The sequence below is a fragment of the Bacillus sp. 179-C3.3 HS genome, assembly GCF_047229225.1.
Taxonomy (GTDB): domain Bacteria; phylum Bacillota; class Bacilli; order Bacillales; family Bacillaceae; genus Bacillus.
Genome location: NZ_JBFEFT010000027.1, coordinates 1 through 47,208, shown reverse-complemented (window position 1 = coordinate 47,208; position 47,208 = coordinate 1). Strand labels below are relative to the sequence as shown.

The 47,208-nt window shown below is 38.9% G+C and carries 46 protein-coding genes; 5 read left to right on the top strand and 41 right to left on the bottom strand.

Going from position 1 to position 47,208, the window contains the following annotated elements; translation table 11 throughout:
• Positions 1–89 precede the first annotated feature (89 nt).
• Positions 90–419: a cytochrome c551 gene (cccB, locus tag AB1K80_RS15105; protein WP_412857609.1), complete on the bottom strand. Its 330-nt coding sequence runs from the start codon at positions 417–419 to the stop codon at positions 90–92.
• A gap of 48 nt (positions 420–467) precedes the next feature.
• Positions 468–1,316 carry a YitT family protein gene (locus AB1K80_RS15100; RefSeq protein WP_412857608.1) on the bottom strand — a complete coding sequence of 283 codons (849 nt, stop codon included), beginning with the start codon at positions 1,314–1,316 and terminating at the stop codon, positions 468–470.
• A 190-nt stretch (positions 1,317–1,506) separates the two neighbouring features.
• Between AB1K80_RS15100 and AB1K80_RS15095 the strand changes: the two genes are divergently transcribed.
• Positions 1,507–2,241: an alpha/beta family hydrolase gene (locus tag AB1K80_RS15095; protein ID WP_412857607.1), complete on the top strand. Its 735-nt coding sequence runs from the start codon at positions 1,507–1,509 to the stop codon at positions 2,239–2,241.
• Between the two features lie 12 nt (positions 2,242–2,253).
• Here the strand turns inward: AB1K80_RS15095 and AB1K80_RS15090 are convergent, their stop codons facing one another.
• From AB1K80_RS15090 to AB1K80_RS14980, 23 genes are all read right to left on the bottom strand, one after another.
• Positions 2,254–4,044: a M3 family oligoendopeptidase gene (locus AB1K80_RS15090; RefSeq protein WP_412857606.1), complete on the bottom strand. Its 1,791-nt coding sequence runs from the start codon at positions 4,042–4,044 to the stop codon at positions 2,254–2,256.
• Positions 4,045–4,168: 124 nt separating this feature from the next.
• Positions 4,169–5,270 (bottom strand): peptide chain release factor 2 gene (prfB, locus tag AB1K80_RS15085; RefSeq protein ID WP_412857605.1). Its coding sequence is split into 2 segments (ribosomal slippage): positions 4,169–5,197 and positions 5,199–5,270, totalling 1,101 coding nucleotides; the frame shifts between segments, so codons are not numbered across the junction.
• Between the two features lie 67 nt (positions 5,271–5,337).
• Positions 5,338–7,863, bottom strand: coding sequence for a preprotein translocase subunit SecA (gene secA / locus AB1K80_RS15080; protein WP_412857604.1), 2,526 nt, complete (start codon positions 7,861–7,863; stop codon positions 5,338–5,340).
• A 194-nt stretch (positions 7,864–8,057) separates the two neighbouring features.
• Entirely contained in the window at positions 8,058–8,621 is a 564-nt protein-coding gene (gene hpf, locus AB1K80_RS15075; protein WP_412857602.1) for a ribosome hibernation-promoting factor, HPF/YfiA family, read from the bottom strand.
• A gap of 446 nt (positions 8,622–9,067) precedes the next feature.
• Entirely contained in the window at positions 9,068–9,448 is a 381-nt protein-coding gene (locus AB1K80_RS15070; protein ID WP_412857601.1) for a hypothetical protein, read from the bottom strand.
• A gap of 13 nt (positions 9,449–9,461) precedes the next feature.
• Entirely contained in the window at positions 9,462–9,803 is a 342-nt protein-coding gene (locus AB1K80_RS15065) for a flagellar protein FliT (RefSeq protein ID WP_412857600.1), read from the bottom strand.
• Positions 9,800–10,204 (bottom strand): flagellar export chaperone FliS, encoded by a 405-nt coding sequence (fliS, locus tag AB1K80_RS15060; protein WP_412857598.1) that lies wholly within the window; start codon positions 10,202–10,204, stop codon positions 9,800–9,802. Before fliS ends, AB1K80_RS15065 begins: the two co-directional genes overlap by 4 nt.
• Before the next feature lie 16 nt (positions 10,205–10,220).
• The gene (locus tag AB1K80_RS15055; protein ID WP_412857597.1) at positions 10,221–11,744 is read right to left on the bottom strand and encodes a flagellar hook-associated protein 2; all 1,524 of its coding nucleotides are present in this window, start codon (positions 11,742–11,744) and stop codon (positions 10,221–10,223) included.
• A gap of 20 nt (positions 11,745–11,764) precedes the next feature.
• Entirely contained in the window at positions 11,765–12,106 is a 342-nt protein-coding gene (gene flaG / locus AB1K80_RS15050) for a flagellar protein FlaG (protein ID WP_412857596.1), read from the bottom strand.
• 147 nt (positions 12,107–12,253) lie between these two features.
• The gene (gene csrA / locus AB1K80_RS15045; RefSeq protein ID WP_412857595.1) at positions 12,254–12,478 is read right to left on the bottom strand and encodes a carbon storage regulator CsrA; all 225 of its coding nucleotides are present in this window, start codon (positions 12,476–12,478) and stop codon (positions 12,254–12,256) included.
• Entirely contained in the window at positions 12,472–12,903 is a 432-nt protein-coding gene (gene fliW / locus AB1K80_RS15040; protein ID WP_412857594.1) for a flagellar assembly protein FliW, read from the bottom strand. The genes csrA and fliW overlap by 7 nt, the downstream gene beginning before the upstream one ends.
• Before the next feature lie 26 nt (positions 12,904–12,929).
• Positions 12,930–13,505: a DUF6470 family protein gene (locus AB1K80_RS15035; protein ID WP_412857593.1), complete on the bottom strand. Its 576-nt coding sequence runs from the start codon at positions 13,503–13,505 to the stop codon at positions 12,930–12,932.
• Between the two features lie 47 nt (positions 13,506–13,552).
• Entirely contained in the window at positions 13,553–14,464 is a 912-nt protein-coding gene (flgL, locus tag AB1K80_RS15030; RefSeq protein WP_412857592.1) for a flagellar hook-associated protein FlgL, read from the bottom strand.
• A gap of 9 nt (positions 14,465–14,473) precedes the next feature.
• A complete protein-coding gene (flgK, locus tag AB1K80_RS15025; RefSeq protein WP_412857590.1) occupies positions 14,474–15,994 on the bottom strand; it encodes a flagellar hook-associated protein FlgK in 1,521 nt (506 codons plus the stop codon).
• Positions 15,995–16,009: 15 nt separating this feature from the next.
• Positions 16,010–16,492 carry a flagellar protein FlgN gene (locus AB1K80_RS15020; RefSeq protein WP_412857588.1) on the bottom strand — a complete coding sequence of 161 codons (483 nt, stop codon included), beginning with the start codon at positions 16,490–16,492 and terminating at the stop codon, positions 16,010–16,012.
• A 17-nt stretch (positions 16,493–16,509) separates the two neighbouring features.
• On the bottom strand, positions 16,510–16,773 hold the full coding sequence (gene flgM / locus AB1K80_RS15015) for a flagellar biosynthesis anti-sigma factor FlgM (RefSeq protein WP_412857587.1): 264 nt from the start codon (positions 16,771–16,773) through the stop codon (positions 16,510–16,512).
• 79 nt (positions 16,774–16,852) lie between these two features.
• Positions 16,853–17,272 carry a TIGR03826 family flagellar region protein gene (locus tag AB1K80_RS15010; RefSeq protein WP_412857585.1) on the bottom strand — a complete coding sequence of 140 codons (420 nt, stop codon included), beginning with the start codon at positions 17,270–17,272 and terminating at the stop codon, positions 16,853–16,855.
• Between the two features lie 55 nt (positions 17,273–17,327).
• Positions 17,328–18,020, bottom strand: coding sequence for a ComF family protein (locus AB1K80_RS15005; RefSeq protein WP_412857583.1), 693 nt, complete (start codon positions 18,018–18,020; stop codon positions 17,328–17,330).
• Positions 18,001–18,309, bottom strand: coding sequence for a late competence development ComFB family protein (locus AB1K80_RS15000; protein ID WP_412857581.1), 309 nt, complete (start codon positions 18,307–18,309; stop codon positions 18,001–18,003). Before AB1K80_RS15000 ends, AB1K80_RS15005 begins: the two co-directional genes overlap by 20 nt.
• A gap of 64 nt (positions 18,310–18,373) precedes the next feature.
• Positions 18,374–19,735: a DEAD/DEAH box helicase gene (locus tag AB1K80_RS14995; protein ID WP_412857612.1), complete on the bottom strand. Its 1,362-nt coding sequence runs from the start codon at positions 19,733–19,735 to the stop codon at positions 18,374–18,376.
• Between the two features lie 136 nt (positions 19,736–19,871).
• The gene (locus AB1K80_RS14990; RefSeq protein WP_412857580.1) at positions 19,872–20,714 is read right to left on the bottom strand and encodes a DegV family protein; all 843 of its coding nucleotides are present in this window, start codon (positions 20,712–20,714) and stop codon (positions 19,872–19,874) included.
• A gap of 201 nt (positions 20,715–20,915) precedes the next feature.
• A complete protein-coding gene (degU, locus tag AB1K80_RS14985) occupies positions 20,916–21,605 on the bottom strand; it encodes a two-component system response regulator DegU (RefSeq protein WP_008348273.1) in 690 nt (229 codons plus the stop codon).
• 69 nt (positions 21,606–21,674) lie between these two features.
• On the bottom strand, positions 21,675–22,844 hold the full coding sequence (locus tag AB1K80_RS14980; RefSeq protein WP_412857578.1) for a sensor histidine kinase: 1,170 nt from the start codon (positions 22,842–22,844) through the stop codon (positions 21,675–21,677).
• 218 nt (positions 22,845–23,062) lie between these two features.
• Between AB1K80_RS14980 and AB1K80_RS14975 the strand changes: the two genes are divergently transcribed.
• Together AB1K80_RS14975 and AB1K80_RS14970 are read left to right on the top strand one after the other, a co-directional pair.
• Positions 23,063–23,731 carry a YigZ family protein gene (locus AB1K80_RS14975; RefSeq protein WP_412857577.1) on the top strand — a complete coding sequence of 223 codons (669 nt, stop codon included), beginning with the start codon at positions 23,063–23,065 and terminating at the stop codon, positions 23,729–23,731.
• A complete protein-coding gene (locus AB1K80_RS14970; protein ID WP_412857576.1) occupies positions 23,716–24,795 on the top strand; it encodes an LCP family protein in 1,080 nt (359 codons plus the stop codon). Before AB1K80_RS14975 ends, AB1K80_RS14970 begins: the two co-directional genes overlap by 16 nt.
• Positions 24,796–24,830: 35 nt before the next feature.
• Here AB1K80_RS14970 and AB1K80_RS14965 read toward each other — a convergent pair whose 3' ends face one another.
• From AB1K80_RS14965 to AB1K80_RS14900, 14 genes are all read right to left on the bottom strand, one after another.
• The gene (locus tag AB1K80_RS14965) at positions 24,831–25,898 is read right to left on the bottom strand and encodes a glycosyltransferase family 4 protein (protein ID WP_412857575.1); all 1,068 of its coding nucleotides are present in this window, start codon (positions 25,896–25,898) and stop codon (positions 24,831–24,833) included.
• 134 nt (positions 25,899–26,032) lie between these two features.
• Positions 26,033–27,229, bottom strand: coding sequence for a teichuronic acid biosynthesis protein TuaH (gene tuaH / locus AB1K80_RS14960; RefSeq protein ID WP_412857573.1), 1,197 nt, complete (start codon positions 27,227–27,229; stop codon positions 26,033–26,035).
• Between the two features lie 19 nt (positions 27,230–27,248).
• Positions 27,249–28,004, bottom strand: coding sequence for a teichuronic acid biosynthesis protein TuaG (tuaG, locus tag AB1K80_RS14955; RefSeq protein WP_412857572.1), 756 nt, complete (start codon positions 28,002–28,004; stop codon positions 27,249–27,251).
• A gap of 24 nt (positions 28,005–28,028) precedes the next feature.
• Positions 28,029–28,706 (bottom strand): teichuronic acid biosynthesis protein TuaF, encoded by a 678-nt coding sequence (tuaF, locus tag AB1K80_RS14950; RefSeq protein ID WP_412857571.1) that lies wholly within the window; start codon positions 28,704–28,706, stop codon positions 28,029–28,031.
• Positions 28,707–28,775: 69 nt separating this feature from the next.
• Positions 28,776–30,233, bottom strand: a complete 1,458-nt coding sequence (gene tuaE, locus AB1K80_RS14945) for a teichuronic acid biosynthesis protein TuaE (RefSeq protein WP_412857569.1) — start codon at positions 30,231–30,233, stop codon at positions 28,776–28,778.
• A gap of 39 nt (positions 30,234–30,272) precedes the next feature.
• Positions 30,273–31,202, bottom strand: coding sequence for an NAD-dependent epimerase/dehydratase family protein (locus AB1K80_RS14940; RefSeq protein WP_412857568.1), 930 nt, complete (start codon positions 31,200–31,202; stop codon positions 30,273–30,275).
• Positions 31,203–31,216: 14 nt separating this feature from the next.
• A complete protein-coding gene (gene tuaD, locus AB1K80_RS14935) occupies positions 31,217–32,554 on the bottom strand; it encodes a UDP-glucose 6-dehydrogenase TuaD (protein ID WP_412857611.1) in 1,338 nt (445 codons plus the stop codon).
• A 74-nt stretch (positions 32,555–32,628) separates the two neighbouring features.
• Positions 32,629–33,813: a teichuronic acid biosynthesis protein TuaC gene (tuaC, locus tag AB1K80_RS14930; protein WP_412857567.1), complete on the bottom strand. Its 1,185-nt coding sequence runs from the start codon at positions 33,811–33,813 to the stop codon at positions 32,629–32,631.
• On the bottom strand, positions 33,810–35,261 hold the full coding sequence (tuaB, locus tag AB1K80_RS14925) for a teichuronic acid biosynthesis protein TuaB (protein ID WP_412857565.1): 1,452 nt from the start codon (positions 35,259–35,261) through the stop codon (positions 33,810–33,812). Before tuaB ends, tuaC begins: the two co-directional genes overlap by 4 nt.
• Before the next feature lie 18 nt (positions 35,262–35,279).
• The gene (locus AB1K80_RS14920) at positions 35,280–35,939 is read right to left on the bottom strand and encodes a sugar transferase (protein ID WP_412857564.1); all 660 of its coding nucleotides are present in this window, start codon (positions 35,937–35,939) and stop codon (positions 35,280–35,282) included.
• Between the two features lie 197 nt (positions 35,940–36,136).
• On the bottom strand, positions 36,137–36,688 hold the full coding sequence (locus AB1K80_RS14915; RefSeq protein WP_412857563.1) for a hypothetical protein: 552 nt from the start codon (positions 36,686–36,688) through the stop codon (positions 36,137–36,139).
• Positions 36,689–36,936: 248 nt separating this feature from the next.
• A complete protein-coding gene (locus AB1K80_RS14910; protein ID WP_412857562.1) occupies positions 36,937–38,427 on the bottom strand; it encodes an N-acetylmuramoyl-L-alanine amidase in 1,491 nt (496 codons plus the stop codon).
• 22 nt (positions 38,428–38,449) lie between these two features.
• On the bottom strand, positions 38,450–40,558 hold the full coding sequence (locus AB1K80_RS14905) for a SpoIID/LytB domain-containing protein (RefSeq protein ID WP_412857561.1): 2,109 nt from the start codon (positions 40,556–40,558) through the stop codon (positions 38,450–38,452).
• Between the two features lie 21 nt (positions 40,559–40,579).
• Complete coding sequence (locus tag AB1K80_RS14900) at positions 40,580–40,900, bottom strand: LytA (RefSeq protein ID WP_412857559.1); 321 nt, start codon at positions 40,898–40,900, stop codon at positions 40,580–40,582.
• A 181-nt stretch (positions 40,901–41,081) separates the two neighbouring features.
• Between AB1K80_RS14900 and AB1K80_RS14895 the strand changes: the two genes are divergently transcribed.
• Complete coding sequence (locus tag AB1K80_RS14895; RefSeq protein WP_412857558.1) at positions 41,082–42,002, top strand: LytR family transcriptional regulator; 921 nt, start codon at positions 41,082–41,084, stop codon at positions 42,000–42,002.
• A 140-nt stretch (positions 42,003–42,142) separates the two neighbouring features.
• On the opposite strand, the gene AB1K80_RS14890 is transcribed toward AB1K80_RS14895, so the two are convergent.
• Positions 42,143–44,824 carry a CDP-glycerol:glycerophosphate glycerophosphotransferase gene (locus tag AB1K80_RS14890; RefSeq protein WP_412857610.1) on the bottom strand — a complete coding sequence of 894 codons (2,682 nt, stop codon included), beginning with the start codon at positions 44,822–44,824 and terminating at the stop codon, positions 42,143–42,145.
• Positions 44,825–44,854: 30 nt separating this feature from the next.
• On the bottom strand, positions 44,855–45,967 hold the full coding sequence (wecB, locus tag AB1K80_RS14885; protein WP_412857557.1) for a non-hydrolyzing UDP-N-acetylglucosamine 2-epimerase: 1,113 nt from the start codon (positions 45,965–45,967) through the stop codon (positions 44,855–44,857).
• Positions 45,968–46,232: 265 nt separating this feature from the next.
• Here wecB and galU point away from each other — a divergent pair, with 265 nt between their 5' ends.
• Positions 46,233–47,114, top strand: a complete 882-nt coding sequence (gene galU / locus AB1K80_RS14880; protein ID WP_412857556.1) for a UTP--glucose-1-phosphate uridylyltransferase GalU — start codon at positions 46,233–46,235, stop codon at positions 47,112–47,114.
• Positions 47,115–47,208 lie beyond the last annotated feature (94 nt).

Genomic DNA, 47,208 nt, shown 5'->3' with positions numbered 1-47,208 from the left:
CCCTCCTAATTAACACTTTGTTTAAGTGTATCACTAGAAGGGTGTTTTTTTATGTCCCATTTGACTAGGTTAGTCTATAGACAAAGGTTTTATTTTTTCTCTGCAAGCCATTTGGCCACTTCTTTCGCTTGTTCCTCATCTACTAGTCCTTTTGGCATTGAACCGATCCCGTTCTTTGCAATATCAGCAATTTGTTTTTCATCATATTTCTTTCCGACTTCTTTCAAGCTTGGACCGCCTCCACCGGAGAGATCTTTGCCATGACAGCCGATACAGCTTTGCTCATAAATATCTTCGCCACTGCTAACCGTAGATGCACTTTTACTGCCTTCTTTGTCACTGCTGCTTGAATTCCCGCCACAAGCTGCGAGTGCAAATAGCATTGCAACGAAAAGCAAAGTTAAGCTACTCTTTTTCATCTATTTCCCTCCATTACAATCATTTGGTCAACGCTATTATATCCTTGTTTACGCCCTTTTAAAACCCTCACCAAGTACCTCTTTTGCATCCATGACGATCACAAATGCTGATGCATCGATCGCTTTGACGACTTGTTTCAACTTTGTGAACTGTGATTGGCCAACTACACACATGAGAATTGGACGATCATGATCGGTATATCCTCCAACTGCTGAAATCTTCGTGACCCCTCGATCGATTTGATCAAAAACAGCCTGTCTGACTTCATCCTCATGTCCTGTGATGATCATCGCCATTTTTGAATGACTAAAGCCAGCCTGGACCACATCAATCGTTTTACTAGAAATAAACACGCCAATGACTGCATACAGCCCCTCTTCAATTCCAAAAACAGCCATTGCAGCCAAAACAATGAGGCCATCCATCATCGCTAAACATGTACCTAACGTGAGTCCCGTGTACTTATGAATGATTTTGGCTGCGAGTGCCGTTCCACCCGTTGAACCATTTCCAAGAAACACGATCCCCAATCCAATCCCAATCACCACACCACCAAAAATCGCTGCTAAAAGGGCTTCATGTGTCACAGGTGCAATCCCTCTTGTGAGGAACACCATGAAAGGTAAAAAAATAGAACCAACAAGCGTCTTTACTCCAAATGTTCCACCTAATAAATAAAAACCTGCGATAAAGAGCGGAATATTGAGACCCCATTGCACATAAGCTGCTTCAAAACCGAAAGACTGCATAATGGTGCTAATGCCGCTCACTCCCCCAGCAGCAATCTGATTCGGTAATAACAACGTATTAAATCCAATGGCTACGATGGCGGAACCGATTAAAATAAATAAATAATTTTTCACTTCAATCCAAGCATGAGACTGTCCCCACTTCATCTCTTTCTGCCTCCGTTACTTCTTAAATGCACACCTATTTTAAGCCCTCCCATTCAGATTGTAAATAACAACCAAATGCAGTATTAATGAGTTAACACTTTATCATACAACCGGATCAGCGTACTCATGATTTGGCATGAGAGCAAATGATGGTATATTTAATATGTACATGAGAAAGAAGGGACATGCGATGAAGAAAATACTGAAAATCACTGGCATTACTTTACTTGCACTGATCATTCTCGCTTTTGGTGCATTTTATATATGGAGTCGCTTTACATATGGACCATCCGACGCGCTAAAAAAACAGGTCAATCTCGAACAAGTCGCACATATGAACGGTGTATATACATATGAATCGTCAAAAAGCGATACAGGGATCATTCTTTATCCTGGAGCTAAAGTTGAACCTCTTGCCTATGCTTACTTAGGGAATGAACTCATGGAAAAAGGCTATTCTGTCTTTATCCCTGACATGCCGTTTTCCTTCGCTATTTTTCATACAAATAAGGCACAGGACATCATTGAACATCACCCATCCATCAAACACTGGTATATCGGCGGACATTCTTTAGGCGGAGCAGCTGCGTCTATGTATGCTGAAAAAAATCAAAACAAACTAGACGGTTTATTCTTTCTCGCCGCCTATCCAGCATCAGACAGCCTAAAGCAAGCTTCCTTTCAAGTACTATCTATATCAGGTGAAAAGGATGGGCTAGCGACACGAGAGAAAATCAAACAATCGAAAAAGCAACTGCCGTCCCAAACGGTGCACCATGAAATAAAAGGTGGAAACCATGCACAGTTTGGTATGTATGGTAAGCAAAAAGGAGATCAAGAAGCTGATATTGGCGTGTTGACTCAGCAAAAGGACATCCTTCAGACAATGCTCGATTGGTTAAAGCCCGCAAAAAAGCTCCCATAAAGGGAGCCTTTTTTATTTTTTCATTGTAATGGCCAAAAACTCTTCAGCATCTGCCACTGCCAATGACATCGCTTCTTCCCAAAATGCCTTTTGAGTCAAGTCTACACCTAGATGCTTATAGGCTAAATCCTCCACAGTCATCGAAGCGGTATCTTTTAACAACGCAATGTATTTCTCTTCAAATGATGCGCCTGCCTGTCGCGCTTTCGCATAAATGCCTAACGAAAACATGTAACCGAATGTATAAGGGAAGTTATAAAACGGTACGCCTGTAATATGAAAATGCAACTTAGACGCCCAGAAATGCGGATGGTATTCATCTAAAGCATCGCCAAACGCTTCCTTTTGTGCTTCTACCATGAGCTCATTTAAACGTTCAGCCGGCACTTCTCCCTGTTTACGCTCTTCATAAAAGCGCTGTTCAAACAAGAAGCGCGATTGAATATTCATAAAGAATGCCACACTGCGCTGTAGCTTATCCTCCAGCAAACTCAAACGCTCTTCTTCATTTACTGCTTCCTTTAATGATGCATCGGCCACAATCATTTCAGCGAATGTTGATGCCGTTTCAGCTACATTCATCGCATATTTGCGATTCAGCACCCGAACATCCTGCATCACATCTTGATGGAATGAATGACCAAGCTCATGCGCCAACGTCGCCACATTGGATGGGCTACCCGAGAACGTCATAAATATACGTGATTCACCGCTGTCAGGGAAATTTGTACAGAAGCCACCTACACGTTTGTTTGGACGATTCTCTGCCTCAACCCAGCGTTCCTGAAATGCCTTTTCGGTAAATGTCGCCATCTTCTCTCCAAATCCAGCGAAATGTTTGATGATAAACGCCGCTGCTTCTTGATAAGAATAGGTTTTCGCCTCACTGCCGACTGGTGCACCAACGTCAAACCAACTCAGTTTATCGACACCAAGCATCTCGGCTTTTCTGTGTAAATAGTCAATGAACGGCTGTTTATGATCATCAATCACTGACCACATCGCATCAAGGGTTTCTTGTTTCATCCGACAAATCTCAAGTGGTTCTTTTAAAATATGATCCCATCCTCTGGCTTCATACACTTGCAAACGAAAGCCGGCAAGGTGATTGAGGGTGCTAGCAAATAAATGCTCATCCTGTGTCCAGGCATGCTCTAGGTTATGATACACCGCTTTCCTGACTTCACGATCTGAATCATCCATCACATTTTCCGCTTGGCCTACTGAGATCATCTGTGTTTCACCATTTTGCACAAATGGAATCAAGATTTTATTGACTAAGCTAGAATAAAGCTCTTCCCACGCATGATACCCATCTACGGCTAGCTTTTGAATCAACGTTTCCTGCTCCACAGGTAATTGATCCTTCACACGTTCCCTGCGCTCATTTAATATGTATCGAATATCTGATAAAGCGTCTGATTTCATTCGTTCTTCCCATTCATGAGAAGGGATTTCAGCAAGCGATTGATCAAGAAGTGCCAAAATGGTTCCCATGTCAGCTCCTAGCTTGGCAATCGTGCCACGCAAACTAGCTGCTTTCATATCCTTTGTATTTTGAGCTTGTAGACAAGATACAAAGGAACCTGCTTGAGACAGTTTTTTGTATGTGGTTTCATATGTCTCTAAGACAGAGACTAATTTACTTTGTGTTTTCTCTTTTGAAAAGCCCTCTACTTGATGGCGTAATTCCGTTAACAGCTGCTCAATGCTTTGTAAATAGGTCATAAATTCTTGTGAAGAGCTGCCACCTTTGAAGAAAGCATCTAAATCCCATGTCTCTTGTAATCGATCTAATCCCAATTGATTTCCCCCTTTATTTGCTAGATTCATCATACAAAGGATATAGAGTCAGTATGTCGTATGTATTCCTTTATATTCATTATATTTTCTCACAATCAAAAAAACCCGGCAAGAAGCCGAGTTTTTATGATAATTTCGAACGTAGATATGCATCAATAAATGAATCTAAATCTCCATCCATGACCGCTTGCACATTTCCCATCTCCGTATTGGTTCGATGGTCTTTAACAAGAGAATACGGGTGGAATACATAAGAACGAATTTGACTACCCCAGCCAATTTCTTTTTGTTCTCCTCTAATTTCATCCAGTTCAGCCTGCTGTTCTTCGATCCGCTTTTGATACAGTTTCGATTTTAGCATTTTCATTGCACGATCTCTGTTTTTAATTTGCGATCTTTCCGTTTGGCATGTCACCACGACATTGGTTGGAATGTGCGTGATACGAACAGCAGAGTCGGTCGTGTTGACGTGCTGACCACCTGCACCACTAGCACGATACGTATCAACCTTGATGTCCTCTGTACGAATATCAATGTCGATCTCTTCATTGAACTCTGGCATCACATCACAGGAAACAAAGGATGTATGTCTACGACCAGATGAATCGAAAGGAGAAATACGCACCAAACGGTGTACCCCTTTTTCTGCTTTTAAATATCCGTAAGCATTATGCCCTTTAATGAGCAATGTCACCGACTTAATCCCTGCTTCATCACCAGGAAGGTAATCAAGTGTTTCGACTTTAAATCCTCTACGCTCTGCCCAGCGAGTGTACATTCTGAGGAGCATAGAACCCCAGTCCTGTGATTCAGTCCCACCTGCACCTGGATGTAACTCAAGGATGGCATTGTTTTTATCGTACGGTTCACTTAAAAGGAGCTGAAGCTCAAACTCATTAAACTGCTTTGTTAAGTTCTTTAGCTCTTTTTCAAGCTCGACCTGAAGATCTACATCAGCATCTTCCTTTAACAAGTCATGTGTCATTTGTAGCTCTTCATGCGATTCACTGAGCTCGTGATATGTATTCACATAATCCTTCAGTGCATTGGCTTCATTGATGACACCTTGCGCTTTTTGCTGATCATTCCAAAAATCAGCCTCTGACATTGTTACTTCTAATTCTGCAATTTTGGCTTCTTTTGTTTCGAGGTCAAAGAGACCCCCTAAAATCAGCTAGCCTGCTAGCCATATTTTCAAGCTCTTGTCTAATTTCTACTAATTCCATATTCTTCACCTCATAGATGTATTGGTATCAACATGAATAGAAAGAGGTTTGCACCTCTTTCTATTCTTTATTCTGTCTTCCCATGACAATTTTTATATTTCTTTCCGCTTCCGCAGTGACATGGTGAGTTTCGTCCAATATCAACGACCTTGCGTACGGGCTTCTTTTTCACCGTTTTTTCCTCATCACCCTCTTGAGGCTGATGGGCAGTGGTTTGTCCTTGAATGACTTCTTCACGCTCAAGGTTATTTTGAATTTCAGATTTTAGGACATATTTGGCTACATCATCTTCAATGGAGGCAACCATATGCTCAAACATTGTAAATCCTTCCATCTGATACTCACGCAGTGGATTGGTTTGTGCATACGCACGTAAATGAATTCCTTGACGCAGTTGATCCATGGCATCAATGTGATCCATCCATTTCGAATCGACAGCACGAAGCACGATGACTTTCTCAAATTCACGCATTTGTTCATCGCCATATGTTTCTTCTTTTGCATCGTATTTCTCTTTAATACGATCCATAATGAAGGACGTGATTTCATCTGCTTCTTTACCAAAGATATCTTTGACCGTAATGGCACCTTCATCTAAATAATTCGTGTTGATTAATTCAACAAGACCATCTAGTTTCCATTCCTCAGGAAGCTCTTCTTTCGGTGTGTAAGAACCAACAGCACGTTCAATAGAAGATTGAATCATATTGATCACAATCTCTTTTAAGTTATCAGAATCGATCACTTCAAAGCGCTGTTTATAGATTACTTCACGTTGTTGACGCAGTACATCGTCATATTGCAGAAGCTGCTTACGGGAATCAAAGTTGTTCCCCTCAACACGTTTTTGTGAAGATTCAACCGCTTTAGACACCATTTTACTTTGGATTGGTGTATTGTCATCCATGCCGAAACGATCAAGCATCGCCATTGTACGCTCTGCACCAAATCGGCGCATCAATTCATCTTCCATAGAGAGATAGAATTGTGTAATCCCTGGGTCTCCTTGACGACCAGAACGTCCGCGGAGCTGGTTATCAATACGGCGTGATTCATGACGCTCAGTCCCAATAACGGCCAGACCGCCCAGTTCTATTACACCTTCGCCAAGCTTAATGTCTGTTCCACGTCCCGCCATGTTTGTCGCAATAGTGACGGCACCTTTTTGACCGGCTTCCTCAATAATTTGTGCTTCACGTTCATGATTTTTCGCGTTTAACACTTGATGAGGGATGCCTTTATTTTTAAGAAGCTTCGAGATGAGCTCAGATGTCTCAACAGCTACTGTTCCGACAAGCACAGGCTGTCCTGTCATATAGCGCTGGGCAACATCCTCAGCCACTGCTTTAAACTTCCCTTCCATCGTGCGGTAAATTAAATCAGGTCTGTCATCACGAACCACTGGTTTATTGGTTGGGATTGTCACAACCTGCATGTTGTAAATATTACGAAATTCTTCTTCTTCCGTTTTCGCTGTCCCTGTCATACCAGATAGCTTTTCATACATACGGAAGTAGTTCTGGAACGTAATGGTTGCAAGTGTCATGCTTTCGTTCTGTACTTCAAGACCTTCTTTTGCCTCGATGGCTTGATGCAAGCCTTCACTGTAACGACGACCCTTCATTAAACGACCAGTAAAGGAGTCGACAATGACGACTTGTCCATCTTCTACAACGTAATCAACGTCATTTTGCATCGCAACATGTGCTTTTAAAGCTTGTGCGATGTGGTGGTTTAGCGCCACATGTTTGACATCAAATAAGTTCTCAATGCCAAAGGCCTTTTCTGCTTTTGTCATACCGCTTTCTGTTAACTGAACACTTTTTGTTTTAATATCAAAAGTGAAATCGTCTTCTGCTTTTAACGTACGAACAAATGCATTCGCTTGTACATAAAGCTTCGTCGACTTTGCTGCTTGTCCAGAGATGATCAGTGGGGTTCTCGCTTCATCAATTAAAATCGAGTCCACTTCATCAATGACAGCATAATGAAGAGGTCTTTGTACCATCTGCTCTTTGTAGAGCACCATGTTATCACGTAAATAATCAAAACCAAGCTCATTGTTCGTTGAATACGTGATATCAGCAGCATAGGCTTCTCTTTTTTCATCTTTGTCTAAACTGTTCAGATTCAGTCCAACAGTTAGTCCAAGAAATTCAAAGATCTTCCCCATTTCCTCTGCATCACGGCTTGCCAAATATTCGTTCACTGTCACGATATGGACGCCTTTACCAGAAAGTGCATTTAAATAAACAGGCATTGTTGAGGTTAACGTTTTCCCTTCACCTGTTTTCATTTCAGAGATATTGCCTTCATGAAGCGCAATCCCCCCCATGAGTTGCACTCTAAATGGGAACATCCCTGTGACACGGCGGGATGCTTCGCGAACCGTTGCAAAGGCTTCAACTAATAAGTCATCCACAGTTTGACCATTTTCAAGTTTTTCTTTAAATTCTATCGTTTTATTTCGTAAAGCCTCGTCTGATAATTTTTCAAAATCTTGAGCGAGAGCTTCAATTTCATTTGCCTTTTTTTCATATCGGCCGATCGTACGTTTCGTAGGATCAAACACTTTATTTAAGATTCCAAGCATATAATAACGCTCCTCTATTTCATGCAATTTTTCGGCATGTCCAAATATTGACAAGTCCATTTTTACCTGCATTTATCATACCATACCTTCATTGATTTCCAAAGAATTTGTCATGATTTAGGACAAAAAACCCGCCCCATATCAAGGGGACGGGTTTACGTGATTTATGTTGTTTTCAATCTGTAAAATTGATGTTAAGCGTTCGGCTCGATGAGTCCATATTTACCGTCATTTCGACGATAAACGACATTGGTCAAATTGGTGTCTGCATTTGTAAAGACAAAGAAACTGTGACCTAACATGTTCATTTGAAGAATGGCCTCTTCGCTATCCATTGGTTTTAAATTAAAGCGTTTTTGTCTGACGATTTCTGTTTCATCGATTTCTTCGTCATCCTGAACCGCAATTTCAGCAGTACCATTTCCTCCAGCAAATAAGTGCTTTTTCACACCTTGCTCTCGGAATTTGCGGTTTACTTTTGTTTTGTGTTTCCTAATTTGACGTTCTAATTTACTGACTGCTAGGTCTATTGCATTGTACATATCCTCATGATGCACCTCTGCTCGAAGTGCTAGATCGGTCATTGGAATCGTGACTTCTACCTTAGATTCTTGATCGTTATAAAACTTCAAGTTCACGTTGACTGAAGCATCAACAGCTGACTCAAAATAACGCTCCAGCTTTCCATTTTTTTTCTCGACATGATCTCTGAGTGCAGGTGTTACTTCGATGTTTTCTCCTCTGACATTGTAATTCATGTAAAGAACGCCTCCTTTAAAATTAAGGATATGTAAACCTATTTCTACTTTTCCCCCTTTATCTCCTGCTCAAACGTAAAAAAAATGTGAATATTTCATGAAATATGTCGAATCTTGCGGTACTTCACCTTTTACTGAATAGCTGATGAATATATATTCGCATGTCGCATGAAAAAGACCATCGTGCCACAATGTTGAAAAAACAAGTTGTTTTTCCACACATCAAAACACATCCTCCAAAGCGCTTTCATTCCTTCACACAAATGACATGCATCGTGTGTTGCACCCCTTGTTTGAATAGTCTGTCATTTTCGATAAAAATGATGCTGGGCACTAATAGATCCTGATAAAGTGAATAAAACAATCAATTGCATCATTTTAGAAAGTGGTTCATTCTAAGCGAATCTTAGTCCACTGGCAATCCTCATTTTCATCATTAAACAAGGTTAATGAATGACGAATGGCCTCATACAGGCATGAATTTCATCCATCCACTCTCTATATTCAGGTATAAAATAGACTTTAAGAAAATGTTGGAAGTGATCCGAAGGGAATGTATAGAAAGCTAGAATATCGAAACTTAGAAAAATTTGATCAAACGAACGAATTGTCTGTGCAAAACGTTCATTTTCAATGATTGAAAGCAGGAGGGGGTGTGTTGTCTCTAACTGAAAGAAGGCATGGATCAGATCATTAAAGATCCGATCCCCCTCTGTCTTAGAAAAATCCATCTCAATTTCATCTAAATATGTTAAACTCTCTTCTATCGTATATAGCAGTTCATAATATGTGGTTAATAAAATATAGTCATCTGAACGATACGCCACAGGTCTCACCTAATTATTTCCGTTTATCGTAATATACACCGTCACTCGTCATCGGTTGGTAGGGATTTTCATAATTCTGCTGTTTCATTTTCTTTCTTTGAATGGCTTGAATATCAGCTTTAATCCCTTGTTGAATGTCCGTTAATTGTTTGGCCATCTTCTGATCCGTTTGAATGATTTCTTTGATTTTTTCTTTCTCTGGTGTTGTCAATTCGTGCTGAATGTCTTTCATCAATTCATCACGCTCAATTAAAAAGGCATCAAAGTCTTCCACCAATGTTTCACTTTGTGGATTCGCTTCTATTTCAGCAGCCATTTTTATTGTTTGGTCATACAGTTGGTCAACAATACTCATAAAGATCCTCCGATGGATTGATGGCGGCCTCTTCGATCTGTTTGAATGACTTCCTTCCAAGCATCACGGAAATCAATCACATATTGTTCCACCTCGTTGAGTATCTCTCCATCATTCTGTAGATTCGCATCAATTAGTCTACGATAGATGTAATCATACATACTCGCCATACTCTTGGATACATCATAGGTGCGATTTAATGTGACGTTTAATTCTTGAATGATGTTTTGAGCCTTTTTCAGATTCAAATTTCTCATTTCAGCATCATCTTGTTGAATGCCATGCTTTGCTAATCTGATAAACTTCAAGCAGCCATCATAAAGCATGAGCGTCAACTCGGCTGGTGTTGCTGTCTCAATAGAATTTTTCTGATAGGCGGCATAAGGATTCTGAATTGCCATATGTTATAAACCTCCATTAATATGCAAGCAGTTGTGAAAGGTAGCCCGATTGGTTGTTCAGCTTTTGAATCGCACTATCCATGGCATTAAACTTCGTGTAGTAACGAGCTTCAATTAACTTTAAGCGGTCTTGAAATGTATCCATTCGTTTCGCCAATGAATCGAGGTTCTTACCAAGTCCATATTGGTTAGATTCCATCGTAGTGCTACCAGCTTTCGTTTGGATACTCTTTGTGAAAGCCGTCAAGGAATTTCTGACACGATGAAGAATCCCTTGTTCATTATATTGCTGCTGCGCTTTGGCCGAATCTTTTGAATCAACGTTTAAAGAACCCGAGATAAATATTTGCATCACCTTTTGAGGATCTTCTGCAATGGCATTTCTTAGTTTTTCTTCATTTTTTTCAGTAATTTCAAGCTTACCGCCATCTTTATACTTGGATGATGTCGTAATACCAATTTGGGTCATGTGGATTTTATTTCCATCATCAGTCGTAATATCCGCATAAAAATCACTTCTTAATTTAGCAGTTCCCGATCTCAAAATCGCATCACTTCGCAGCAAACCAGTCTTCGCAGCTGTTTCCCACAATTCTACTTCCTTGTCTGACATGGCTTTTTTCTCATCAGCTGTTAATGGTTGATACGTTCGGTTTCTCTTTTCATTGACTTTTCCATTAACCTGATCAACGAGTTCGTTGTATTTATCTATAAATTGCTTGATCTTGTCAAAGATCTCATCGACATTTGATGAAACGTTCAAGGTAACAGGTTGATCAGTCGTTGCTTTTAGCTCGTACGTGATTCCAGCCTGTGTAAATGTATTGTTGTTATTCTCCATTTTCAAGCCGTTAATCTCGTATTGCGCCTTTTGTCCTTGTGTAGTCGCAACAAGCTTGTTATCTCCATCTACTTGGAATCCTAGTTGTGTGAGGAAAGAAGCAGCGTTCCCATCAGTTGCTTTTATATTCACACCGTCACCAGTTGTTCTTGAAGTGAGTGCAATGGTCTCTACATAGTTCGTTCCATCAAAGATTTGACCTTTATAAGCCGTCACACCTAGTTGAGACTTATTCAGTCTATTCACAATATCATCAATTGTATCTGTATCAGAAGTTTTGATTGTCACCGTTTTTGGCGTAGTTGAGCCTGGTGTCGTCACCTCAAATGAAAATGACCCGTTTGTTGCAGTAAATCCAGATGTCCCAGAAGATTTAAAAACAGAAGCTGTCGCAAGCTGAGTGACATTAATCATGCCTGACGTCGCATTTGTTGATCCTGTCGCTGTTACAGCCGATTCATTGGAGCTTGTCACTTTTTTTGAGCCATAAGTACTTGGTAGATTTAATTCTAAACTGGTAATCAAATCTTCTAATTCTTTAATTTTTGAATTAACCTCTCGATAGCTGTCTCTTTGCCATTCGATTGTTTGTTTTTGGCGTGCCATTTTATCAAGCGGTGCTTGTTCCGTTTTCATCAATTTTGCTACAACTTCATCAATATCAAATATGTTTGAAAATCCAGTAATTCGATTTACCATAAAATTAGTTCTCCCTTCATTTACATTCTTTTATCTACAAATAATCCAACAATTTCCGTCATTGCTGCATAGAAATCCAGCCATTCCTTAGAAGGAATCTCTCTAATGACCTCATCTGTTTGGTCATCTACGACTTTGACATAATACTCATTGAGCTTTTCGTGCAATTCAAATTGAAGATGGAATTGAGTCGGTTCAATGAGCTTATTTGCCCCTTGAATCGTTTTTTCAATTTCTTCCTTTGGAACCGCCTGGCCATTTGCTTGTAAATCTGTGTCTACATGGTCATTTTGCTTATTAGAAACACGGGTTTGATATGCATCAATCATTGGCTTTAGCTGTGTCATCTTACTAACAGACATAGTTAATCAGCTCCTGTGCTTTAATCTATCTATTATATCGGCTTTGAATTTTCAAATTAAATATAGATCGCCCGATTTGTTTAAGTTTCATAGGATTGTTCAGCATTTCCACATAAATTTCAATCAACAAGGCAGATAAAAAAATCCTCACTTTTTTTGTGAGGATAATTGAGATAGTAAGTCTACAGACAAGCTTGCTGCACGATTATTCTCTTCTTGGATGGACAGATAAACTTCCTTCCTATGAATATCAATATGCTTCGGAGCGTCAATCCCGACTTTTACTTGATCACCTTCAATTGAAATAATCTTAACTTCAATATCGTCCCCTATTTGAATCGACTGATTTAATTTCCGTGATAAGACTAACATGATGACACCTCTAGTAAGTGTTTTGTATGATAGGCTGAGTCATGCAAAATCACCTGTTTCGCTTTCATGTTTTTCCTATTCACAACAATAGGCGCTCTCAAATTTGCTGTCGTTTTTTCAATTGAAGCTTCCATTGTTAAAATCACCATGACTTCAACGTCATTTGCATCTTCAACTTCAAGAATGTCTACTACCGCCTCTTCTAAATCAAATTCATATTGATCGAAAAATAAAAACGGACTACTGACAATGAAGCCTAATTCTGCATTTTTCAATGATTGTAAAACTAAGAACGGTGATTCTTCTGATAAAGGCAAAATAACAAATTGTTTTTGATCCAAAAACCCTGGAATCCCATTATCAAAGGTGATCATTTGCTCTTCTTTGATTGTCACTTCACCATGATATTTTGTTTGAATGATCATACTTCACGACCTTTTCATTTTCTTAACTATACCTTATCACCATTTTGACCCGTTTCGTCAACTTCTATTTTTAATTCTGGGTATTGTAACATATCAATATTTACCTTACCTGGCTTATAGTTAACGATTGGTTTATGTGGAGTTGCCTCAATCACAGCCTTTTGTGGCTGAATGTCAATGTGTAGCTCGGATGGCTGATAGTCGATTTTGACACTAAAGAAGGAAGGGATGACACCGATCGTGAATTGTTTTGAAGGACTTCCATTGGCTTTGGCGATTTGGGCGATTGCATTGCCACCACCTTCAATTTTCACCAATTGGCTTCCTTCCTCTGCCCTTCTACCCATTCCTTCACCAATCGCACGCTTCCCCTCTGCCGCCCATTCCTCTGAACGCCTAAAAATGGACTTGATATCCATGTCTGCAAATGCTTCTGTTTGGTCTATGGTTAATTTCGAAGGCGTTTTTGTTATATTCATAACAGCTTTAGGTTGCTGAATTTCAAGATCAGCTCTTGGCTGCTCTACTTCTTGTTTAGAAGGAGTCGTCGACATTTGTAGCTTCGCATAGGTTTGTTGCATTAACAATCTAGGGATTTGCATAGGTTCACCTCCATGATGCAAAAAAGCACCCTAAGGATGCTTTTTTATTATCTTAAGAAATCAACAAGCGATGGTTGAATGACTTTCGCTGTCGTCGCTAAAGCCGCTCTATTGACTACCTCTTGCTGAAGAAGTTCAACAATGGCTTTTTCACTTTCAATATCTTCATTATCAGATTTAGAATTTTTTATCACTGTTTGTTGTGAGGTCAAACGACTGCTAACTAAATCAATACGATTCGATCTAGCACCGAGATCTGAACGTTCTGCGCTCATTACCTCACTGAATTGGTCAATATCATTTAGTGTCTGATCTGAATTTGGAAACACACCATTTTTCAAAGAGTTTTCCAAGTCAGTCAGCATTTGAATGACATTTTGCCCTGAAGCAGACTGACCACCAAATGCCGTCAGCGGACTCGAGTTTACATTTAACGTAATACCATCTGAAATGTTTGATTGAACCGCATGTGCGTTCGTATAATTTTCAAAGTTGAATGTATACGTACCATCTGCATTCTCTACGACTGGTTTCACATTCGTATTGGTTCCATTAAATACAAACTTACCTAACATTTGAGTGTTCATTGCATCAATGATTTGCTTCTTCATCTGACCAATTTCTACTCCGATGGCTGCTAAATCTTCAGGCTGTTTTGTGCCATTCGCCGCATCAAGCACTTTATAACGTACATCCGACATAATATCAATCATTTCAGTGACACTCGTTTCAGATGTATCAATCCAGTTACGAGCCTCATTTAAATTGTTTTGATATTGTTCATTTCGAAAAAGAGCCGTGCTATATTGAAGGCTTTTCACTGCCGCTACAGGATCATCTGAGGTCTTTGTAAAACGTTTACCTGTTTGTGCTTGTTCATTTATTCTAGAAAGTTTCTCATAACTTTTACTAATATTGCGAAGTGAGTTTTGCGAAAGCATGCTTTGTGTAACTCGCATCAGTTATTCCTACCTTCCTACGACACCCATGCCGTTAATCAATTTATCTAATATTTCATCTTGTAATGTCACAATTCTTGCAGCGGCATTATATGCATGCTGGAATTGAATCATATTTGTCATTTCTTCATCGATTGAAACAGCACTAGTGGACATTCTACGTTCATTAGCTGAGTTAACGAGCGCTGCTGAACTACTTTCTAATGTCACATTTTTTTGCCCTTGTATACCCATTTCAGCAATCACATTCTGATAATAATCCTGAATCGTGGTTGTTTTTCCACCAATGGATAGTTTCAAATCTTGGATATTAGCTAATTGTGTCGCATTCGATCCATCGCCTTTTGTCTGATTGAGAGAAGCAGCGATATTATCTGTTGATGCTAAGATGTTATCACTCACTTTAATACGAGCAGCTAGTCCTTTATTCAAATCGTTATTATTTTCGATATCGAAAAAGTTTTGTCCATTTGCTCCGTTTAACGTGAACCCTTGGTTATGCACTTCGTTAAATTTATCCATGAAGATTTGTGCAATTGTATCTAGCTCTGCAAGCATGTCTGGATACATGCCTTTTTCAGCTCCGTTTGACGTATAACCATAAGCCTCAACAAGTGCTTTTATTTTTCCGTTCACTTGTAACTGATCTGCTGCAATGGTTGTTGCCCCGAATTGAAGGGAGTTTACAAGACCTGTCGTATTGTCATAAGAAACTTGTAATTCCGCAATATCGTTCGTAATACCATTCAAAAGAGGACCAGCAACTTGTCCATTAGCACCAACAATGTCAATGTTCACCGTTCCCTCAGCAATTTTAAGTGCATTACCGCCAGATGGATTGTAGCTTAACTTGATATCTACTAGTGAAGATAATTGATCAATCAGTGCGTCACGAGAATCATAAAGATCATTTGGCAAGTATCCGTTCGGCTCTACTGTTGCAATCTGTTTGTTCACTTCGCTAATTTGAGACAAAAGTGTATTCACATTTTTTGCCGTTGAATCCAATTCTGTTTTCAAATTCTTTTGAATCGTAGTTAAAGACGAATTAAGCAGACGAAATTGGTCTACTAATGCTTGTGCACTTGTTTTAACAACCGTACGCGCAGAAGCAGTATCTGCATTTTTAGTCTCAGAAAGCACTTGTAGTGATTTCCAAAGGTTATCAAACGCTCTATTTAAACCTTCATCTGTTAAATCATTCATAACCCCTTCCATTTGTGAAAGAGCATCAGACTTTGTTGCAAAGTAAGACAAATTGTTATTATGATCTCTATACTGAAGATCTAAAAAGTCGTCTCTAATTCTTTCAACGGTTCCAACTTGAACACCTGTACCCATTTGGCCGTATGTCTTGCCGTCATAAACAGAAATTACTGGATAAGGATTATCTGCTTTAAAAGTTACTCTCTGTCTTGAATAGCCTTCTGTATTTGCATTGGACACGTTGTTTGATGTGACATAAAGCCCTGCCCGCTGGGCTGTGATCCCTCTTTTTGCCGTTTCTAGTCCCATGAATGTAGAACCCATTGGTATCCTCCTTGTTTACGCCTTTGAATCAAACAAAGCCATATGCTGTTTAGGCTTTGAACTCTCAAGACCGTTTTGTCCGTAATTCATATTTTCTTTATTAGGATAAACGAGATCGAATGTCAGTGAAATAAATTGAAGTGACTGCTGAATGAGCTGTTTATTTAGTTCGTTTACATCTTTCAATTCCACCATAATGTCATTTAACTTCTTATATAACGAAGTCAGCTCTTGTTGATCCGTACCTTCAGCCTTTTCGATACATGCAGTAATAGTTGGCGATTGATCATTTTGTAAAAATTGAACTGTCGCTTCAATCCGTTTTTCCTCTAATTGAGAAATGGCCTGAATATATTTTTGCTCAAGATTCAGTACCTCTGAAAGAGCATCAATCTCGTTGCTTTTCAGCATTTCTGTTTTATCCTTAGACAGCTTTAAAAGCTGTTCATGTAATCCATAGAGACGATGCAGCTCTTCAATAATTATTTTTACTGACATTCAGCCTACTCCTTTTATTATTGTTGTTTATAAAAATTTAGCATTTTATCTGCAATGCCTTTTGTATCCACATGGTATGTTCCAGCTTCAATGCTTTTTTTAATTTGCTCTATTTTCTCTTGACGTTCTTTCATGATATTCGGCACCTTTTGCATTTCGATTGCCTTTTTAGAAATTTCCACTTTATCTGCTGTTTTTGCTTGGTTCGATTGCAACGTTTGTTTCTCATATGTTTTCTTGTAAGGATTTACTGGTTGTGTTCCATATTGATTAATTTTCACGGGATTCCTCTCGCTTTCCGTTACAGTCTGTCTTAATTCTATCCATTTTATCGACCAAACTGCAACTTAGTTTAGGGAATCAGTCGTTTTTAGGATTTATGGCATAATAGGTGTCTTTTTTCCTAGATTCGATTTCCTTTTTCCTTGCCTCTTCTTGGTTCATTTGGCTTATTTGCGTATGAATATCTTGATCACATTGGCTACATAGTTTGTTTTTTCTTATCGGTGTGCCACATCTTTCACAAGGATAGTTGATATTTGGAAGCTGGCTGATTTGAAGTCTTTTCAATCGAATAAACTTTAGGATCAACTCTTCATCTACTTCTGTTGCATCAACGATATCAGCAATTGTAGATTGTCTATTACTTTGCTTTTTTAAAAATTTATAAACAATTTCAAATGAACGTTCTTCTTCTTCAAAGCATTTGTTACAAACCGTTTGGATGGACGTTTTTAAAAACAGTTGATTACATTCTGGGCAGTTTGCCAATTGATTCATAACCAAAACTCCTTATATATTTTCTTTTCTTATTATCGGTTGAATATCATTATTTTTAACTACGAATTAACGTAAAAGAAGAAACAGATCTCGCTCCTGCATTTTTTAAGATGCTTGCCGCATCATAGATGGTAGCACCTGTTGTATATATATCATCAATTAATATGACATCTCGCGAAATAATTGTATGTAATTGGTTGAGTTGGAACCGCCCGTTTTGATGTAAGCGCTCATTTTTATTTTTCTTTGACTGCTTACTTTGATGTACTTTAATGAGTGGTTGGATCGTACAAACTCCTAGCAAGGCAGCAAGTACCTCCGACTGGTTAAATTTCCTTTCTTTTAATCTTTCTCTACTTAGAGGGATTGGAATGATGTGGATGTGGCGGCTCTTCATTGGAAAGGAACGCTTAAACGCGGTGCGTACATCTTTTTTAAACAGTTCAGCTAAAGCAGTATCACCTCGAAATTTAAATCGGGCTAGTATTTCTTTCATATATTCGTTATACACATAAACAGATCTATTCTTTACAAGCACTTCATCGGGACCCATTCTTTCGCTCCAACTGATACAATCCTGACATACGTAATCATCGGATTGTTCTCGTCCACATTTCGGGCAGATAGGGCCGCGAATCTTTTTTAAGCGCTCCTTACATGTTAAACATACTCGATCTTGATCAGAAAGCAGTAATGATTTCCATGTAAAGGCTGCTACATAGTGGCTATCACAAATCGGACAAATCATTTTTCTCTTGCTCCATCGATTGTCGTAATGTGCATCTTGGATAAGTTGTTACCTTTGAAGCTGCTTCTATCAAGATGACCAGCATGGCTGTATTTTTTTGTTTATCAACCATCTCAGATTTACTGTATGATATTTTATCGATGTCTGTGATATATGCTGGCTTCACTTGATTCAATGAAATGGCTAATACATCTTCTATACACTTCTCACATTGGCACATCATATTTAATTGATTAAGATGTTGATAGAGTATTTCTTTTAGTAGAATTTCCTTTGCATTAATTAGCATATTTTGTCGCTCCTACTATTTTTGCATATTGAATATAATGTACCATGGTTCAATGAAATCTACACTATTTTTCAGAAAATTCTCTCATAGATGTATGATTCATTTGGACGATATGCTTCTTCGCTTGTTTCATATTTCTAGTAAGACCAAAATGAAAAAACAGTACGTCGCCTTGAGAGTATTGAGGATGCCTCCCAACTCTTCCTGCAATTTGAACTAGCGCACTCTCAGTAAATATAGTAGATTCTGCTCCAAGAACACCCACCTGCACATTTTGAATGGTCACGCCTCTTTCCAGAATGGTCGTTGTAACAAGTACATTATAAGCATGCTCTCTAAAGCTTTGGACTTTCCGTTTTCTCTCTTTATCCTCTGCCGAAACGCCTTCTGCATTTATTTCAAGTAATCGAAAGATATTTGTTACCTTTTTCATGATGGAAATTGAGGGAACAAAAAGTAAGATACGTCTTCTCTTTTTGATATGTTTCTGAATCCATTCCACTACAGTAGATGGGAGTTGCTTCTTTTCTAATCTTTTTTTCCACTGTCCGATCCACTGAAAGGTTGGGACAGGTAATGGCTTTTGGTGGAAACGGATGGGGATTTTTATCGCTTCTAATTTTCCATAAGAAATATCTTTTTGCATTTTTTTAGAGGGGGTCGCACTTAAATAGATTGTGACACCTTTCTCTCTCATCGCCTTTTTAACAGCAAATTGAAGGCGATCATCGATTGAATAAGGAAAAGCATCCACTTCATCTATAATGATGACATCAAAAGCATTCTTGTATCTCAGAAGCTGATGAGTTGTGGAAATCATGAGGGGCGCTAATTGTAACCTTTGAAGGCTCCCACCATAAAGTACGGCGATATTGATCCCTTGAAACACCTTCCTTATTCGCGGCTCTAGCTCAAGCACAACGTCTGTTCTAGGTGTCGTAATACACACCTTCATTCCTCTATTTAGTGCATATTCAATTCCGTAGAAAAGCACCTCTGTTTTCCCCGCTCCACAAACAGCCCAAACAAGTAAATCGGTTTTGTTTTTTATGGCTTCAATCATTGCTTCTGATGCTCTTTTTTGTCCTTTAGACAACTCTCCCTGCCATGTGAATTTCACTTGACTTCTTTCTTCTACTGTAGGGCCAATCCATTCATAAAGATTGGTACATTCTGTTGCTTTCCCCATCATGATACATGATCTACAGTATACACAGTCTTTTTTGCACTGGTCACACGGTGTGTAAGCAAAATAGCGCTTATGTGACTCACCACATCTGCAACATTTAAAGCTACTCGCTTGCTTTTCAATAGCAGGTGTTGAGTTAACCAAACCTTGTTTCACTAACCAATCCAGCTCGTAATGTGAACAAGGACATTCAAATGATAGGAGATGTCTTGATTGTAGTTGTGACCTTAATTGCATGGCTTTGTTTAGATTCAATTCTATCGAACACCTCTCAGCTGATTTTCGCCTATTATGCATGAGGGCTTGTACTTTCGTCCAACTGTAAAAATGATAAAATAAATCCCCTTTTCAATATGAAAAGGGGATTTCCGATTTATCTGATCATCCAGCCAAGACCTAATGATCCTTCACCTAGATGAGTACCTATAACAGCGCCAAAATAACTTTTGTAAAATTCCACATGAGGATATTTCTCTGATAAAGACGCAATCATTTCATCTGCTTCTTCTTCTCTATTTCCATGGATAATGGTCGCTCTCATCGGTACACCACGACTTGCATCCTCATCAAATAATTCAAATATACGTGAAATGGCTTTTTTCCGTGTACGAATCTTTTCAAAAGGGACAATTAGCTTGTTGTCAAAGTGAAGAATAGGCTTTACCTTTAAGAGGCTCCCAATAAAGGCTTGTGCGCCATTTAGTCTTCCGCCTCTTTGTAAATGAGTTAAGTCATCGACCATGAAGTAGGCTCGTTCATTTTCCTTTAGATGATGAAGATGTGCCAATATTTCCTCTGGAGAGGCACCTTCTTTCACTTTCTCTGCAGCTTCTAATGCATAAAAGCCCTGCACCATACAGCTTGTTTCTGAATCAAAAGGATAAATGTCAATCCCATCTACCATATCATTCGCTGCAGCGGCACTATTATAAGTTCCACTGATTCCGCTTGAAAGGTGAATACTAATGACAGCATCATATGTCTCACTTAGTTTTTCATACAATGCAACTAGTTCACCAAAAGCAGGCTGCGAGGTTGTTGGGAGGTCTTTATGTTTTTTTACCTCTTCATAATAAGTCTCCCAGTCCATCTCGATTTCTTCTCGATACGATTCACGACCAAAGATGACATTCAGTGGGATCATATGAATGTGGTGTGTATCACGTAGTTCTTGCGGTATATAAGCAGTACTGTCTGTTACAACGGCTATTTTCATTCTTAAATACCTTCCTTATTCGTTACTCTTTTTTATTTTAAAAGAATTCGCATTGTTTTTCATTAGATTTATAATAGTAATCAAAAAAGCTTGCCTAATCAATAGGCAAGCTACTTTCTCCGAAAAAGACTCCTTACTACACTTTTAATCTCTCAACATGAGAGTACTAAAATAGTCGAAATGGAGTGCTTGTCCGGCACATTATCTCATTTCTACCCAGCCATTTTTAATTGCGACAACAACAGCTTGTGTACGATCATTCACATTCATCTTTTGTAAGATGTTACTCACGTGGTTCTTCACTGTTTTTTCACTAATAAAAAGTGATTCGCCGATTCCTCTGTTACTCTTTCCATCAGCTAACATTTGAAGAACTTCACATTCACGTCTTGTTAAGATATGCAATGGTCTACGAATCTCTGGATATACTTCATGCTGTGGATGTGCTGAAACTCCACTCGTTGCAAGGCGACGGAATTCATTTACTAAATTATGTGTAACTTTCGGATGTAAATAAGATCCTCCGTCAGCTACGACTTTCACTGCTTCAATTAGTGTGTCAGCATCCATTTCTTTTAACAGATAGCCTCTTGCTCCTGTTTTTAATGCATGTGTCACATAGTTTTCATCGTCATGAATAGATAGAATAATGACTTTTGATTCGGGATAAAGCTCTACTAACTGCTTTGTAGCCTCTACACCATTTACATTCGGCATATTAATGTCCATAATGACAACATCCGGATGATAATGTTCTACGATACGAGCAGCTTCGTCACCGTCGTCTCCTTCTGCAACTACTTCAAAAGTAGGTTCAAAATCTAAAATCCGTTTGACACCTTCACGGAATAATTGGTGGTCATCAATGATTACAATATTTACTTTAGTCACAAGCTACGCCTCCCCACGTTTATTGTTCTACACCTGAACTTTATGGTCAATATGTCTTTTGACTCTATTTTACAATTTTTTTTGTAATGTTAACGGTACTCTAATCATGATGAATGTCCCTAGACCTATTTTTGAATCGATGGTTATTTTCCCCTCTAATAAGTCTACGCGTTCTTTCATACCAAGCAAGCCAAATGATTTGTTTTTGTTTGTTTTGACATCTTTCATATCAAAACCTTTGCCGTCGTCTTTAATAATTAACGTAACAAAGTCTTTCGTTACTTCTACTTTTACAGAGATTTCTTCTGCTTCTGAATGCTTTAAGGAATTTGTGACAGCCTCTTGTGCAAGTCTAAACAATGCCACTTCAAATTGAGAAGCAATTCTTTCGCTTTCTGTATCACCAATGCACTGGAAGGTGATCTTTGTTTTCCCATCATACTCTTCTATTGTGTTTAAGTATTTTCTTAATGTAGGAATGAGACCGAGATCATCTAAAGCCATTGGTCTTAAATCATAAATGATTCTTCGGACTTCGTACAGGGCATTTCGCACATTTTGTCTTAGATTTCTAATTTCTTTAAAGCCTTCCTCTGTCCCACGGTCTCTAAAGATACGTTCTATTAATTCAGAACGCATCATGACGTTAGCAAGCATTTGTGCAGGACCGTCATGAATCTCGCGCGATACCCTTTTGCGCTCTTCTTCTTGTGCTTCAATAATTCTTAAACCAAAATCTTGTTTTGCCTGTGCATCCTCAAGCAAAACACCCACCTGACGTAAATCTTGATTGAGATAGTTAAGAACGACAGTGATTTGGCTGACGAGTGTTTCAGAGCGTTCAATAACGTCTTGTAGGCTTAGTAGTCGTCTTTCCAAATCGTCTCTTCTTTCTCTCAGTTGCTTTTCACGTTGCTGTATCATGGTAAGCTCTACTTGAAGGTTATGTGCTTTTTCGTAGGCTTCTCTTATTTCGTCCTCACTGAATTTGTTGAAGTTTCGGCTGACTTCAGATAAACGGTTTCTCGCGTGTCTCGTATGGACCTCTAGTTTATCTCCAAAGTCGATCACTTCGTTTACTTGTTGTTTGATTTGTTTAAGCTCTTCTACTAGGCTTTCATATTGCTGGCGGGACTGTTCGCCTATTCTAAATACCTCGTCCTTACTGCCATCAACTGTACTTAACATTTTCATGATGATTGAATCCAATAATTTCGGATCCATTTTGGGTGTTGTCATCGTTTTCCCTCCCGTAACAGTGATGTCATTTTTTTATTATAATTGTCATTGATCTACATTTTATGTCGATTTATAATGAAAGAATGCGTATAAAACATGAAATTTTTATGACGTCCCTTTTTCCACTCTTAACATCATAACAAAATACGCTGTAAAATTCTAAAACCAATGCAAATTTTCTATTGTTTTACCATTTGCTAATATGGAGGGCATGTCTTTTGCTGAATCGCTATCTTACAGTAAAAAGTCGTGGCGAGCATGAGATCGTCATTGAAAAATCACGTTTTATTTGTCATATACAACGTGCTGTCTCGGAGGAAGAAGCACAAGCATTCATACAATCCATTAAAAAAGAACATTGGAATGCCACACATAATTGTTCAGCTTACCTCATTGGTGAACATGATTTGATTCAAAAAGCCAATGATGATGGTGAACCAAGTGGTACAGCTGGCATGCCAATGCTTGAGGTACTTAAAAAACGTAAGCTAAAGGATACAGTCGTTGTTGTCACGCGATATTTCGGCGGTATTAAATTAGGTGCTGGTGGTTTAATCCGCGCTTACGGGAAATCCGTATCAGAAGCCATCAATCATGTCGGTATTGTTGAGCGTTGTCTCATGCGGACAATGCACACAACAATTGATTATACATGGCTTGGAAAGGTAGAGAATGAGCTTAGAGCCTCATCTTTTCAACTAAAAGAGATACATTATGCCGAAGATGTTATATTTGAGACTTATGTTGAAGAAACACAAGTGGATTCTTTTAATGAATGGATGACTGAGCTTACAAATGGAAAGAGTGTTACAAAGGAAGGCGAACTGATTTATTTAGAAAAGGACATTGGTCCGATAAAGGAGATAGACGAATGGCACAACGAGTAAAAGTGCGTGTACGAAAGAAAAAGAGCAAGAAGAAAAAGATTTTTAAACGAATGATGGTTTTCATTATGCTTCTTTTCATTTTACTAGGCGGATTTGCAGTATATAAAATTGTGAACACCCTTCAAGCTGCGGACAAAACGTATGATGAATTAGCGCGTGGTGAAAAGTCGAAGCTACGTGATGCTGTGGTCGACATCAAAAAGAAACCTTTTTCGGTTCTTTTTGTTGGTATTGAGGATTATGCCACAGATGGAGATCTTGGGCGGTCGGATTCTCTCATTGTCGCAACAATCAATCCTCAAGATAAAACAATGAAAATGCTTAGTATTCCTCGGGATACACGGGTACGGCTTGCTAGTGATACAACAGGGAATAAAGTGAAGATCAATGCCGCCTTCGCGAAAGGCGGAAAAGATGAAACAATTGATACAGTAGAGCAATTCTTGGATATTCCGATCGATAAATATGCAACGGTTGATTTTGATGGGTTCAAAGATGTCATTGATGAAGTCGGCGGAATTGATGTAGATGTTCCTTTTGACTTTCATGAAAAAAGTGATGTCAAAGAATCCAAAAAGATTTACTTCCAAAAAGGAAATATGCATCTAAATGGAGAAGAAGCACTTGCTTATGCACGTATGAGAAAGCAGGATCCACGTGGTGATTTCGGTCGAAACGATCGTCAAAAACAAATTCTTCGCGCAATGATTGATCAAATGTCTCGACCAAACAACATTGCGAACGTAGATAATATCGCAAAAGAAGTAAGTGATCATATTTCAACCAACTTCCGTATCACTGAAGGACTCGCTCTTCAGCAAATATATAGTGGCTTTAAAGGAGACGATACAGATACACTCTCCATTAAAGGTACAGATCTTTATGTAGGTCCAAACCGTACGTACTTCTTTGAACCAGACCAAGCCAATTTGGCCGAAGTGCAGTATGAGTTAAGAACTCATTTAAAGCTCCCTGCAGAGCCGCCTAATGGAACAGATTCCTTTTCTAATGAAACAGGGGAGGACGACTCTATAAACCCGTCCCCTAATTCATCAGGACAATAAAAAAACAGCCCGTTTCTCATGAAGCGGGCTGTTTTTTAGTTTCTTTTCACCATGCGTTTATAGAATTTTGTAAACGGCTTAAACTCTTCGTTCACCAGACCTGTCACTTCCGCAATCACTTGCATAAACATGACTAACAGAAAGATAATGATCAGCGACAGCCAAATGGTGACACTTGTTAGTAAAATGGCACTTAAGCTAAAAATGATGCCAATCATGTAAATCACGATGACCGTCATTCGATGAGACAAGCCGAATGCCATCAGTCTGTGATGAATGTGAGATTTATCCGGTGCTGATATTGGCTGTTTGTTCAAAATCCTTCTTATAATTGCAAAGGTTGTGTCAAAAATAGGGACACCTAAGATGATGACAGGAACGACAACACTAAATAATGTCACACTTTTATATAAGCCTAAAAGGGACAGCACAGCAATCATATAGCCTAAGAATAACGAGCCTGTATCGCCCATAAAAATCTTAGCAGGATGGAAATTATAAAATAGAAATCCAATTGTACTTCCAATCACGACAAGAGATAAAGAAAGGATCAATATCTTGTCTGCAGAAAATGCCATGACTGCAATTGTTGTTAATCCAATGACAGAAATACCTGCAGCAAGCCCATCTAGTCCATCAATTAAATTAATGGCATTCGTGATACCGACAATCCATAACACAGTCAGAGGATAAGCCATCCATCCTAACTCAAGTCGGTCAGTTAAGAAAGGAACAGAGAAAAAGTCCATTTTTAAACCCGTGCTGACAATTAAACAAGCAACGAGTACTTGAACGAGAAATTTAAATTTTGCACTTAAATTATATTTATCGTCAAATATACCTAAAACGACAATGAGTACGGCACCAACTGATATTGCTGTAATTTTATTATGTAGAAACAGCCCACCTGCTAATGCGCCAGCGGCTACCCCAATAAAAATTGCCAATCCACCCATTCGAGGCATCACTTGATCATGAACTTTTCGTTTATTCGGCTGGTCCACTGCACCTACCTTAATTGCGAGCTTTTTGACGATTGGTGTCACAATTAAAACCGTAGCCAGAGAGACAAAAAACGCTAATAAGGCGCGTTCGTAATCCATAGGTCAGTCTCCTTCTAAATTGAAATCTGTATTTTGTATATTGGCCGCTCGTTCCATTATACAATTGAATAGAGGGTGATCACAAGTTTCCCCTGTAAAGAACAAATAAATAAAAACGCACAATCCTGTATGAATTATGCGTTTTCTTTAATATTCGTCAGCTCCACCATGTTTGTGAACAGTGCGTGCCAATCTTTTTTCTTTGCCCGGCTTTGTCTTAGATCTCTGTAAGTCATATCGTCTTTTTTACTGATCACTTTTTGGCAGGCTTCTACGAAGAGGGCAGGATTTGCTCCCTCCATATATTCATACACATCATTCTCTTTTAGCCTTTCCGTTGACGGAAGATTTAAACCGACAACAGGTTTTCCTGCGGCTAAAAACTCAAATAGTTTTAGTGGAAAAACAGCTTTATTGTATGGTGATTGTTTGTAAGGCATCATTCCTACATCAATCAATTTCATATACGCAGGCACTTCTTCTGGGGCAACAGCTCCCGTCCAGATGACATTGGGTAGTTTGAGTGCATGCTGAAAAGATGGATCTCCATTTGTTCCATCGGGGCCCACAAATAAAAATGCCCATTCCGGCTGCATCTCTGCCGCTTGCATGATCAACCCGAAATCGAGTTTCGGTTTAATCCCTCCAATAAAGCCAACAACCGTTCCTGTTCTTCCTTCTAGTACATCCTCTTTACTAGGAAGATTGCTTTTCGCAAAGACATCATACTCCACTCCATTTTCTACTGTGAACACATCTTTCGGTTCACCCATCAGTCGTTTTTTGATTTGGTCATGTAAGTATTGGGAAGAACATGTGATGCTGTGTGCATATTGAATGATTCGATTTTCTGCTTTGACAATGACACGCTGCCTCATATAGGAGAGCATGTTATGTTTCCCGCTAATCGGCTCTCCCCACAGGTCACTGCAATCATACACAATATGTTTCCATTCAAATAAAGACGATAGGAGCGGAAATCCAGGAAACGTATACCATAAGCAAACAGCGATTCCCTTCTTTTCTTCCTGTCGCAAATAGTCAAGAAGCGGGGACAATTTGTGAATATAGAACATATCTTGATAACGGCCAAAGCGGAATATTTTGCTCTTCAGTACATCTGGAACAACAAATTGTTTGATTTGTTCTGAGACAGGTTGAAAGGGCGTTTCATGGCGGGATGCAGATGGACATACCCAGATAACTTCTTTCGTTTCTGGATCGTCAGCCAAAAATTCCGCTAAACGATGACGTCGGTATCTCAGTCCATCCTGTCCCCATTCTCCTGTCGCTACGATCACATGTATGATTGCGTCTGATTTCACCTTCATCACCTTTTTCCCCTTCTGTTTATAAGCGCTTCTTCACAGCATTTGTGGCATAGTGCATGAAGCACCAAGTCGCTTTGACTAAATGAAGCTGCTCAATTTCTCGGTAGACAAACCATGTTTTTTTCGCTGCTTTCCACTTATTACTAGAGATAGAGTTTCCAACAATTCGATATTCACTCAACGGTTCACTCATGCCATAGGCTGTAAACCCTCTTTTTAAAATAGACAACCATGTGGCCAAGTCTTGTCTTGTGCGGATGTTCGGCATTTCCACATGTCCCACTTGCTGAAGATCGAGCATCACCGTCAAACAGCCAATAATCGTATTTTTCAAGGCTTCATTGTAGTTCAATTGATGAGGTGCTGTAACGGTTTTTTGCAACGGCTCTCCGTTTTCTGAGATCATGTCATACGCTGTGAAGGTAAATGCGTAGTCATGCACCAGCATAAAGTCTACCTGTTTCTCCAGCTTTGTTTCTTTCCATCGATCATCACTATCTAAAAAAGCGATGAAGCGCCCTTTCGCCTGTCTAATGGCTGTATTCCTCGCAATAGCCGCTCCTCCATTTTCCTCTAAAAAGATGAGCTTGATTCTGTCGTCCGTTTGACTTAACTCCTTCAATACATCCCTTGTTCCATCTGTTGAACAATCGTCTGCAATGATTAACTCCCAATTGGAATAGGTTTGGGCAAGGACGGAATGAACTGTATCCGTTATAAAACGTTCTGCATTATATGCCGGTGTAATGATTGAGACTAACGGTTGTTTGTTCACTTCAAACTCATCTCCAGTTCATCATTAAGATTCTTTGAACAGTTCAGGTAACACGACAAACATGAACGAGATGCTAAGGCCGATGATGAGTCCAAGCAGCGCTCGTTTTTTCGCTGACATGCCCTTATTTCCTTCATCGATGACTTGGGCAGGATCGACAATTTTGGCTTGCTTCATTCCGAGCTTCGTAGACTCCAATTCATATAAGAAGCGTTCTTTATCTACTTTTGAATCATCGCTAACCGATTCACCTTCGAGAGCGGAAAGTCTTCTTTCAATGACCTGCTGTCTTTCCGAGAATAGAGCGTTGTCTTGCTTTAAAAATGTGTCTGACACCTGCTTCACGACTGCTAAGGCTTGATCATCCTTCGCATCTGTAAACGCAAGCTGTAATTGTGTATCTGATTGGTTGGTGAGAATCAAGCGATTTTTCACATCTTGTCGTTCTTCTTCTTTTAGATCCCCAAGTGCTTGCTTCAGAAATGCATCACTTTTTAATAGAGATGTCACTTCTGCGATGTTGTTGTACACCCCGTCATCGTATTTACCTAGTGTCAGGGTGACAGTGGCTGTATAATTTGACGGCCCCGCTGTTCCTTTTGCAAAAAAGAAACTAAACGCTGCTAATAATACAGGTAGTAGCACCAACAAAACGATGTATTTTCTTATTCGCTTCCTAATTCTTAGAATGAAACCAGACATGTTTAATCTCCCAACATTGACGTATTTGCTTTTTTACTAGTGTAGCCATACAACAGAGCACACACACTTCTACCAATGCTTAAAACGCTGTTTATTTTTCAATATATTCACCGCTGCAATCACGAGTCCTAAAAACACCCAGTGGAAATATAAATTCGAAACAGAACTTGGACTGATGCTTGAGACAAGGAAGCTCAACATCGCAGCAAATAGACCTTCAATGATCATTTTTGCGGATCGTGTATCAGCCAATCGGTATTGTTTGTAAAGTGTGAACATGAGATAGGCGTACACTGAAATATAGCCAAGCATGATTGCAAATCCAAAATTCGTCATCACTTCTAGTAGCCAATTGTGCACTTCAACGACTTGATCTGTATCAAAAATTGAGTAGTGAGCCAAGTAGTACGACACATTGCCTGCACCGACTCCGAAGCCGTATGAATTTGTGAAAAAGTGCCATGCATTTTTGATTAAATTCGCTCTAGCAATGTTAGACGGGAGTGGTTCACTAAAAGAATGAGCAACTTGAGAAGCAAGAAACAGGTCATAAAAAACGGAATAGATTTTGGCTGAAAAGATGGCAACAAAGACGATACCAAGTCCACCCACTGTGATCAGTGACCACTTTTTCAAAAAACGTGGCATGAGCAGCCATACGTAAATAGCCATTCCTGCGAATACACCGAGCAAACTGGCGCGAGAATCTGTTAAAAAAATGAGATAAAGAGATAAAATGGCCCCTAGTAAACCAAACGCTTTGACATATCCATTTTTCATTTGACGCATGCACGCGACATATAAGAAAAAGCTAATCGATAAAAATGTTGCGAAGTCATTTTGATTAAAAAACACAGAGGTCGGATAATGCTGTTTGTATGCTGGACCGAGATACAATGATGTATTCGGTAAATGGTTCAAGGTAAAGTGATTATAGAATCCAATTCCCATTAAAAAGACGGTCATGATCAGCCAAATGCTATAAAACGTGACCATTTGGTCCATCCGCTGAATGTACATGACGACAAGAAAGACAAAACCAATTCCCATCGCAAGCAGAGACATATATTTCAGACCTTCTGTGACTGATTGAGCCCAAAGCAACGAGATCAGCCCATAAAGAAACCAGACAATGAAGAAACCAAGAATTCCTTTCACACGAATATGTTGCCACTGTGGTATGTATGTTCCCTTGTCTCTCATTCGCCATATGAATAAAGCAAAGACGATAAGAAGCATGATGCGATAGAGAAAAAGACTAAAGAAACTGACACTGATGGAAAAAAATGCGTTATTGAGAAAGGTACATGCAATCAGCAGGTAAATGGCTGACATAAATACTTGATCACCATTCATGTAGCGTTTCATGAATAAAGCAACTGCTGCCAACATTACAAGCACCACTGGGATTGCGACCATTTTCTTTAACCCGACAGGCTGCGAGGTTCCCATTTGTAAAAACATGATCCCCGCAACACCCAACATACATCCGATCATGATTTGCCATGCTGTTTGTTTCGCACTCATACCCATTTGCCTCCTAAGACATCCATCCAATTTATATGGTTAAGCCTTTACCTCTTGTTCATAGTAGGAGATGGTACGAGTCAAACCTTCTTGTAAGCTTACGACTGGCTCCCATGCTAGGACTTGCTTCGTTTTTTCATTCGCCAATGTACTATGCACAATATCTCCTGGGCGCTCCGGCTTGTAAATCGGTTCGAGGTGTGATTTCGTTACTCGCTTCATCGTTTGAAACAGCTCATTTACTGTGATTGAATCACCACTTGAGACATTTAAACAAACGTTTGATTGGGCAGTTAAAGCCGCTACATTCGCTGCTGCTAGATCACCTACATAGATAAAATCTCTTGTTTGTTCTCCATTTCCAAAGATAAATGGTGCTTCTTGCTTTGCAAACTTATCAGAAAAAATCGAGACAACTCCACCCTCACCAAGTGCATCTTGGCGCGGACCATACACATTGCTGTATCGTAATATGGAATAATCCAAACCATACAGCGATTGAAACAATTCTAAATACCGCTCAACGGTCAATTTAGATAAGCCATAGGGTGAGCCTGGCTGTAACCTGTGCTCTGTATCCACTGGGAGATACACGGGATCTCCATAGACAGCTGCCGACGAGGCAAACACCACTCTTTTCACTTTAGCTTCAGAAGCTGCTTTCATGACCTGAAGTGATCCTTTAATATTGACCTCTTCGTCATACAAAACATCTTTAACCGAAGCAGCCACACTGACTTGTGCTGCAAGATGAATGATATAATCTGGTGCTAATTGCTTGATCAAATCAACCGTTTCGGGATGTGTGATATCTGCCTCAATACATTGAACAGGAAGATGTGCAATATTTTGACGAGATCCTGTTGAGAAATTGTCGAGGACAATGGGCTCAAATTCTTTTTCTAATAAAGCCTCCACTGTGTGTGACCCGATAAACCCACTTCCTCCAGTAACCAATACCTTCTTCATCCAAGTTCCTCCTATTATTGTGCCTTCGATACCAATTCTGCATCCCATACGCCTGGGCGGCCAACTGACTGGTAAACAAATCCTCTTGCTCTCATTTCCGCTGGATCAAATAAATTCCTACCATCAATTAAAATTGGGGATCGAAGCAATTGTTTCATTTTCTCTTTATCTACCTTCTGTACCTCATCCCACTCTGTTAAGATGAGACAAGCATCTGTTTCTTTGATTGTATCATAAAGGTCATTGCTAAAAACCGCCTGAGGACCTAGCTCTCTTTCTGCTTCGGCATATGCAACTGGATCATAAGCTTTCACAAAAGCACCCAGCTCTCTCAGCATCGGGATAATATCTAATGCTGGCGCTGACCTCATATCATTCGTGTTCGGTTTAAATGCGAGCCCCAAGACAGAAATGGTTTTCCCTTTGATATCACCGAATACACTCATCAGTTTGCTCACTAGGTGGGCTCTTTGATTATTATTCGTTTCAATGACAGACTCAATTAACTTGAACCTGTAGCCCGCTGTTTCTGCAATTTTTAGGAGCGCCATTGTATCTTTCGGGAAACACGATCCCCCAAATCCAATACCAGCCTTTAGAAATTTATGTCCAATACGGCTGTCTAATCCGACTCCTTCACTGACTTTTTCAACGTCGGCACCGACCCGCTCGCAAATATTGGCGATATCATTGATGAATGAAATTTTAGTTGCGAGCATTGCATTTGCAGCATATTTAATCATTTCTGCGCTTTCTAAATTGGTTTCGACAACCTCTGTTTGAAATGGCTCATGCAATTTTTTGATGATGGCTGATGCATGTGTGCTCGTAGATCCAATGACTGCCCTCTCCATCTGCATCGTATCTTGAATGGCAGAACCTTCACGTAGAAACTCAGGGTTTGATACAACATCAAATGGATATTTACTGCGTGATGCCTTTTCAACAATCGCTTGCACTAGACGGCCAGTACCCACAGGTACAGTGCTCTTGTTCACAATGACTTTGTAGCCATTTAGGTGTTCTCCAATTGTTTGGGCAACTGCCTTTACATATGTTAAGTCTGCTTCACCCTCTGCTGTCATCGGTGTACCCACAGCAATATAGATCACCTCTGACTCCCGAATCGCGGCAGGAATATTGGTGGTAAAACACAGTTTTCCCTCTTCCGTATTCTTGTCAATCAATTCCTTTAAACCCGGTTCATAAATTGGAACGACACCACTTTTTAAGCTGTTGATTTTAGACTCATCGATGTCACAGCAAATGACACGATTTCCGATATCAGCAAAACATGTACCCGATACTAACCCGACATACCCTGTTCCAATCACAGCAATTTTCTTCACTATTATTCATCCTCTCAGTAAAAGCATATTGTTCGTTCCAAACGGTTATCTATCAGTCTTTGCAAGTTTCATTTCGTTTAAACGATGGATATTGATTGATTGTGTATCAATTCATATTGATTGATGAGCTGCACAGCATTCTTCGCCGATGAATAGTCAGATTGAACGACTTGGTGAAGATCTTCCTTCACTTGCACATCCCATTTGTTCTCATACAAGTAAGCGTGAATCGCCTCTTTGAGCTCGCTCGTTGAACGCGGGTCAATGAGAAGGTGCTGATAGGTGGAAAATAACGATGGAAGTCCACCCACTCGTGTCGCAATGACAGGCACTTTTAAGGCGAGTGCTTCAAGGACAACAGTTGGCATTCCTTCACTATAGGAAGGAAGTGCGAACAAATCGGCTGCCACGAGGTAATCCTTCACCTCGTGATTCGGCACCTGTCCCGCTAATATCATGGATGCACCAGCTCGTTCAGTTAGCTCCTTTTCAAGTGGCCCTTTGCCAACAAATACTGCTTTGACACCGTTCATTTCACTTACGGCATCAGCTAATTCAAGTAAGCCTTTTTCTCTCACTAATCGCCCGATGTAGACAACCAGTTTGTCGCCAAGAGGCAATCCCAACCGCTTCCTTATGTCTTCTTGATCTTCCGTCATCTCAGAAAATGACTGAAGAGGAATACCAAGGGGGAGAAATTGAGCCCCCACATTTGTCATGTCATTTGCCTTTCGTGCCAACTCCTCACTTACTGTCAATACGGATGAAGCCTCATTGACCGCTGTTTCAAAAGCTTTAAGAGCTCCTTTGCTATAGTGCGGGTACACATTGACATCACTACCATGCAAGGTAAGAACATACGGAATGCCAGTCTGCCTCTTGATGACAGCAGCAGCTCCACCTGATGGCATCGCAAAATGGGCATGTATGAAATCCGGTGATAACTGATGGCGCTTCATCGTATGAAGGACAGCTGTCGCTATTCGTTGACTTGGCTGTGCCCATTTCAGCTGACCAGGTAGTGCTGTATAAGGAGGTCGATAAACGGTCACGCCATGTCTCACTTCTTGTGCTGGTATGTTTTTTTTCTGGCGGTAGGATGACTTAAGCATCCGCAAAACGGGTGGATTCACTGGATTCGGACAAATGACCGTCACGTCTATTCCTCTTTCAAGAAGTTCCTGCACTTGCGTTTCGTGAAACACGCCTTCACTTGGATGTCTCTCACTTGGATATACACTTGTCAGCCATAGCACCTTCATGACGAACGACCTCTTCTCACTAATTTCCCTAATGCATGTGGATATAACTTTAAGAACAGCAGACTATAAAAAGCAGCACTCAAGCAAACCGTCAATAGCAATTGAACCGAAACGTGCGCTGAGGTGAGCTTCATTCCTTGATGAATAGCTACTGCACATACCGCCATTAATAAAGACATGATAGCGGGCTTCCCTAGCGTTTTCATGTATACCTTCATATCAAGCTGAATGATGTACGCCATCAGCCATCTGCCGACAATGAAGTTCAATAAACTGACCCCTGCATACATCCAAGCCACTGTCATTAGATTGCCAGTACTGACGCCTGCATATAGCGCACCTCCATAGACAATGAGCATGCCTGAATCCCAATAAAACGCTAAATCCGCTCTCCCTTTTGCAAGAAGAATAGAACCATTGGGGTTCATGAGCACACGTAGGAGCCCAACGATACACAGAATATTGAGGACAGGGACTGCAACCAGCCATTTCTCTCCAAACACCACTTCTATAAAATGATCTGATACAGCCACAAGGCCAAGTAATAATGGAAAACTGATGAGCGCTAGCATGTTTGTCATGCCTAAGAAACCTTCGCGCAACATTTTATGATCATCTTGACTTTTCGCGAAAATCGGAAATGCCACCCTTGTGACAATCGGGTTAATTTTCAGCACAGGAATCGTCACAATTTGATAAGCCAAGCTATAAATACCTAAAGCCTCAGCGCCGAGAAAACGACCGATTAAAATCATGTCAATGTTAGATCCAGCTCGATTGACTAACCTGGATGCCAATTGGAAAGCACCGAATGAGAAGAATTCCTTCACCTCACCTAAAGCGAAAATCGGTGCTGGTCGCCACTTCTTCCAATAGACCGCTGCATATGTGAGACCTTTTCCTGATTGCAGCAACACTTGTGATATGACATAAGCAACAACCGGATTGGTGAAAAAGGTCAGCACGAGTAAAGTGAACAATGATACCACGGTGACAACCGTTTCGATTGTACTTAATGTTTTAAAGGCTAAATCTTTTTGCATCATATATTGGTATTGCTGACCTATAGGTGCAATGAGAAACATCACAGATAATAGCTTGAGCAATCCTTCTAATTCGGGCCGAGAATAAAAGGCGGCAATCATCGGACTTGCCAGAATTAGCAAACAAAACAAGATAACGCCTGTCAGTAAGTTCATCCAATATAATGTAGATAATTGACGTTCAGTGATTTGTTGTTTTTGAATGATCGCCGCACCGATTCCTAAATCGAGTAAAATTTGTGTAAATATTGTGACAGTTGTCATCATACCGACGAGCCCAAATTCCTTGAGCGACATCACGTTCCCTAAAAAGGCAAACTGTGCGATTTGGATGATGGTGATGATCAATGCGGACAAGCTTGTCCATTTCGCTCCACGTAGTATGCGACTTTTCATACTTGCCATATCTCTTCCCTACTTTACTTATCTGGCTCCGTCTCCAGTCATAATAACTTTTAACGTTTTTACCATAATCTTCGTGTCGAGAGAGAATGTCAAGTGTTGAATATACTGTAAGTCATATGATAATTTTTCACTTGGGCTCATGTCATATCCTCCATTCACTTGTGCAAGACCTGTCAGCCCTGGTTTGACAGCAAGTCTTTTCGTGAAGTCTGGAATTGCCTGATGAAACTCAGCAGTAAACATTGGTCGTTCTGGCCTTGGACCAACAATACTCATTTCTCCTTTTAACACGTTGATAAATTGTGGCAGTTCATCAATTCTAGTTCTTCGAATGAATGCCCCTACTTTGGTGACGCGAGGGTCATTTTTTTGTGCCCACTTGGCCCCGCCACTTTCGGCATCCGTTCTCATTGATCTGAGCTTCCATAATTTAAAGTACACACCATCTTTCCCAACCCTTTCCTGCATATAAAAGGCTGGCCCTGGTGTTTCTAGCTTAACCAAAAGGGCAAACAGCAAAATGATTGGCATACTTAAAATCAATCCGATGATCGAGAACACTAAATCTATGAAACGTTTTGCAAATAAATAGCGAACCATATGCTCTGTTAAAGCAAAAGAGTGGTTTCGTCTCACTTCATATTCTCTGTAAAGATTCATCGCTTTCTCTGCGCTCACTGACCCGCACCTCACTAATAAGTAGTTGTTATGTAAAGAGATGTTCTATGAAAGTCAGTTTATCAGAGCAACATTAAGTGATTGTAAATCCTTGGTTAAGTCTTGTAAAAATGTGTTAACAATATGCACTTAAGTCAAGTTATGCCCTTTCAAACGTAAAAAAGACCCGCAATTCTGCGAGTCTTTATATCTTTTGTTTATTTTGTTTTAACAGATTCAATTGCGCTGAGTCTAAGTGTTCCGTTCTCATCTTTTGAATACGTTACTTTTACTTTTTCATTTTCTTTTATGCTATTTACTTGTTTAGAAAATGAGTTCCCAAATTGAATGGCTACTTCTTTACCGTTAATATTCACGGCAATTGTATGTCCATCAGCCAAACCGACATAGGTGCCTTCTTTGGTGACTTTGTTCGTTGCTTCTTTTTGTGTTTTAGACGCTTCTGATGATTCATCCTTTACCGATTCTTCTTTCGTTGCACTTTCTTTTGAATCACCATTAGATGAATCCGTTTCATCTTCTGTTTGACCAGCCGTTTCTTTACTTTGGTCACCGGCTTTTTCACTTGCAGACTCACCTTCAGTTGTTTCATCCGATGCGTTTTCTTTGTTTTGATTCTTAGCTTCAGTCGTCTCTTCTTTGTTATCCGCATTGTCTTTTGATTGATTTGTCGTACCGCATGCTGTGAGCATGACACCTAAAAGTAAGACAAGAAACGGGATCGTGATTAATTTTTTCAATATCGTCACCTCTTCATGATTTGTCGATTTGCTGTTGTTGAAGGGTAAACAAGTAAAGAATCCACCCTCTATATTTCAATTATAACAAAAATACCACCAAATGAAATCTATTTTTAACTTGACAAACAAACGAACATTGCATAAACGATCTTCGTTTTTGCACGTTCATCACCTATGCCTTACGCTAGTTTAAAAAAGGCTGCCGAGAGACGTTCTCGAGCAGCCTAAGAGGAGTCACTAGTTCCCCTCATGTGTTCTTATCTAAAATAATTTGAAACACCGCTTGCGATTCCAGACGCTAATTTATCTTTATTAGTGGAAGACTTCAAAATGTTTGAATCTACCGGACTGGATACAAAGCCTGTTTCTAAAAGGACGCTCGGCATTTTAGAATACTTAATGACATAGAAACCAGCCGTTTTGACACCGCGGTCTCTTGTGCCTAGTGCACTCACCATTTTCGGCTGAATATTTTGTGCAAGCTTCAAGCTGTTCGTAGCCGCATACGTTTTATCATAATAGGTTTCTGTCCCATTTGCACTACTGTTATCATTCGCGTTCGCATGGACACTGATAAAGATATCCGCTTTCGCATTCGCACCTTTGGTCACTCTTGTTTGAAGACTGTCAAAGGTGTCTGATGTTCTTGACATGGTTGTCAGTGCTCCAGCATTTTTCAATTTCGTATTTAAACGTTTAGAGACATCAAGGTTCACGTTCTTCTCAAGAAGACCGTAACCAACTGCACCTGAATCGTGATTTCCATGACCAGGGTCAATAAAAACCTTTTTTCCAACGACTGGATTTTTCAATTGAGAGGTCACATTATTCGTCACAGTAGATGTACCACCTAAGACGCTAAAAGATGTAATCTTTTTCGAACCGATAATTTTTCTCGTAGCGTTCGGCAGTGATTTTTCATTCGTGAAAATAAAAGCTTTCCCCTGCTTGGCAGCAATGCTCGCACCTGAAGCGGCATCCGCATATGCAAAACCATTACTAATATACGTATTACTTGTACTCATGTTGTATTTTGACACGATATTTGCAGCCACTTCATAACGATTGGCTCCACCAATTCTTGAAGGTGAAGGCAGGCTAGAATAAGCTGATTTATTTACGCTAGACTCTCCACCAATTACGATGGTGTTTTTAATCCCTCTGCTCTTAATCACAGCTGACGTTTCAGAGCGTAAACCTTTATCGTTTGTTAATAAAATGGGATATCCTTGTTTTGCAGCATAAGGTGCAATGGCAACAGCATCTGCATACGCATAACCATTCGCTACAACTGCCGTACTAGCACTTTTCATTTGCTTTGCAATATTTGCAGCTAAATCATAGCGATTTTTCCCACTAATACGTGTTACTTTAATTCCCATCGCCTTTAGCTGTGTTGTGACTTTGCTAGAGACACTCTTTGTTCCACCTAGAATCGTGACATTCTTGGTCTTCAAGCTTTGAAGCCCTTTTTTTGTATCTGCAGATAAACTGCTACTGTTCGTAAAAAGAACAGGTGCATTTTTTTGATACGCAAAAGGTACTGCACTTAACGCATCCGCATATGCATTTTTCCCTACAAGAACGGCTGTGCTTGCTGTTGTCCAGCCTTTTTTCGCGGCATTCACTGCCACGGCATAGCGGTTTTTCCCATCGATTCTTGTGACTGAATTATCAGCAAGTGCAGATGGAAGAAACAAGCACATTGCGATTACACTCATACATACTACTTTTAAAATAGAGCGCACGTTTATAGCCTCCTTTGATGTTTTAGTTCGTTGTCAACTTTGCACCCGGATAATAGAATGACAGAATACTTGAATATGAGCTTCCTGATTCAGCTCTCGCTTTGGCTCCGTATTGACTCATTCCAACCCCATGACCATATCCTTTTCCAGAAATGGTGAAATCATTGGTGTTATTCTTCACTGAAGCATACGTGCTCTTTAGATTTGTTGCACCAAGCATTGATCTAAGTTCAGTCATTTTAAAACTAAGTGTCGTCGATTTATTCGTGCTGTATGAACCAGTTTTATTTTTCAGATGATAGCTGATTGTAATAGAGGCTGTTTTTGCTCTCTGTCCTTTTGTTTTACCTGAAAAAGATAGGTTTGAAATGGAAGCTATCTTGATATCTGAAGCTGACGTTTCTTTATTTTTTAGAATCCAGTTCTTTAAGCCTTTTAACTGATTCGCATTTGTTTCAGTTGTCTTGCTCCACCAAGATGCTGGTTTTGCTGTATCTAGCGATTTACTTAATTGTGTTTTAGATAGTTTCAATGTCCATGGATTCTTTGGATCTTTTGTGTCTGCTTTTGCTACTAAATAAGGAAATGCACTTGACCACACTTCTTCACTCGCCTCAGTGTAACCCCCGTTACTCGAGTAGTAAGTAGCAGAAATCAGTCTATTATTATATTTTAGCACCTTGCCTTTTGTTGCATCTACAGCTTTCGTAGAGTTGGTATGCCAGTTGTACCCGCCATATACTTGGAATGCCGTTGTATCTGGCACAACCTTCCCAATACTGTTTACAGAATATGTACGTGCTGCAACAGCTTGCGCTTTTAATGCCTCAACATGCCAGCTTGCTGGCATTTCATTCGGTACAACCCCTTTTAGATAATCTTCAAAAGGGATATTTTCATTTGTAGGGCGAATGTAGCCTGATTCTACTGCAAAATTCATGTTACCCAAATATGGTTTCCCGGCAACTCGAATCACATTTGAAGTTGAATATTTCTCTGGAACAACTCTTACTGAAGATCCAATCGTCTTGATGCCTTTAATCGAAATTTTCCCGTTAGAAACATTCAATTGGTAATCTTTATTACTCTTCAGATAAAATTCATTTGCTAATTTTGTCTGTAGTGTTGATGAAATGGATTTTGTTCCGCCAGACAATTGAAACGAGTACGTTCCCCGTTTTTTCACAACATTTGTAACAGGTGATGTGAGACTGTTCGATTTTACGAGTACCATCGGGCTGTTATTTTTTGCTGCTAACAGAGAAAATGTAATCGCATCTGTGAAGACCGAACCATTTGCTAAGTATAGCTTGTCCGCATTCATATTTAAACCAGTTACGATATTTGCCGAGACCTCATATCGATTCGCTCCACCGATTCTTTGAACTGTGGATGTTTTTTTGATTTGATTTTCAACTTTTTTACTAACGCTCTTTTCTCCACCAACAATGACGACTTTCTTAGGAAGCTTGTAAGTTGGCAAACTATCTTTCTTCGTTAAAAGAATAGGGTAGCCGTTTCTTGCAGCGTACGGTGTCACTGAAGCACTATCTGTAAAAATGCTTCCTGTCGCCACGACTGCCTGACTATAGTTCCCCATCTCTTTTGCAATATTTTGCGACACTGCATAACGTGACTTCCCACTAATTCTTCTAATCTTCCCATACTTCTTCAGTGATTTCTCTGCTGCTGAAGAAACGCTTTTTGTTCCACCGATAATGAGAATATTGTCAGGATTCATCTTTTTGATTTGGTTTTCAGTGGTTTTGGTTAATCTTTCAGCATTCGTATATAAGATGGGTGCATTCAACTTATAAGCTAATGGTGTAGCAGATATGGCATCTGCAAATGCATCACGATTCACAATGACAATCGTAGATGGATTTTTCCAGCCTGCTGAAGCGATACTATTGGCGACCTCATACCGATTCTTCCCACCATAACGATTCACTGTAGATACATTTGTACCAGATACTTTGTATAAACCCGATGTTGAAATATTAAAATTCGTTTTGTTCCCAACATAGTTTGATAATTTGACAGAGATTTTTGGGCTTGCAGCTGAAATATCTCTTGGCAATACTAGTAAAAGTAAGATGAGTATTGTGAAAGTTAGACTGATTTTTTTCAATTTAATGATCCCACCATCTCTCTATTGAACTTTTTTAATTTCTTGAATTTCCTTTTTACCGCTTTCGTTTAGAATATACTGAATTTCCACGTTGTCACCTGGATGAAATTCATTTAATACTTCATTAAAGTGTTCAGTAAACTCAAAACTCAAAGTCGTAGTTGACTTTTTCACTTCAACTGTATGGGCATCAGCCATACCAACATATTCCGCTTTTTCTTCAAGTACCTGAGGAGTCTCACTACTTGTCTGACTTTCTCCTGAGGACTGCTCAGCCGTTCCACATGCTGTGAGCACAATACCTAGTAGTATTAAGAACGGTAAAACCACGATTTTCTTCATTTTTTTCACCTCTTGTTTTTGTATCGTCTTATAACTTAATATTTTAAGGTAAATTTAAGGTTTTTTGAAACCTTTTTTTTATGAATACGTCTATATCTAGGTTCAGAGTAAAAAATAACTTGTGAATCAAGAGGCTTAAACCTATAATCATGGAAGAATCATAGAAAAGGTGAGGGACATTATGAGAGCTGAAAGAAAAAGAAAGAAGAAAAAAGTTCTTTGGATAACATTGTCAATAATTGGCTTATTCGTATTATTAACAGGGGGTTATGTTGTCCATCTTTTGAATACAGCAGCTTCTACCGTTGCAGGCATACAAGAGAACATCAAAAAGTCAGATAAGCGTGACAAAGATGTCGATTTAAGTAAAAAAGACCCAATCTCGATTTTAGTAATGGGTGTCGATGAACGAAACAATGACCGTGGTCGTGCAGATACATTAATATACATGACAGTTAACCCGAAAACAAATAAAACGGAAATGGTCAGTATCCCGCGTGATACGTATACAAAGATTGTCGGAAAAGGCACAATGGATAAAATCAATCACTCCTATGCTTTCGGCGGTACACAAATGGCAGCAGATACAGTAGAGGAACTGCTTGATGTACCTGTTGATTACTTTTTCAAAGTAAACATGGAAAGCTTTAAAGATGTTGTCGATACACTCGGCGGGATTACGGTGAACAGCACGTTTTCTTTCAGCTATGACGGTCATTCATTCGGTACAGGTGAGATTAACCTGAATGGGGATCAAGCCCTTGCTTATACAAGAATGAGAAAGCATGATCCAAAGGGAGACTTCGGCCGCCAGCAAAGGCAACGCCAAGTCATCGAAGGCATCATGGCAAAAGGAGCAAACATCTCTTCAATTACCAAATTCGGTGATATGTTCAAAGTCGTTGAAAACAACATGAAAACCAACATGTCCTTTGATGATATGTGGGCTGTGATGAATGATTATCGAGATGCAAGAAAGAGTGTCAAACAGCACGAGCTCAAAGGTTCAGGTACCCGCATCAATCATATTTATTACTATCAACTTGATGAAAGTAATCTTGAAAAAGTGAAGACGGAATTGAAAGAAAGTTTGGAGCAATAACATTAATCGGTTGCCAACACTCAAATATTTAACATTAGAAAAACACCTTCAACTATTTAATATAGTTTTGAAGGTGTTTTTTCTAATAATTCAATTCATTTAAAATCTCATCTATATGATGATAGCTAAATATAAGATATTTAACCATTAATAGCTTTTATGACTCGCTCACTATTTCCTTTATCCCGAAAAGCAAAGAAATTTTCAACTCGATTTTTGTACTTAGTTTCATTATTGAAATCGTTTTTTACAATGACTTCAATCCGTTCTATTAAGTCTTCTACTGTTATACATATTGGGCCGAATCCATTGTGTTCAAATGAAAAATAACCCGGATTATAAACTGCATTTTTGTAAATTTGATCTAATTCATTATGAACATATACGACTGGTTTGTTTAGATATGCAAAGTCAACAGAAACCGATGATATGTCTGTGATGATTGCACCTGAGTTTGATATTAAATCAGAGTAACTAAAATCACTTAACAACTCAATATGTGGAAATGAAAAATAATGATTGAATTTAGTAGCCATCCTCGGGTGCTGAACAAATTGTAATTTGACCCCGTATTTATATGTTATATTTTTCAATTCCTCATTTTTAAATAATTGATTATAAAATTTGTAATAATTCGAGTTAAGAAAGTCCTCTTGAGTCGCACTTTTTTTAACGAGATCTGGTCTCCATGTAGGCATAATGACAATTGTTCTATTATTTATTTTTTGAGACAGTTCTAAATTATCGTACCTAGGGATGCCAGTAAGCAAAACTTCTTCCTCTAGGTATCCATAAGAATCTAAAATACTTTGTTTCTCAGATGCGGCACTTGTTATGAATTTATCAATTGGCTTATTACTTTTATTCAACCAATTAGATAGATCATTTTGAATTACGCCATGTTGTAGGAAAATAAATTCGAAATCTAATAAATCACGAACGTACACCCCATTTTTTTTACCAAAAGGATTAAATAAATAATCTTCTGCATGTGAACATAAGAATTTATCTGCTATTAACATTAATTTATGATGTCTTTTCGAGCGATACTCGACGATCTTACCTGGGTACCTTTCACTTAGCCTATTAAAGTCCGGACAATTCTTTTGAATCACAAAATAACAACTTATTTTGTTAGTTTTACTTATTCTTTCAAACAAGACCTCCGCATTGTCCGAGCCCCTATCAATCCGATCCATGAAAACCCAAATAGGTTTAGGCTTTATTTTTTTATTCAATAAGGCATATAGTCTATATAGACCTGACTTAAAAGTTTTCTTGCTATTTAATAATTTAATAGTAAATACATACTTTTTAAATTTATCAAATATAGAAGTTTTTTTAACATCATAAATTGAAGGTTCTTTTCTAATAACTGTGGTGTTTTTAAGTTCTTTTATAAAATTATTTTTAAACCGCAAAAAATTTGTTTTCACAGGCAAACTAATATTTTTAATACTTATACTTATATCGTTCATCAATAAATATTTTACTTGCAGAGATGTTATTTCTTTATTCAAATTAAGATCGAAACGATAATAAGTATTTCCACTAATGCATTTATCTGTGAAATAGTGTTTTGATAAAAGTGTTTTTTTGCTAGCTTTAATCACCTTTCCACTATTTGTAACAAGTACAGGCTCGAAGACATCGTGCCCAACAAAATTTAGCATAGAAAACCCTAAATGCAATTTATTATTCTTAAGAAATAACCCATTTTGAGTTAAATACCAATCAGAAAGATTTTTAATTTTGTGACCATGCGAATAGAGCCAATACTGATCATCTATTAATTCAATCTGAAAATCTCTCTTTTTATATTTATTATTCAACAACTCCAATCTCATGATCGGAGACAGTCTACTAATTAAGGGGTTTAAAATAATCTCATCATCGATACTGCTAAGAATCTCTTTCATAAACTGATAATAATTTTCTCTAATTTCATCAGATAAAAAGCTTAATTTTTCATGGGGAATATTAAGCCTCCACTGCAAATCATACAATAGCATGAATTGGGCATATTTAGGAATTAAACCATTAAAGCTTTTTAAAATGTACATGTGTAAATTTTTAATTGTATCTAGATAAAACTCCTTCGTTTCAAGAGTCCGATCCATAGCCGACTTCTGATTGCTTCTTTTTCTATACCAGTAACAACCTTCAGTATAAGACAATAAACCTAATCTAGGATTATCTTTTAAGATATTAAATAAAAATTTTGTATCTTCTCCATATTTTAGTTTTCTATCAAATTCTCTGCCTTTTATAGCGCTTCTTCTAATAAACGAAGAACTTACATTCATTTGAATATTAGCGGGCTCATCTAATAGATTTATTGTTTTCGTTGTTGTCTTATCAAATTTATAATTAAGAGGGTGTTCACCGGTTACAGCATCGAATAAACTTAATCTTGCAGACACAACATCAACGTCCGCATGATTATCCAAATAATGCTGAGCGTTTTTTAGAGTAGTGAGACCCCATTTATCATCCGAATCTAGGAAATTTACAATCTCACCTTCTGCAAAAGCTAAGCCTTTGTTGCGAGCTGCTGATACCCCCTGATTTTCTTGATACAAGTATGTTATATTTTCTGGATAATCTAGAGCCACCTTTTTACATATTTCTTTAGTCCCATCTTCAGATCCGTCATCAACTATGATTAATTGTATATTTTTTTGGAAATCCAAATCTTGCTTCAGAATACTATCTATTGTTTCTTTTAAATAGTCTTCAGCATTATATGCTGCTATAATAACCGATAATTTAAACCGGTGTTTTTTAGGAATATATTCTCTAGTATCTAATTCTGTTTCCATTTTCAATTGTTTAACACCCTTCTATCAATTTCACTTTTCACCAAAATAAGTGAGCAGAGCCTTAACTATTCGCTCTGAAGCTTTTCCATCCCCGTATGGGTTTGATGATTTAGACATTCTCTCGTATTCATTTTGATCTTCTAACAACTGTTTTGCAAGCTGGTAAATGTTGTTTTCATTTATTCCTGCAAGTTTCAGTGTACCCGCTTTAACACCTTCTGGTCTTTCAGTTGTGTCACGCAACACTAATACTGGTTTACCAAGAGAAGGCGCCTCCTCCTGCACACCACCTGAATCGGTCAAAATAAAATACGAAGCAGCAGCAAAGTTATGAAAATCAACTACTTCAAGCGGCTCAATTAAATGCACTCGGTCAAGGTCACCAAACTCATCCTGAGCGGCTTCACGCACGGCAGGATTTAAATGTACAGGATATACGACCTGTACATCTTCGAACTCTTCAACCACACGTCTAATGGCTTTAAACATGTTTTTCATAGGCTGACCTAGATTCTCTCTGCGGTGTGCTGTTAACAAAATCATTTTATCTGTTCCTATTTTTTCTAAAATAGGGTGCTGATATTCCTCTGTGACTGTTGTTTGCAGTGCGTCAATCGCTGTATTACCTGTCACGAAAATTGTTTCTTCTTTTTTATTTTCTGTTAAAAGATTCTGCTTCGCCTCATGTGTAGGTGCAAAATGAATATCCGCAATGTTACTAGTCATTTGGCGATTCAATTCCTCAGGGAATGGCGAATATTTATTGTTAGTTCTCAAACCAGCTTCAACATGAGCGACTTTAATCTGGTGATAAAAAGCAGCTAAACTTCCAGCAAAGGTTGTCGTCGTATCACCATGAACAAGAACAACATCAGGCTTTTCCTTTTGGAATAATTGATCTAGTTTCAAAAGTGCATTTGATGTAATTTCAGATAATGTTTGATTCTGTTTCATGATATTTAGATCATGGTCTGGTGTAATAGAAAATGCCTCCAGCACTTGATCAAGCATTTCTCTATGCTGAGCTGTTACTGTGACAATAGAATTTATTTGTGGTTCTTTATTAAGTTCAAGGACAAGTGGAGCCATTTTTATAGCTTCAGGTCTAGTACCGAAAATAGTCATTACATTTAGTTTCTTCACTTGATTTATGCCTCTTTTCTGGTAATGTACTTTCAATTATACACAATTAGGAGGATAAAATTAATGTTATAAAAAAGAAATTTACATTGAATTAACGTTAAATTTCTATTCTCTTAACATTTGACATTTAGAATATCCATTAACTAAAGTTTATTTAGTAAAATTATTTGTCTTTCCTATGATTTGTAAGTTACACTTTAAACAGACGACCATGAACAAACATGAAGTTAAATCGGTTATCTATGTAAGGAAGGTGCAAAGTTCATTGAAAAAAGTACGTAAAGCGATTATACCTGCAGCAGGTCTAGGAACACGTTTTCTCCCTGCAACGAAAGCCATGCCTAAAGAGATGCTCCCTATTGTTGATAAACCAACCATTCAATATATTATTGAAGAAGCTGTTGAATCAGGCATTGAAGACATTATTATTGTAACTGGAAAAGGGAAAAGAGCGATTGAGGATCATTTTGATTTTGCGCCAGAGCTCGAGCGTAATCTTGAGGAAAAAGGAAAGAGCGAGCTTCTTGAAAAGGTAAGAAAATCCTCGAGCATCGCTGATATTCATTACATACGTCAAAAGGAACCGAAAGGCCTTGGACATGCCGTTTGGTGTGCCCGCAACTTCATTGGCGATGAACCTTTCGCTGTTTTACTAGGCGATGACATTGTCCAAGCTGAAACACCAGGACTTCGTCAACTAATGGATGAGTATGATAAAACACTTTCATCTGTCATTGGTGTTCAACAAGTGGCTGACAGCGATACACATCGCTATGGGATCATTGATCCTCTTACACAAGAAGGACGCCGTTATCAAGTGAAAAACTTTGTTGAAAAGCCGCCACAAGGAACAGCGCCATCGAATTTAGCCATTTTAGGGCGCTATATTTTCACGCCAGAAATCTTTATGTACCTCGACCAACAAGAGATTGGGGCTGGTGGAGAAATTCAACTGACAGATGCGATTCAAAAGCTAAATGACATCCAGCGTGTCTTCGCTTATGATTTCGAAGGAAAACGTTATGATGTTGGTGAGAAGCAAGGTTTCATCGAAACGACTCTAGAGTTCGCTCTTCAAGATGAAGAATTAAAAAGAAAGCTGATTCCTTTTATGAAACAGCTACTTGAAAAAGAAGAAGGAAATTAAAAAAAAGCTGCCGAAGCTAGACTAACCTAGTCAAATGGGACATAAAAAAACACCCTTCTAGTGATACACTTAAACAAAGTGTTAATTAGGAGGG

What these genes read in the sequence shown, in the direction of transcription:
- cccB (WP_412857609.1), bottom strand. Translation starts at nt 419, where the DNA reads ATGAAAAAGAGTAGCTTAACTTTGCTTTTCGTTGCAATGCTATTTGCA.
- AB1K80_RS15100 (WP_412857608.1), bottom strand. Translation starts at nt 1,316, where the DNA reads ATGAAGTGGGGACAGTCTCATGCTTGGATTGAAGTGAAAAATTATTTA.
- AB1K80_RS15095 (WP_412857607.1), top strand. Translation starts at nt 1,507, where the DNA reads ATGAAGAAAATACTGAAAATCACTGGCATTACTTTACTTGCACTGATC.
- secA (WP_412857604.1), bottom strand. Translation starts at nt 7,863, where the DNA reads ATGCTTGGAATCTTAAATAAAGTGTTTGATCCTACGAAACGTACGATC.
- hpf (WP_412857602.1), bottom strand. Translation starts at nt 8,621, where the DNA reads ATGAATTACAATGTCAGAGGAGAAAACATCGAAGTAACACCTGCACTC.
- AB1K80_RS15065 (WP_412857600.1), bottom strand. Translation starts at nt 9,803, where the DNA reads ATGAGTATTGTTGACCAACTGTATGACCAAACAATAAAAATGGCTGCT.
- fliS (WP_412857598.1), bottom strand. Translation starts at nt 10,204, where the DNA reads ATGGCAATTCAGAATCCTTATGCCGCCTATCAGAAAAATTCTATTGAG.
- AB1K80_RS15055 (WP_412857597.1), bottom strand. Translation starts at nt 11,744, where the DNA reads ATGGTAAATCGAATTACTGGATTTTCAAACATATTTGATATTGATGAA.
- flaG (WP_412857596.1), bottom strand. Translation starts at nt 12,106, where the DNA reads ATGTCTGTTAGTAAGATGACACAGCTAAAGCCAATGATTGATGCATAT.
- csrA (WP_412857595.1), bottom strand. Translation starts at nt 12,478, where the DNA reads ATGTTAGTCTTATCACGGAAATTAAATCAGTCGATTCAAATAGGGGAC.
- fliW (WP_412857594.1), bottom strand. Translation starts at nt 12,903, where the DNA reads ATGATCATTCAAACAAAATATCATGGTGAAGTGACAATCAAAGAAGAG.
- AB1K80_RS15035 (WP_412857593.1), bottom strand. Translation starts at nt 13,505, where the DNA reads ATGCAAATCCCTAGATTGTTAATGCAACAAACCTATGCGAAGCTACAA.
- flgL (WP_412857592.1), bottom strand. Translation starts at nt 14,464, where the DNA reads ATGCGAGTTACACAAAGCATGCTTTCGCAAAACTCACTTCGCAATATT.
- flgK (WP_412857590.1), bottom strand. Translation starts at nt 15,994, where the DNA reads ATGGGTTCTACATTCATGGGACTAGAAACGGCAAAAAGAGGGATCACA.
- AB1K80_RS15020 (WP_412857588.1), bottom strand. Translation starts at nt 16,492, where the DNA reads ATGTCAGTAAAAATAATTATTGAAGAGCTGCATCGTCTCTATGGATTA.
- AB1K80_RS15010 (WP_412857585.1), bottom strand. Translation starts at nt 17,272, where the DNA reads ATGAATCAATTGGCAAACTGCCCAGAATGTAATCAACTGTTTTTAAAA.
- AB1K80_RS15005 (WP_412857583.1), bottom strand. Translation starts at nt 18,020, where the DNA reads ATGATTTGTCCGATTTGTGATAGCCACTATGTAGCAGCCTTTACATGG.
- AB1K80_RS15000 (WP_412857581.1), bottom strand. Translation starts at nt 18,309, where the DNA reads ATGCTAATTAATGCAAAGGAAATTCTACTAAAAGAAATACTCTATCAA.
- AB1K80_RS14995 (WP_412857612.1), bottom strand. Translation starts at nt 19,735, where the DNA reads ATGCAATTAAGGTCACAACTACAATCAAGACATCTCCTATCATTTGAA.
- AB1K80_RS14990 (WP_412857580.1), bottom strand. Translation starts at nt 20,714, where the DNA reads ATGAAAATAGCCGTTGTAACAGACAGTACTGCTTATATACCGCAAGAA.
- AB1K80_RS14980 (WP_412857578.1), bottom strand. Translation starts at nt 22,844, where the DNA reads ATGACAACACCCAAAATGGATCCGAAATTATTGGATTCAATCATCATG.
- AB1K80_RS14970 (WP_412857576.1), top strand. Translation starts at nt 23,716, where the DNA reads ATGGCACAACGAGTAAAAGTGCGTGTACGAAAGAAAAAGAGCAAGAAG.
- AB1K80_RS14965 (WP_412857575.1), bottom strand. Translation starts at nt 25,898, where the DNA reads ATGGATTACGAACGCGCCTTATTAGCGTTTTTTGTCTCTCTGGCTACG.
- tuaH (WP_412857573.1), bottom strand. Translation starts at nt 27,229, where the DNA reads ATGAAGGTGAAATCAGACGCAATCATACATGTGATCGTAGCGACAGGA.
- tuaF (WP_412857571.1), bottom strand. Translation starts at nt 28,706, where the DNA reads ATGTCTGGTTTCATTCTAAGAATTAGGAAGCGAATAAGAAAATACATC.
- tuaE (WP_412857569.1), bottom strand. Translation starts at nt 30,233, where the DNA reads ATGAGTGCGAAACAAACAGCATGGCAAATCATGATCGGATGTATGTTG.
- AB1K80_RS14940 (WP_412857568.1), bottom strand. Translation starts at nt 31,202, where the DNA reads ATGAAGAAGGTATTGGTTACTGGAGGAAGTGGGTTTATCGGGTCACAC.
- tuaC (WP_412857567.1), bottom strand. Translation starts at nt 33,813, where the DNA reads ATGAAGGTGCTATGGCTGACAAGTGTATATCCAAGTGAGAGACATCCA.
- tuaB (WP_412857565.1), bottom strand. Translation starts at nt 35,261, where the DNA reads ATGGCAAGTATGAAAAGTCGCATACTACGTGGAGCGAAATGGACAAGC.
- AB1K80_RS14900 (WP_412857559.1), bottom strand. Translation starts at nt 40,900, where the DNA reads ATGAAGAAAATCGTGGTTTTACCGTTCTTAATACTACTAGGTATTGTG.
- AB1K80_RS14895 (WP_412857558.1), top strand. Translation starts at nt 41,082, where the DNA reads ATGAGAGCTGAAAGAAAAAGAAAGAAGAAAAAAGTTCTTTGGATAACA.
- AB1K80_RS14890 (WP_412857610.1), bottom strand. Translation starts at nt 44,824, where the DNA reads ATGGAAACAGAATTAGATACTAGAGAATATATTCCTAAAAAACACCGG.